Source organism: Neorhizobium sp. S3-V5DH, from assembly GCF_004343065.1.
Classification (GTDB): domain Bacteria; phylum Pseudomonadota; class Alphaproteobacteria; order Rhizobiales; family Rhizobiaceae; genus Neorhizobium; species Neorhizobium huautlense.
Window position 1 is genome coordinate 166,956 of sequence record NZ_SMCL01000007.1, and the last position, 46,506, is coordinate 213,461.

The following is a 46,506-nucleotide window of genomic DNA, read 5'->3' on the forward strand; positions in this document are numbered from 1 at the left end:
AGCGATGACTGGGCGGCGAAACATCCGGACCGCATCTGCCTGCAGCACTTCAGCCCCGATGGCGCGCATTCTTCTCTCACCTATGGCGAACTTGCGGCGCGCTCCGCCTCGCTTGCGAATGCCTTTGTTTCGCTCGGCCTGAAGGCCGGCGATCGGGTCGCGCTTCTGCTGCCGCAGAGCTTCGAGACGGTGATCGCGCACGTCGCTATCTATAAGATGGGCGCAATCGCGCTGCCGCTCGCTCTACTCTTCGGCGCCGAGGCGCTCGAATATCGCCTGAGGGCATCGAGCACGGCGGCGATCGTCACCAATGCCTTCGGCCTCTCGCGCCTCACCGAACTGCGCGAGCGGCTGCCCGATCTGAAGCATGTCATCGTCACGTCGGATGTGGCCCCGCAGGGGAAGCTTGTTTCGCTTGCGGAGTTGATATCAGCCCATCCGTCGGATTTTGCCGTTGCGCCGACCGGGCCTGACGATCCTGCACTGATGATCTTCACCTCCGGTACCACAGGCCCGCCGAAGGCGGCGTTGCACGGACACCGGGTGCTGGCCGGCCATATTCCAGGCTTTCAGCTGGCGCATGAATTTGCACCGCAGGCGGGCGACCGGATCTGGACGCCGTCCGATTGGGCCTGGGCAGGCGGTCTGCTCAACGTGCTGATGCCGGCGTTGATGCTCGGCATTCCCGTCGTCTCCTCGCCGGCCCAGAAATTCGACGCGGACATGGCCTTCCGCATTATGGCGGAAATGGATGTCCGCAACGCCTTCATCCCTCCGACGGCCCTGCGTCTTCTGAAGGCGGTCGAAAGACCGCTGGAGAAATACGATCTGAAGCTGCGCACGATCGCCTCAGCCGGTGAGGCGCTTGGCCGGGAGACCTACGACTGGGCCAAATCGGCACTCGGGCTCACCGTCAATGAGTTCTACGGCCAGACGGAATGCAATTTCGTGCTCTCCTCGGCCGCCTATCTCGGCGTGTCGCGAGGCGGCGCGATCGGCCGTCCGGTGCCCGGGCATATCGTCGGCGTCATCGATGAAAAGGGCATGGAGCGTCCCGTCGGACAGATCGGGCAGATCGCCATCCGCCGGCCGGACCCGGTGATGTTCCTCGGCTACTGGAACGACGAGGCGGCGACCGAATCCAAGTTCATCGGAGATTGGCTCGTGACGGGCGACCTCGGCCGCCGGGACGAAGAAGGTTATGTGGAATTCATCGGCCGCGACGACGACGTCATCACCTCGTCCGGCTACCGCATCGGCCCGAGCGAGATCGAGGACTGTCTGAGCGGCCATCCCGCCGTTCGTCTGGCGGCGGTGGTCGGCAAACCCGATCCGGTCCGCACGGAAATCGTCAAGGCCTATATCGTCGTCGCACCCGGCTATGATCCGAGCCCGGAACTGGCGGCGGAGATCCGCGAATGGGTGAAGACGCGGCTTTCCATGCACGAATATCCGCGCGAGGTCGCCTTTGTGGACGAGATACCGCTGACGACCAGCGGCAAGGTCATCCGACGGCTGCTTCGTGAAAAAGCCGCCGCGGAGTGATCATTCCGAGCGGCCGGCGATCGACAGGATCTTCTCCCTGAGGATGCGGGCCATGTTGCGGGTGTTGCGGTAAAGGTGAAGCTGCGCCGCCACCTGGCGCACGTCGCGGTCGCCGTTCTGTTTCAGCCCGATCACCAGCGTACCCATCTCCTCGCGTTCCTCCCAGAAGCGGCTCATGATCGGGTGATCGGGGACGGCGCAGCTGTCAGTGCGGGTGATGTTGGCGTCTTCAAGATGCCATTCCGTCAGCTTCATCATCAGAAGCTTGCCGGGCGAATAGGAGGAGAAATTCTCGTCATAGGCCGTTTTCCAGGTATAGGCTTCGCCGGCCATCAGGAAGACGACGAGAGAGGCGATGGCGCGGCCGTCGAAATCGACCGTATGGATGCGCACGGCATCGACTTCGGCAAGATTGGTGATCGCTTCGCGGGCAAAAGCCGAGCGGAAGCGGTCATTGATGAGTGCGGAACGCCTGCGCCCCTTCCAGCCTTTCGCCTCGAGCAGCAGGAATTCCTCCATGCGCAGCCGGACCTCCTCCGGCTGGCGGGCCACCGAATAGGCAAGGGTGCCGCGGGCTGCCAGGTTGCGCCAGACGCGGCGCATCTCCCGGAAATGATGCGGAGAGACCGCATGTTTCAGATAGGCTTCGCCATCGAGCAGACTCTCCAGCATCGGCCGCCGGAACGGATCGGTGACCGCCACCGGCAGGTTGCGTCCGATGGCGACAGCCTTGGCTAACTGGGCGAAATGGCCATTGAGGCGAACGTCAGGCAATACCAGCACGCCCGGAAGCCGCGCTTCCCTGAGGATGAGGGCCTCGAAGAGATTGTCGATCGTTTCGGCGGCATCTTCGGCATCGACGAGCGGGGTGCCGAGCGGGCCGAAGGGATTGGCCCAGGTGCGGAGGATCGATGCACCCATCGAGAAGCCGGGTTTTTCGATGGTGAACGGCATCAGCAGTCTGAGACGGCTGCGCGCCCCGCTTTCATCGCGGATCAGCGCCAGGCGAACCTGCTTGTCCTCCACCCGCGGCATGGCGGGCGCCAGCAACCTCGCTGAGAAGAAGATATTGGGCTCCATGGCCCGATTGGAGAGGAACTCTAGTTCTTCCTGGAGATCGTAGCCGAAGGCAGCCGGATAGAGGCAGAGTTCACGGCCCGACCGGCCGATCGGCAACCGGGTGTCGGCGTCGGGGCGTTCGACACGAAATCTCTGTATCGGCGGAAAATGTCCGCCGCCATTGCCTTCGAATTCGCCGCTGATCGGTGGTTGAGCCATGGTCAGGAAGCCTTTGAAGGAACGGAGGGCATAGGCTCGGCAAATGCGAAGAGCACGATGCCGAGCGTGCGGCGCACGGCGATATGCAGCAGCACCGCCTCGATCATCATTGCCGATGCCGTTGCCGCCGCCGCGCCGACAAGTCCGAAATGGGAAATGAGCGCGATGTTGAGGCCGATGCTGGCCGCAAGGGTGATGGCATAGAGCAGGACACAGAGGTTCTGGTGTCCCGCCATGCTGAGCAGCACCTCGCCAGGCCCGACCATGGATTTGGCGAGGATGCCGGCAAAGAGGATCGCCATCAGCCAGTAACCGGCGGTGAAGGCGCTGCCGAAGAGCGAGAGCAGCAGATCGCCTGCGGCAAGTGCCAGAAGACCGACGGCAAGCGACGGCCAGAAACTCCAGCGAGCCATCTGTCCGGCAAAGGCTGCGAGCGCCGCCATGTCCCCTTCCGCCAGGATGGCGGAGAACCGGGGGCCGGCGGCGGCCTTGATGGAGAAATAGACGAACTGGACGAGCACGATCGTCTTGGCGGCGGCGTAATAGATGCCCACCTGGTCGGGCGGCAGGTAGAGGCCGACGACCACGACATCCGCATTGGTCAGCAGGAAGCCGATGCCGTCCACCAGAAAGAGCGGCAGCGAATAGCGGAACCAGGCGCCCATTTCGAAACGCCTGGGGCCGATCCCGTAGAGCCGGCGCAGGCGAAGCGTCAGGCGCAGAAGCTGCAGGAGCGTCGTCACATAGGTTGCCGCAAGTGCTGCCTCCATCGCCGTCACGGCGGTGCGTGGAGCGCCGAACCACAGGGCGGCTAGCATAAAGACGAGGATCAGGGTCGGACGGATGAGGTAGGTGGGGCTCAGCGCAGTCACCGTCCAGCCGTTCGAACGCGCGGTCCCGTCCAGCACGTCTCCGAGCGCGATCATCGGCATGGTGAAGAAGGCAAGCGAGATTGGCACCAGGTAATAGGCCTCGAGCCTGCCCTCGAAGACCTGCAGGAAGACTAAGCCGACAGCGCCGATGAAGCTCGCCGAGCCGAAAGCCACCAGGCGGACGGCCAGATTGAGACCGCGCACGGTCTCCACTTCGCCGCGGGCCTTGTGCTGGTGCAGGAAACGGATCACGGAGGTGTGGAAGCCGAGGCAGGAGAGGTTGCCGGCAAGCACCACGACAACCCAGACGAAGGCGAAGATGCCGTATTCGAACTCGCCCATCAGGCGGGCGAGGATGATCTGCGAAACGAACGCGATTGCAGCACTGAAAATGCGGATAACGAAGGCGATCAGCGCCCGGCGCTGGGCACGTGCCGTCTCGTCCTCATCGGTCAGGATCGTCTCGAGCTTGCGCGTCAGCGGATGAAGCCGGGCGCGTAAGCCTGGCGGCAGCAATCTCTCCGCTGTTTCGATGACCGCCATGATGGGCACGCAATACTCGTAGCGACGACGGGAACAATTGCGAAAGTGTTGCCACAGCAGGGTTAAGAAAGGGTTCGTCGGATGGCTAAAAAGCCCGGCGGCGCCGGATAACTCAAGGTGTTTCGACGGGTGAGGCGGGGCGGCTCGCTGCTATATGCTTTGCTGCCGCGACCGCAAGGGCGACGACGACCAATCCGGCAGCGGTTGCGAAAGCGGCTTGCATCCCGACGGCGGTCGCATCGGCGGATGCCGCCGTTATGTCGCCTGCTCCGGACATCGCCGCGAATATGGCACCCATGACGGACGCCCCGGTGGTGAGGCCGAGATTGCGCGACAGGTTCAGCAAGCCCGCCGTCAGGCCTCGCTGATCCGGCGGGATATCCGCCATGACGGCTGTGTTATTGGCAGCTTGGAATAAAGCATAACCGGCGGTCATGACGGCCAGCGGTGTTACATAGGCCCATATGCCAAACGTTCTCGGCAGCATCGCCAGCGCGACGGAACCCGCCATCATCGCCAGGAGGCCAGCAACCGTCGCGCGGGCGGAGCCGAAGTGGTCTACCAGGTGGCCGGCTGGCCAGCCGGTCAGGGCGGAGACCACGGGGCCGGTCGACATGGCAAACCCCACCAAAGCCGCGTTGAGCCCAAGCGATCGGGAAAGGTAGAACGGGCCGACAACAAGCGTCGCCATGATCACCGTCGAAACGAGCGTGCTCATCGCAAGGCCGGCAGCCAGCGATGGATCGCGCAGCATTGCCGGCCGGACCAGGGGGGATACCGTTCTGGTTTCGGCGAATAGAAACAGGCAAAATCCGACGATCGCTGCTACGAGCAGCGCGGCGTTCAGTGGCCCGAAGCTGCCATGTCCGAGCGTTGTGGCGAGTGCGTAAGCCAAAAGCGCCAGCCCCAGCAGCGCCGTCCCCCGGATGTCCAACTGCGGTTTGCCCTGACGCTCCGTTGCCGGCGCATGGGAGGGTAGATAGCGGTAGGCAAGAACGAAGGCGAGCGCCGCAAGCGGAACGGCAACCAGAAAGATCGCTCGCCATCCGCTTGCCGCGATCAAAGCACCCCCGAGCGACGGGCCAAGGGCCGTACCGACTGCCGACATGGTTCCGAGCAGCCCCATGGCGCTGCCGGCTCTCTCCTTCGGCACGATCTCCCCGACAATCGCCATGGAAAGCGCCATCATGATCGCCGCTGCAAGACCCTGCGCCGCCCGCGCAGCAATGAGCACGGCGAGCGTGGGCGCGGCGCCGCAGGCGATGGAGGCGAGCATGAACAAGCCGAGCCCAATGAGCAGCAACCGCCGCCGGCCGACAATATCGCCGAGCCGCCCGACACTGACGATCAGCACGGTGATTGCAAGGAGGTAGGCCAGCACGACCCATTGTACCTGCTGGAAGGAGGCGCCGAACGCCGGCCCCATCGCCGGGAGACCGACATTGGCGATGCTGGTTCCGAGCGAGGAGAGCAGCATGGCAAGGGAAACGGCCGCGAGTGCGCCGCGCGGGGCACGCAATTTCTCGCCGCTGGCGGCTACGGCTCGTTTTCTATCGCTTTGCATGGTCACACCTTCCGTTTCTGCAGCTGGGATCAGCGCAGCAAACGTAGCTCGTTCTCGATATATGGCAGAAGGCGCATCATTTGCACTCAATTCGTGCGTTTTACGCCATGTCAGGCCGAAACCGTTGTGCTATCTTCGGCGCATGTCGCATCCCGATCTGAACCTGCTCGTCACCCTCGATGTGTTGCTTGCCGAAGGCAGCGTGGCCCGCGCGGCCAGGCGCCTGCGTCTCAGTCCGTCCGCCATGAGCCGGGCACTGGCGCGACTGCGGGACACGACGGGGGATCCGCTTCTGGTCAGGGCTGGTCGCGGCCTGGTGCCGACACCCCGCGCCCTTGAACTGCGCGAACGGGTCGGTCAGCTCGTGCAGGATGCCGAAGCGGTTCTGCGGCCTGCCGAAAGCCTCGATCTCAAAAAACTCGTCCGGACGTTCACGCTTCGCAGCAGCGATGGTTTCGTCGAGAATTTTGGACCGGAACTCATTGCGTTGGTCGGAGAACAGGCTCCTGGCGTTCAGCTGCGTTTCATACCGAAGCCGAACAAGGAGAGCGGCCCCTTGCGTGATGGCACGGTCGATTTGGAAACGGGTGTGATCGGGGCGGCAACTGGTCCGGAAGTCCGCGTCCAGGCGTTGTTCAGGGACCGTTTCGTCGGAGTGGTGCGGATGGGCCACCCGCTGAGCCAGGGCGAGATGAACCTTTCCCGCTACGCGGCGGGCAGGCATGTGCTGGTGTCACGACGGGGTTTCGACAAAGGCCCGCTCGACGAGGCGCTCGAGGCCCAAGGGGCGAGGCGGGAGATTGTCACGATCGTCGGGGGTTTTTCCGCGGCTCTGGCTCTGGCGCGGGCTTCGGATCTCATCGCCACGGTTCCCGAGCGTCATACCGGCAATCTGCGCAAGGGGCTGTTCAGCTTCCCGCTTCCAGTTCCGATGCCGGAGATAACGGTATCGCTGCTCTGGCACCCCCGGATGGATGCCGACCCCGCCCATCGATGGTTGCGCAGCTGCGTTCGGGATGTCTGTGCGGCTTCGGCGCGGGAACAACGCGCCGAAGCCTGACGCCAGCTTATCTCAAGTCTCAGACCTGTTCGAACGCGCCGTGGCAGTGCTTGTATTTCTTGCCCGAGCCGCAGGGGCAGGCTTCGTTGCGGCCGACCTTGCCCCAGGTGGACGGGTCTTCCGGGTGACGGTCCTGCGGCGCGGCGATGAAGTTTTCGCCATCCTGGCCGGTAAACTGGTCTTCGCCCGTGGTCGGATCGATATGATGTCCTTCGAAGACCGGCGGCGGTTCCGGCGGCTCGGGGTTCTGCACGAGTTCGACGCGCATCATCTGGGCCGTCACTGCTTCGCGCAGGTTAGCGAGCAAGGCCTGGAAGAGCTCGAAGGCCTCGGCCTTGTATTCCTGCAGCGGATCGCGCTGCGCATAACCGCGGAAGCCGATGACCGAACGCAGGTGGTCGAGATTGACGATATGTTCGCGCCACAGGTGGTCGAGCGTCTGGAGCAGCACGGAGCGCTCCACATAATTCATGATATCGGCGCCGAAGCGTTCGCGGCGATCGGCGGCAGCCTTGTTTGCCGCCTCGGTAATGCGCTCGCGGATGTCGTCCTCGCCGATGCCTTCTTCCTTGACCCAATCCTCGATCGGCAGATCCAGGTTTAGCTGGCGGCCGACGTCTTCGCGCAGCCCCTGCGCATTCCACTGTTCGGCATAGGCGCGCTCGGGAATGTGCTTTGCGACGAGAACTTCGATCACCTCGGTGCGCATTTCCTCGACGACTTCCGAAACGTCTTCGGAGTCCATCATCTCGAGGCGCTGCTCGAAGATAACCTTGCGCTGGTCGTTGGTGACGTCGTCGTATTTCAGAAGGTTCTTGCGGATGTCGAAGTTGCGGGCTTCCACCTTCTTCTGGGCACGTTCCAGCGCCTTGTTGATCCAGGGATGGACGATCGCCTCGCCTTCCTTTAGGCCGAGCTTCTGCAGCATGCCGTCCATGCGGTCGGAGCCGAAGATGCGCATCAGGTCGTCCTGGAGCGACAGGTAGAATTTCGAGCGGCCCGGATCGCCCTGACGGCCGGAACGGCCGCGCAGCTGGTTGTCGATGCGGCGGCTTTCGTGGCGCTCGGTGGCGATGACGTAGAGGCCGCCGGCGGCAAGCGCCTTTTCCTTGAGCTGCCTGACCTCTTCGCGGATGGCGGTTTCCTTGGCAGAGCGTTCTGCCGGATCCTCGATCCCCTCCAGTTCGCGCTCAAGGCGCATCTCGATATTGCCGCCAAGCTGGATGTCGGTGCCGCGGCCGGCCATGTTGGTGGCGATCGTCACCGCGCCCGGCACGCCGGCCTGGCTGACGATATAGGCTTCCTGTTCGTGGTAACGAGCGTTCAGAACCTGGAAGTTGTCGAAGCCGGACTGGCGCAGCATGGTCGCCAGCAATTCCGACTTCTCGATCGAGGTCGTGCCGACGAGGACCGGCTGGCCGCGCTCGTGAGCATCCTTGATCTCTGCGATGATCGCCTTGAATTTCTCGTCGAAGCTCCGGTAGACCTCATCGTCTTCGTCGATACGCTGGATCGGCATGTTGGTCGGCACTTCGACCACTTCCAGCTTGTAAATGTTGCCGAATTCCTCCGCTTCCGTCGAAGCCGTACCGGTCATGCCGGCGAGCTTTGCGTACATGCGGAAATAGTTCTGGAAGGTGATCGAGGAGAGCGTCTGGTTCTCCGGCTGGATCTGCACCTTCTCCTTGGCTTCGAGCGCCTGGTGCTGGCCTTCCGAATAACGGCGGCCGGGCATCATGCGGCCCGTGAATTCGTCGATGATGACGATCTCGCCGTTGCGGACGATATAGTCCTTGTCGCGGGTGAAAAGCTTGTGAGCCTTCAGCGCGTTGTTGATGTGGTGGACAATCGCCACGTTCTCGACATCGTAGAGGCTTTCGCCCTTCAGCAGACCCGCCTGGCGCAGCAGGTTTTCGAGCTTTTCGGTGCCGGCTTCGGAGAAATTGGCCGAGCGCTGCTTCTCGTCGATCTCGTAATCTTCCGGCGAGAGCAGCGGAATGAAAGCGTCGATCGTGTTGTAGAGTTCGGAGCGGTCATCGAGCGGGCCGGAGATGATCAGCGGCGTGCGCGCCTCGTCGACCAGGATCGAGTCCACTTCGTCGACGATCGCATAGTTGTGGCCGCGCTGGACCATCTGGCTGCGCTCATATTTCATGTTGTCGCGCAGATAGTCGAAGCCCAGTTCGTTGTTGGTGGCGTAGGTGATGTCGCAGGCATAGGCCGCGTGACGCTCCTCGTCGCTCAAGCCGTGGACGATGACGCCCGTGGTCAGGCCGAGGAAGCCGTAGAGCTTGCCCATTGTCGTCGCATCGCGGCGGGCGAGGTAATCGTTGACCGTGACCACGTGAACGCCCTTGCCGGAGAGCGCGTTGAGGTAAACGGGCAGGGTTGCCACCAGCGTCTTGCCTTCGCCGGTCTTCATCTCCGCGATTGCACCGTCGTGAAGGATCATGCCGCCCATCAGCTGCACGTCGAAGGGGCGCATGCCGAGGACCCGGCGGGACGCTTCCCGCACGACGGCAAAGGCCGGGATGAGGATGTCGTCGAGCGTCTTGCCTTCGGCAAGCAGTTTCTTGAATTCCGCAGTCTGGGCTGCGAGCTGCTCGTCGGAAAGAGCCTTGGTCTTTTCCTCAATTGCATTGATGGCGTCTATTTTCGGCTGGTAGCCGCGGAGGCGACGGTCGTTTGCCGAACCGAACAATTTGCGGGCGATGCCGCCAAGGCTGACCATACGAATGGTCCTTTCTGATCTCAGTTCTTGGGACGGCGGGCCGGGCTGCCGGTGTCGGCTTGATGACGGCAAAATGACCCGCCACGCCCGGAAACTCTTCTGGACGCGAAGTTGCGTGACAGATAAGAGGGGGGTCGAATTATGTCAACGGTGGCGGCCGATACAGAATGGCCACAATCCGGTGTTTGTGAAGGTTTTCCGGCCGGATTCAGACGTTCTGAAGCCGGCGCCCTATTGAAAGGTAAATCGATGTTGCGCCACAAATTCCTCGTAACGGCTGCGCTTGCCGCTGCGATCTTCTCCCAGGCTCCGGCATTTTCGGCGGAAGATGCCGTTGTCGCAAAGGTGGGGAGCCTGGAAATCCGCCAGTCGGAGCTCGACCTCGCAATCCAGAATCTTGACCCGCAGCTTGCTCAGCTTCCGGATGAGCAGAAGAAGGTCGCGGCTCTTTCGGGCGCCATTGACGTCAAGCTTCTGGCCTCCGGCGCGCTTGCCGAAGGCATCAAGGATACCGAAGATTTCAAGAAGCGCATGGCCTATATCGGCGACCGCGAACTCCACAATGCCTATTTCCGCAAGCACGTCATCGACGCGGTCACCGCGGAAGAAGTGAAAGCCCGCTACGACAAGGAAATCGCGGGCATTCCGAAGCAGGAAGAGGTACATGCCCGCCACATTCTCGTGAAGACCGAGGAAGAGGCAAAGGCTGTCATCGCCGATCTCGACAAGGGCAAGGACTTCGCCGAGATCGCCAAGGAAAAGTCGCAGGATTCCAACAAGGACGAAGGCGGTGACCTCGGCTGGTTCGGCCGTGGCCGCATGGTGCCGGAATTCGAGGAAGCGGCTTTCACTCTCGAAAAGGGCGCCTATACCAAGACCCCGGTTCAGTCCCAGTTCGGCTTCCATGTCATTAAGCTGGAAGACAAGCGCGACGCTCCGCCCCCGGCTCTCGATCAGGTCGAGGATCAGGTCCGTCAGCTCGTAATGCGCGACAAGTATGTGGCGCTGATCGAGAAGGCCAAGGCCGATCAGAAGGTCGAGATCATGGATGAAGCCTTGAAGAAGGGCTACGACGACGTCAGCAAGATGCGCGATGGCGGCGACGCGCCGGCCGTTCCGGCACAGCAGTAATCGTCCGAAGAGCCACCCTGAGGCCCGGATTTTCCGGGCCTTTCCTTATTGCCAGGTTGTTTCCGATGTCCGCTTCCGTTTCTCCGCTCGCTCCGAAATCCTATCCAGACATGCCAGCTCTGCGCGGCCTGCGTATGGCGACTGCCGCCGCCGGCATCAAGTACAAGAACCGCACCGACGTGCTTCTGATGGTTTTCGATAAGCCGGCTTCAGTTGCGGGGGTCTTCACCCGGTCCAAATGCCCCTCGGCTCCAGTCGATTTCTGCCGCGCCAATCTGCCGCACGGATCGGCCCGGGCCGTTGTGGTCAATTCCGGCAATGCCAATGCGTTTACGGGCGTCAAAGGCAAGGCTGCGACCGCGCTCACTGCCAGGTCGGCCGCAGAGGCCGTGGGTTGCGAGGAAACGCAAGTCTACCTTGCCTCGACCGGCGTGATCGGCGAACCGCTGGATGCGACGAAATTTGCAGGCGTGCTCGGCGAAATGTACGGCCAGGCGTCGGGCGACTTCTGGATCGAGGCAGCCAAGGCGATCATGACCACCGACACCTATCCAAAGGTGGCGACCCGCACCGCCGAGATCGGCGGCGTGAAGGTGACGATCAACGGCATCGCCAAGGGTGCGGGCATGATCGCGCCCGACATGGCAACCATGCTGTCTTTCGTGGCGACCGACGCGGATATCGCCTCGCCGGTGCTTCAGACTCTTTTGGCTGCCGGCGTCGGCCCGACGTTCAACTCGGTCACCGTCGACAGTGACACGTCGACCTCCGACACGCTGATGCTGTTTGCGACCGGTGCCGCGGCTGAGGACGGGCAGGCCCGTGTCGAGAGCGCTGACGATGTCCGCCTGGAAGGTTTTCGTGCCGCGCTCAACGATCTGCTCAGGGATCTTGCCCTGCAGGTGGTGCGCGACGGCGAAGGCGCCCGCAAGATGGTCGAAATCACCGTGACCGGGGCCGAGAGCGATGCGGCTGCCAAGAAGATCGCGCTTTCGATCGCCAATTCCCCTCTGGTCAAGACGGCCATTGCCGGTGAGGACGCCAACTGGGGCCGCATCGTCATGGCCGTCGGCAAGTCCGGCGAGATGGCCGACCGCGATCGTCTGGCGATCTGGTTCGGCGGTGTGCGGGTAGCCGTCGACGGCGAGCGTGATCCGGCCTATTCGGAAGCCGCCACCACGGCGGTGATGAAAGAGGAAGACATTCCGGTCAAAGTGGATATCGGTCTCGGCAGCGGTACCGCCACCGTCTGGACCTGCGACCTGACCAAGGAATATGTCGCCATCAACGGCGACTATCGGAGCTGACGGGATTGATACAGTCATCATCTCCGCAAGGCGACCTGCCGCTGGTGCGACGCCTCGAAGCCGTCGGCTTCCGGGCCTGGCCGGCGGCGTCCGTCGTCTATGACGGAAGCTGGCAGGTGCGACTCACCGGTGGCCATCCCTCGAAGCGCCTCAACTGCATCGTGCCGCTTGACCCTTCCGATCATCGGGACATGGCGACGCGGCTTCAGAAGGCGCGCAAGCGGTTCGAAAGCTACGGCCGGCCGCTTCTCGTCCGCGAGACGCCGCTTGCCCCGCCTCTTCTGCTCGACCATCTTAAGGCGGAAGGATGGCGGGCCTTCGAAACGGTCGACGTGCTGACTGTCGATCTTACCGCACTCGAATTGCCCGACACGCTCGACTACCTGCCGAGCCACGATGTCGGCCGGTTCACCGATGCGACGCTTGCGGTCAATGGCGAGGATGCCGCGCTGAAGCCGGCGATGGCGGAAATTCTCTCGGCGATCAAGCCGCCATCGGGCTTCTTCATCAAGGAGAGTGCCGTCGACGGGCCGATCGCGATGGCGCTCTGTGTGCAGGACAACGATCTGGCCGGGATTATTTCCTTTGCCGTCGTCGAAGCATATCGGCGAGAGGGTATAGGCACGGAAATTCTCTCCTCGGCCCTGCGCTGGGCACGTATCAGCGGCGCGCGTTCGGCCTGGCTTCAGGTCGTTGCCGACAATGCGCCGGCGCTGGCGCTCTACCGCAAGTTCGGTTTCCGCAAGGCCTATGAATACCGCTACTGGCGGCAGGACATGCCGGCATGAACGAGACCCCTCGCAAGCTCCTGCTGGTTGCCGCCTGCGCCCTCATCGATACCGACGGGCGAATCCTGCTCGCACAGCGTCCCGAAGGCAAGACGCTGGCAGGCCTCTGGGAATTTCCGGGCGGCAAGGTCGAGCCCGGCGAAACGCCCGAGGAGACGCTGGTGCGCGAACTCCACGAAGAGCTTGGCATCGTGACGAAAATCCCGTGCCTGGCGCCGCTCACCTTCGCCAGCCACACCTACGAGACGTTCCACCTCCTGATGCCGCTTTATATCTGCCGGCGTTACGAGGGCATTCCGGTCGGGAGGGAAGGTCAGGCGATCAAATGGGTGCGGCCGAATGCATTGCGGGATTATCCCATGCCGCCGGCCGACGAGCCGTTGATCCCGATCCTTCAAGACCTGCTTTGATCGTTAAAATTAGCAGAATCGAATTCATTCTGCGTTAAGGGTTCGTTTAGCCGATTGTGGCACCTTTTGGGCTCACCAAGTAACCGCGTTTTACGAGACTTCGAAGGCATGGACGAGGAATTCTGGAAGACTGCGCGGATTCGACAGCGGGCGGCGCGTGGATCCGGCAGGACCGGAGCGCTCAATATCGCGCTCCTGTTCGGCACGGCTGCCATCGCACTCGCTTTGATCGTGACGCCGATGCTGGCAGACCGCAGCGACGAGCGGATGGCGCATGTCCAGGAAGATTTCGACCGGATCACGACGGGTTCGATCAGGCCTGCCGAAAAGGGCACGAAGGTCTATACAATTCGCCGCAGCGTGCTGCAGGAAACGCCGGGCTCCATATGCATCGTGGAAGGCTACGGCTCCGGTGATGACTGCTAATTAACGATTCTACCTTAAGGTGGGGCAGATCAGAGACTTCTCGTCGAAAAGGGCTGCCCATGCGTCTCCTCCGGTTCTTCATGCGCGACGAAGGCGGGGCGACGGCGGTGGAATACGGCCTGCTGATCTCGCTCATAGCTGTCGCGCTTTTTGCCGGTTTGGGTCAGTACTACGAGGCGATGGACGCCCTTTTCGGCGGGGTCGCAGACACCTATAGCAGCGCCATGGACTAACGGGTCTACTCTGTTTCCTTACGCAGGGCATCGGCCAGCCGCATCTTCGCGGACCCTGGTTTCAGCGGTTTCTGCTGGCTTTCATGCGGTGCCCAGCCGGATGCATATATGATCGAGAAGGTCGCACGGATGCGGCCGTCCGGATCGGAATAACGTTCCGCGTAAAGTTCTGCAGCCCGCATGAAGAACGCCTTCGTCACCGGCACCCGGCTGCGGCCCGAAAGCGGGTTCGTCATGCCCATGGCGCGAAGGTCACGCATCAGCCCGAAAAGCGAATCGTAGCGGACTGTATAGGTTTCGATATCGACGACCGGCAGTGCGAAACCCGCGCGCTGCAGCAGTGCCCCGACATCGCGGACATCCGCAAAGGGTGCGACACGGGGGCTTGCGCCGCCCGTTAACTCCGCCTCGGCAGACAAGAGAACGTCGCGCAGTTCGCTGAGCGTGCCGGCACCGGGAATGGCGGCGAGGAACAGGCCATCCGGCTTCAGGGCGCGGCGAATGCGGATCAGCGCGCCCGGCGTGTCGTTGACGAGATGCAGAGCGAGCGGCGAAAGCACCAGGTTGACGGATTCCGGTTCGAGAGGCACGTCTTCCCAGGGCGCGGCCTCAATCGTCTCTCCGGGCTCAGCGAAAGCCAGGCTCGTCTCGACACGGCGCATATTGCCGATCTTCCCGGTAGCCATGGCTTCATGGGCGGCTGCGCCGATGCCGCCGTGCAATTCGACGGCCGTTTCGAAACGGCGTTCGACGACGGCAAGGCGGTCAGCCATCTCGCGCCCGGCGATCTCCAAGAGGAAAGCCGCCTTGCGGTCCGCCTTTGCCAGGGCACGCTCGCGTCTGGCCTTCACCAGCTGTTCGTCGAAGAGAATTTCCATGTCTTGCACACTCACATTCCTGCTTCGCAAAGGCGCGCTCCCTGCGTTATTGTCAAGACATGTCCGGAGAGCCAAGCACCAGCATTCTTCGTTTTGTACCACCGTTTGCCCTGACGTGGACGCGGCGGCTCGGCGATCTCGTCTATCCCCCCGCCTGTCCCGGCTGCGGCATTCTCACCGGCCGGCATGGAGGCCTCTGCCCGTCCTGCTGGCGCGAAATCCGTTTCATCGAGCGGCCGTTTTGCGAAGCCCTTGGCTTGCCGTTTTCCCACGATCCCGGGGCAGGCATGCTTTCGGCCCAGGCAATCGCCGATCCGCCGGTTTTTGACCGGCTGCGGTCGGCTGCGATCTTCGACGGAGCGGCACGCGACCTCGTACACGCGCTGAAGTATCGGGACCGCACCGATCTGGCCCCGATGATGTCCGGCTGGATGCTGCGCGCGGCCGAAGGCCATGTCGATCGCTGTGACGGCATTCTTCCGGTTCCCCTCCACCGCTCGCGCCTTGTTTTCAGGAAGTTCAACCAGGCGGCAGAACTGGGGCGGCATCTGGCCGAGAAAAGCGGCAAGCCGTTTCTGTCGTCGACGCTGGTGCGCATCAAACGCACGAGCCGACAGGTGGGGCTTTCGGCCCGCGCCCGGCAGGATAACGTTCGGGCCGCTTTCGCCATCGCGCCCGGCCGTGAGGCGGATATCTTCGGCAAGCGGCTGGTGCTCGTCGACGATGTCTATACCACCGGAGCGACGATCTCCTCCGCTACCCGCATCCTCAAGAAGGCCGGGGCCGCGGAGGTCACGGTTTTGACCTTTGCAATGGCTATTTCCACCCCTATATGACAATAGATGACAGTTCATGCGCGGCCGTCCTCCGGCTTTTCGCCCAATGGGGCTGCGCCGGAGAAAACGATGGCAGACGTGACTATCTATACCCGTGAATATTGCGGCTACTGCGCTCGTGCAAAGGCTCTGCTGGAGTCCAAGGGCGTCCGATACGTCGAACACGATGCGACCTATTCCAAGGAATTGCGCGAGGAGATGATCGGCAAGGCGAACGGCCGCTCGACGTTTCCGCAGATCTTCATCAACGGCGAGCATGTCGGCGGATGCGACGATCTTCACGCGCTCGATCGTGCGGGCAAGCTGGATCCGATGCTGGTGGCTTGAGGAGAGCAAGGGATGACATTCAAGGCAGCAGCGATCCAGATGTGTTCCGGCGTCGATCCGGAAAAGAACGCTCTCGACATGGTGCGGCTGGTACGTGAAGCCGCCGCGCAGGGGGCAATCTATATCCAGACGCCGGAGATGACCGGGGCGCTGCAGCGCGACCGGCAGGCGATGCGTGCCGCGCTGCGCGACGAGACCGGCGATATCATCGTTTCTACGGCCCGCAGCCTCGCTCAGGAACTCGGCATCCACCTGCATATCGGTTCGACCGCCATTGCGAGAAATGATGGCAAGATCGCCAATCGCTCCTTCCTCTTCGCTCCCGGCGGCCGGCAGATCGCGAGCTATGACAAGATCCACATGTTCGACGTCGATCTCGACAACGGCGAAAGCTGGCGCGAAAGCTCCGCCTATGAGCCGGGCGCGGAGGCACGCGTTGCCGATCTGCCGTTTGCCAGGTTGGGTTTTGCGATCTGCTACGATGTGCGCTTCCCCCAACTCTTCAGAACGGAAGCGCTGGCGGGTGCGGAAATCCTGACGGTGCCTGCGGCCTTTACCCGTCAAACGGGCGAAGCACATTGGGAAGTGCTGCTCAGGGCGCGAGCCATCGAGAACGGCGCGTTCGTGATAGCTGCCGCTCAAGGCGGGGTGCATGAAGACGGCCGGGAAACCTTCGGCCACTCCATGATCGTCGACCCCTGGGGCAAGATACTCGCCTCCGCCGGCGGTACAGGCGAGGCGGTCGTGCTTGCCGACATCGACATCGCCGCGGTGAAGGCCGCGCGTGGAAAAATCCCGAACCTCAAGAATGCCCGCGAATTCACCCTGGACACCGTGTCCGATGCGGCGGGAGGTGTTGCCGCTTGATCAAGTATTCTCTCAGTTGTGAAAATGCCCACACGTTCGAAGGCTGGTTTTCGACGAGCGCGGAATTCGATCGCCAGAGACAAAGCGGATTTCTCACCTGTCCGGCCTGCAACTCCGCGTCGATTTCCAAGACGCTGATGGCGCCGTCGGTTTCGACCGCGCGCAAAAAGGAAGAGAAGCGCGAGATCGTCATGGACATGGCCCGCCAGGAGATGATTGCCAAGGTCAAGGAAGCCGTCGCTGCGATCAAGGCCAGTGCCGAGGACGTGGGCGAGAAATTTCCGGAAGAAGCCCGCAAGATCCATTACGGGGAGGCGGATGCCCGCGGCATCATCGGCCAGGCGAGCCTCGGCGAGGTGAAGGATCTTCTCGACGAAGGCATCGAGGTGGCCCCGCTGCCGGTGCTGCCGGAGGATGCGAACTGATCGCACTTAGCAAAGCAATATTTCAAAGAACCCGATAGGGCTGGAGAGGTTCAACACCGCTTCGGCCCCTTCGCTTTTTTGAAGTGTAGCAGAGGTTCAGGGAATGGGCACGGTCCGGGGCGGGATTGCCAACGCTGTCAATGGATGTCTTCAACCTATGATGAAGCCCAGGCCATAGAAGCCCTCACTCCGCGCGCTTCGCCAGCAGCATATAGTTGACGTCCATGTCGGGGGAGAGGTTCCAGCGGTCCTGGAGCGGGTTGAAGAAAACGCCGGTGCGGTGGATGATTTGCATGCCGCTTGCGGATAGCGGCTTTTCCAGCTCTTCCGGACGGACAAGCTTTTCGTATTGATGGGTTCCGCGCGGCAGCCAGCGGAGGATGTTTTCGGCTGCGAAAATCGCCAGCGCGCCGGCCTTGAAAGTGCGGTTGATGGTGGCGACGAACATCAGCCCGCCGGGCCGGACCATTTTTGCGCAGGTGGTCATGAAGAAATCGACATCGGCGACATGCTCCACCACTTCCATGTTGAGAACAATGTCGAAGGTCTCGCCGGCTTCCGCCAGCTGTTCGGCGGTGACGGCGCGGTAGTCGACCGTGGTGCCGGTCTCGGCGGCATGGGTCGAGGCGATGCCGATGTTCTTTTCCGAGGGATCGGCGCCGACGACGGTCGCACCCATGCGGGCGACCGGTTCCGACAGAAGACCGCCGCCGCAGCCGATATCGAGGAAGCGCAGGCCGGAGAGAGGCAGATGGCTTCTCGGATCGCGGCCGAAATTCTCGCAGACGCGGTCGCGGATATAGGTGAGACGCACGGGGTTGAACTTGTGGAGGGGCTTGAACTTGCCCGTCGGATCCCACCATTCAGCGGCCATGGCGGAGAACCGGTCGACTTCGCTCTGATCGATGGTGCTGCGGACGGCTTCGGTCATGGTTTCATCCCCTTGGTTTCATCGTTTGAAGTCGGATGAGCGGGGGAAGAAGTCAAGAGGTCTTCGCTTCAAGGGCGGCTTGGCTGCAACCTCTCTGCAAGCCTGGAGCAGATCCAGCTCTGGAACGTCGATTGCCACCTGCTGAAGGTCGCTTCTGAGCTTGCTGTAGCGGCCGAACAACTGTGCCGCCATGTTCGCCACGCAGAATGGAAGCTCGGCGCAGGCCTTGCCGCTGAGGCCGATTTCCCGCTGGGCACGGACCGCTCCCGCCTGATGAGGCGAGGGACGCATTGGGCCACTACACATGCGTTTGCGATAACAGGCGCGCAGGTGGCAGATCCGATGGTCCAGGCACATGAGCAATGCGGTAGCGCGGCACAGTTTCTCGTGTTGCTCGGCGCGGCGTTTTTCGTATTCACTGAAATCCTGCTTATCCACCTTGCGGTTCCTTTGTGCGGGCAGACTCGTCCCTTGGTGCTGTCGCGGTTTTCCTCGGGTCAGGCCCGAGGACAGGCTATCGGCCGGGACACGTCGAGTGCCTCGTAAGTAAATTTATAGGTGACACGCGACGTGTCCCGTTCGGTGTGTTTTTCCGCGCAACTCCGGTTCCTCTGCGGCGGCCCGTTTGTCGATTGATGTTTATCAGGGCCGGTTTGTGTGCGACACACGCACGCCCCGCCGGTTCCGGCGAGAGGGGAACCATTTTCTGCGCAGCCCCTGACGACCCGCTTGCATAAGGGCGGTTCGCCAGATCACCGGTCCCGCCTCGCCGGTTATGCGGGCCGGTGTAGCCGAAGCGGGACAGGGAAATTGTAGGCGGGACTTGCTTGGACGGGGATGCGAGGGGATGGAATTTCGTCTATGTCTTTGAAAAACGGGCGGGGATGGAAGAAAATCATCCCCGGACAGCCGATGCCGGGGGAAGGAATGGGCAAGGGGACAATAACCGTTGCGCGCTTGAAGGAGCTGCTGGTTTTCGAAGACCTCACGTTGAATGTTGTCGAGAACCGGACCGAATTTCTCGACGGTTATGTTATCGAACGCCTCCAGTTCCAGCTGTCGGACGGGACGCCTGTGCGTGGCTTCCTGACGCGTCCAAGCAAAGCTTCCGTCAGGCCCGGGCCTGCTATCGTCTACGCTCATGCGCATGGCGGCCGCTACGATATCGGCGCGTCCGAATTGATCGACGGCAGGCAGGCGCTGCTTGACGCCCCCGGGCCAATGTTGGCGCGGGACGGCTATGTGGTGCTTTGCATCGACATGCCGACCTTCGGCGAACGGGCGGATCTAACGGAGGACGCGGCGGCCAAGGCGGCGCTCTGGCATGGCAAGACGCTATTCGGGCAGATGGTTTCGGAGCAGGCGGCGGCGCTTTCCTGGCTTGCGACACGGCCGGAGGTGGATCCGGCGCGGATCGGCGCGACGGGCATTTCCATGGGCGCGACGCTTGCCTATTTTCTCGCCGCGGTCGATCCGCAGGTGAAAGCGGCGGCGCATCTCTGCTGTTACGCGGATTTTGCAGCGCTTGTCAGAACCGGCGCGCATAACCGTCACGGACATTACCTGACGGTGCCGGGACTATTGAAAGAGACGTCGACCGGAGAGATTGCGGGCCTCGTGGCGCCGCGACCGCAGCTGATCTGCGTGGGCTGGGATGATCCGCTGACACCGCCGGAGGCGGTCGACATCGCCTTCGCGGAGACCGAGGCAGCCTATCTGAAGGCCGAAGCGCTCAGCGCGTTCGTCTTTCTGCCGGAGGTCGGTGTCGGGCATCAGGAGACGCCGGCGATGCGCCGGGCGGTACTGAGTTTTTTCCAAGGGTATCTTTAAACGTGTGAGCCGCTATTTGCCGAAACCGGTGATATGGACGCACTTTCTCCCCATCTGCTCCTTGTACCGGGACTTGGTATAGCGCGCGATCTGGCCGGCCGGGCATTTCCCGTCATTGTAGAGAACCGAACGACCTGCCGGGATGCTGTCTACCGTCGGCTTTGTGGTCACGGTCTTGTTTTGGGCATAGACAGGCGACAGCGAAAGCGGCGCGAGAATTGCCGTCGAAAGCAGCATCATGAACAAGCGGGTCATTGAGGCCTCCTTTTACATGGACGCCGTCAAATTATCCTATCCCTATCGGAGCGGCCATTAGCCCGTCCGATAGGGGAGTTAGCTCGGAAGGAGCTGATCTACCCCTTTACCCTCGACCCGTTTCCGTCAAACAGGTGCAGCGGAGCACCGGCGACGGAGAAATGCGCGTCGTCGCCGGGGGAAATCTGTCGCTGGCCGGGGACGACGGCGAGCAGCTTTTCACCGTTAAGATCCGCATGAATGACGGTTTCGGACCCCAGTGCCTCGACGAGCCGAACCTTGACCCTCAGGCTGCCGGGGTCGTTTGCGAGCGTGATGTGCTGCGGACGGATGCCGATGGTCAACTTGTCGCCGACGGAGAGTTTTCGATCGGACATCGGCACCAGCAGGCGATGGCTGCCGCCGATCAGGAGAGTCGCGTTGCCCGCTTCCTTTTCCACGACTTCGCCGGAGAGGAAGTTCATGTGCGGTGCGCCGATGAAGCCGGCGACGAAACGGTTGGCAGGTGTGTTATAGAGTTCGAGCGGCGTGCCGACCTGCTCGATCTTTCCGGCGCGCATGACCACGATGCGATGGGCGAGGGTCATCGCCTCCACCTGGTCATGGGTGACATAGATCATCGTCGAGCCGATGCGGGCGTGGAGAGCGGCGAGTTCGGCACGGGTCGAGACGCGCAGCTCCGCGTCGAGGTTGGAGAGTGGCTCATCGAGCAGGAAGGCGGTCGGGCGGCGGACGATGGCGCGGCCGATCGCGACGCGCTGGCGCTGGCCACCGGAGAGCTGGCCGGGACGGCGCTCGAGATAGGGCTCGATCTCTAGCATGCGGGCAGCTTCCCCGATGCGTTCGGCGACCTCCGCCTTCGGCATGTTCGAGTTTTCAAGCCCGAAGGCGAGGTTCTGACGTACGCTCATATGCGGATAAAGCGCATAGGACTGGAAGACCATGGCTAGCCCGCGGTCGGCCGCGGTGACCTCGTTCACCCGCTTGCCGTCGATCTGAATCTCGCCGCCGGTGACCTTTTCGAGGCCTGCTATGGTGCGCAGAAGGGTCGACTTGCCGCAGCCCGACGGTCCGACGAAGACGACGAATTCGCCGTCCTTGATGTGGAGGTCGATGTCCTTCAGGACATGGACGGAACCGAAGGACTTGTTAACATCGGTGAGTTTGATTTCGCCCATCGATCGGTATTCCTTACTTCAGACCGGTGCCGGCAATGCCGGTGGTGATGAAACGCTGCAGGAAGATGAAGACCAGCACGACCGGGATCATGGTCACCACGGTCATCGCCAGGATGAAATGCCACTGGACGTTCAGCTCGCCCGAATAGATGCTGAGCCCTACCTGCAGGGTATAGAGCTCGCGGCGCGACAGCACGATTAGAGGCCAGAGGAAGTCGTTCCAGCGCCAGACGACCGAGAAGATAGCGAGCACGGCGAGTGCCGGCGCCGTTAGCGGCAGGACGATGCGCCAGTAGATCTGCCATTCCGACGCCTTGTCCATGCGCGCCGCGTCGATCAGTTCATCGGGGATGGTCAGCATGTACTGGCGCAGGATGAAGACGCCGGTCGGGGTGGCGACCGTCGGCAAGATGACGCCCCACAGGCTGTTGAACAGGCCGAGCGACGAGATGATCGAATAGAGCGGCACCATGATGACCGAGAGCGGCACCATCAGGGTGGCGAGGATGATCAGCATCGCAAGACTGCGGCCCCTGAACTCATATTTCGACAGCGCGAAGGCGGCCATGGAATTGACGATCAGTGTGATCAGCGTCGCGGTGACCGTGACGAAGACGGAATTCCAGAGGTAGCGCAGGAAGTCAAAGTGCACGAAGGGTTCGGTATAATTCTCCGTCGCGAAGGAGAGGGTTCGCACCGGCGTGCGGTTGTTCATATTGACCTTGATGATTTCCCCGGGCGTTTTCGGATCGACCATCTGGCTCATGACGCCGATACGGCGGACTTCGGCGAGCACCCGCGTCGAGCCGTCCGGAAGCTTGGCCTCGAAGAGTTGCAGCGGCTTGTCATAACCTTGGACCGTCGCCTGCTGGGTGACGTAGGGCAGGATGGACGGGGGGAATTCGGCAAGCGCTGCCGGCGTCTTGAAGGACGAAAAGGCGAGCCAGACGGCTGGACCGAACATGATGATCAGGCCGCCGACGAGCCAGAGCCAGGTCACGATATCCGTCCAATGCCAGCCCTTGCCGCCACGGCGGCGCAGAATGAAGCGGGAGGCGACACCCATCAGCGTTTCCCCTTCTTTTCGCCACGCTGGCCGATGCCGAGCTGGACCAGAGTAAGCACCACGAGCACGAGGCCCATCAGGATCGAGGCGGCAGCGGCGAGCCCCGGATTGCGGAGCGCCGAGGCAAAGCCGGTCTCATAGATATACTGGGTCAGATAGAGCGTGCTGGTACCTGGACCGCCGCCGGTCAGCACGTAGACCTCGTCGAAGATCTGCACGGCCTTGATCAGGGCGAGGACGACGACGACGAGAAGATTGGGCGCCAGCAGCGGCAACGTGATGCGCCGGAAAACGCGCTCCGGTTTGGTGCCGTCCATTTCGGCGGCCTCATAGAGGTCCTTCGGGATCGCCTGCAGGCCGGCGAGCAGGATCAGCGTGTAGAGGCCCATATGCGCCCAGATCGAGACGCCGATCGTGGCGGCGAAGGTCCAGTTGCGGTCCGTGAGCCAGGTATAGGGCTCGATACCGAACTGGTAGAGGCCAAAATTCAGGAGGCCCTGGCGCTGCAGGATCCATTTCCAGATCAGGCCGACGACGACCGGCGACAGGAGGACGGGGAAGAAAAAGACGGCGCGCCAGAAGGAGCGGGCGGCGAGATCGCGGTTGAGGATCAATGCCGTAATCAGCGAAACGCCGATCATCAGCGCCACCTGCAGGATCACGAACCAGAACGTGTTGCCGACCGCCGTCCAGAAGGCATCCTCCTGGCAGGACATCGGATCGAGATAGCTACCGCAGGTAAAGAGGCGGGAATATTGCTCGGCGCCGACGAAATTGCGCTCGGCAAGGAAGAAGGCCGTGCCTCCGGTCATCGAATAGACGAAGTTGATGACGAGCGGCAGGAGCACGAAGATGCCGAAGATCAGCATGTTCGGCGCAAGGAAGAAGGCCGCCATGCCGCTGATGCCGGTCGCTTTCTGAACGGCGCGCAGGGGCACGTCGATGATGCGCATCAGAAGATGCACGGGCGCCATGAGGAGGCTGCCGAGGCGGTCGCTGAGAGACGTCGTGCTCATCTTGGTATTCCATCCCTCCTTATCTTCTTATCCGGATGGCGCGGCTTGCCCTCATCCGCCTGCCGGCACCTTCTCCCCGCAGGCGGGGAGAAGGACTTGCCGCGCCGTCGCCGTTTCCCCTCACCCCGCTTGCGGGGAGAGGGTGCGCTGAGCGGAGGTGGGGTGAGGGGTTCACGCCAATGCAGCTATCACTGGCCGCTGTCCTTCACCTTCTGGGCGATGTCGGCATCGATGCGCGTGAAGGCATCGTCGACCTTCAGTTCGCCGGCCAGCGTCTGACCAATGCGGGTGACGATCGCGGCATAAACCGTGTCGGACCAGCGCCAGCCGGGGAGCTTCAGAGCCGTCTCGGCCGTGGTCTTGGAGGCTTCGACATATTTGGTCAGAGCAGCCTTGGCCTGGGCGTTGTCGGTCTTGAAGTTAAGACCGCCCTTTTCGACCACTGCCTTGTGGGCGGGCAGGAAGAGGGTGCGTTCGGAGAATTCCTTGACGACCGCCTCGCTTGCCATCCAGTCCATGACCTTGGCGACTTCCGTCGGGTTCTTGGTGTATTTCACCGCAACAAGGCCGGCGCCGCCCGGCATGCCGGTGCAGGCTGCGGGGCCGCAGGGGCTGCCGGTGGCTACCCAATCGAAATTGCTGCCGATCTTGGTCGCAAGGTTCGCCACCTGCCAGGAGCCGGAATAATAGAAGGCGAGCTGGCCGTTGATGAAGTCTTCGGCGGCGGCACGGTAGGTGTTGCCGGCAGCTGAAACCCAGACGTCCTTGGAGAAGGTGCCGTCGGCCGTCCAGTTGACGAACTTGGTCAGAAATTCCTTGGCGCCCTTGTCGAGCGGGGCGGGCTTGCCGTCCTTGCCGACGTAATTTGCGCCATAGGAAAGGTTCGGAGCGGTGATGCGGTGGCCGGAGCGGTCGATCGCCATGGCAAACGGAATCTTCTGGCTTTCGGCAACCTTCTTGGCTGCAGCCGCCCATTCGTCCCAGGTGGCCTTCGGGCCCGGGATTTCGACGCCGGCCTGTTCGAACAGCGTCTTGTTGGCATAACCGCCGGTCAGCGTGAGCTGGGTCATGAAACCGGAGATCTGGTTGGAGCCGTCCGGACGCATCCAGTCGGCCTTGTCGCCAAAATTCTCGTCCCAGTATTTGGCGTCCTTAACCAGCGGGCGCAGGTCGAGCCAGTGCTTGGACAGGTCCTTCAACGCGGTGACGCGGGCAATGTCCGGGCCGTTGCCGGCTTCGAGCTGAACCGGTAGCTGCTCCTTGATGACACTATAGGCGACGTTGTCGAGGATGACGTTGATGCCGGGATTTTCCTTCATGAAGCGACCGACGAGGTCTTTCATGACGTCGCCTTCGACGCCGTCCGAATACCACATGATGCGCACGTCGCCGGCGTGTGCCGCAGTCGACATCAGAAGGGCGAGCGTTGTGCCTGCCAGAAGCGATTTCATTTTCATGTTCATTTCCTCCTCCTTATGGACAGGGCCTCCTCCCGTCCGGTTTCTTCTCAACTCGGGTTCAGCAGACTTGCCTCGCCCTTGACCGTAAAATCTGCCCGCGCGATGACGCGGCCTTCGGCTTCCACGCTGCCGTCGGCCCTGAAGCGGACGCTACCATATTCCGGATCTTCGACAATGAATGAGCCTTCGGAATCCCGGCTGGCGGCAAGCGCGCTGAAGCGGCTTTCGACAGAGGCCAGATCGCCGGCCTCGCAGACGCGGACGATCCAGCGGGTCTTCTGGCCATATTGACGCAATTCGGCTCCGGCCGACGGGCCTTCGGTCGTCGGCACCAGATCGGAGCCGGCGCGCAGCAGAACAGCACCATTGCCGGAGCGGGCGAGCGCCAGCGTGCCGGAAACACGGGTTTCGTCGAATTCCGCCTTCGGGAACCAAGCGTGGGTGAAATCCGGCTGTTCCTCATAGGTAGTGAATTCAAGCATCGCGAGACCGCGATACTGCTGCACGCGCGGGATGGTGCCGCAGCCGCCCCAATAGGAGGGCCGGCCGTAGCCGAACTGGATGGTTTCGCCGGGATGGTTGATCCAGATCGCCGCTTCGGGCTTCTCGCCGATGCGCAGGTGCAGGACGGTTTCCTGGTAACCCCATTCGTCCCACCGGTAGTGGACGGTGGAGCCCATGGCGAAGTGTTCTCCCTTGTAGTGATAAAGCGCGGCGAAGGAATTTTCGCCTTGGGCAAAACGCCATTCCTGATGCTTTTCATCGCGATGGTCCGCAATTGCAGCAAAGGATGCCGGAATTTCAAGGCCATGGTCGCGGAGGCAGACGGCCATCTGCGGCAGGCAGTGCACGCGGCGGCCATACCAGCCCTTGCCCCAGAGCAGGCGAGCGACGGCGGAGAGCTCAAGCGAGCGTCCGGCGCAGAGCGTGTGTTCGTAGGAACGTCCCTGAGCTGCAGTGACCATGCCATGGTGGGCCGAACGGGCGATGACTTCGCAGAGCCGGACGATGCCGGCCTTGGCGCGGTCGGCGATGTCCCTGTCCGGCGAGAGCGCCGCAAGCGCCGTCAGGCCCTTGAGATCGATCGGGAAGTAAGGGGCGGAGTTGAATTCCGCCATCTCCCAATGCTCGAAATGATCAAGCCAGGCACGCACGCGCTCCGCGCCCACCTTCGCCTGCTCCGAACCTTTACGGCCGGAACGGACGAAGGTGGCCTCTGGGAGAAGATGGCCGGCAAGATAGGCGGAGGTGTGGAAAAGCAATGCGTGGTTTTCGGAGAAATACCACTGAACGTCATTGCCCGGCTCATCCATCCAGAAGCGATAGTTCAGGATCGCCGCATCGATGCGGGCACGGGTCTTTTCATTGATGTCGCCGCCCCAGGCGGTGCGCGACCAGATGAGCGGCACAAGAGAGAAATCCGCGCAATCGTGGCAGTCCTCGATCGAGGGCAGGATTTCCTCGATCATTGCGTCCGTATCTTCGCCGGCGCGGCCGCTTGCCAGGCGCGCAAAGGCGCGGACGGTGTCGCGCTCGGAATATTCCGACACTTCGCTGAGCGTTTCAGCAATGCGGTCCGCTAGAGAAGTGGGAGCCTTACCCTGACGCTCGGCGTGGCAGATCTCGACACCGAGCGAACGGGAGGCGACGAAGCCGCCGGCATTCAGCGTGACGCGCAGGTGACGGAAATCGGCGGGCGCTTTTTCGGATGGACCGACATTGAGGCTCCTGGCGCCGGCCGGCAGGACGAAGTCGAAATCGAAACGCTCACGCGACATGAAATCGCCCTCGATCGCGACATTGACGTCGACCTCGACCGGCAGTGCCTCCGCGAAGAGAAGAGTGATGTCGCCACCGAAATAGTGCGGGCGGTCGAGGTGCATTCCGTCGAGCGCCGTTTCAAGGCTTTCGGCGACGTGGCCTGCGACGGGCACAGGCAGGGCGACGCTCGCCGCCGGACCGGACAGATAGTCGAACTGATAGAAATAGCGGGCGTCGCGCTCGGCGAGATCGTCGAAGAAGAGGGTGATTTCATTGAGGCCCGCCACAAGCGGCAGTTCGAACTCCTGCTTGGCTTCGAGGTTGCGGCTATAGGGCGCCATCCAGCCGATTTCCTGGCCGTTCAGCCAAAGGACGGCGCCGCCACAGGTGCCGAGGCGAACCTTCGCCGTGCCGGCGGCTTCCGCTTCGACATAGGTGCGGGTCCAGGTGGCAAGGCGGGTGGGGCGGAACCAGAAACCGGAAAGATCGAGCCGCGGCGACCCGAAGGGCAGCCACCAGCGGGCGGCTTCGAATTCTCCGCGAACCTCGGGCCGTTTGCCGCGATAGGTTTCCGCAAAGATGGTGCGGCAGGGATATTCGTGAGGGATGAAGTTCTTCACCTTGGTGAGGAAGAAGAACGGGTCCATCTCGCCCTTCATCGGAGCGTCGGGTACGTCGAAACGCTCTTGCGCCGTGCGGCCAAGCTGCCAGTAGCGAACCGCTTCGCCCGGCTTCAAGTTTTTCCGCATCCAGTTCGCTTCAGGATTCATGGCAGTCTTATCTCAATTCGCTGAGGGCCACGGGGGCCACGTCGTTATATTCCTGGTTTTCGCCGGTCATGCCCCAGACGAAGGCGTAAGGGCCGGTGCCGGCGCCCATATGGATCGACCATGCCGGAGAAAGCACCGCATCCAGGTTCTTGACGAGGAGGTGGCGGGTTTCTTCAGGGCGGCCCATCAGATGGACGACCCGCTCCTCAGGCGCGAGGTCGAAATAGCAATAGGCTTCCATGCGCCGTTCATGGAGGTGGGGCGGCATGGTGTTCCAGACGCTGCCCTCGGCAAGGTCGGTAATGCCCAGCAGAAGCAGGCAGGAGGGTGCGACTTCCGGATGGATGTACATCCGGAGATTCCGCAGATTGGCGCGCTTGGGATCGCCGAAAGTCAGCATCTTCGATTCCGCCCGCTTGATCAGGCGGTGCGGGATATCGGCGCCTGCCGGCACCGAGTTCATGTAGAGGCGAGCGGGCTTGTCTGCGGAGGCGCTAGCGACCGAAATCTCGCGTGCACCGCGGCCGATATAAAGAACGTCGCGGTTTTCAAGCGTAAAGCTCTTGCCGTCGACAGAGACGACGCCCGTGCCGCCGAGATTGGCCACGCCCATCTCGCGGGCCGAGAGAAGGAAGGGTGTGCCGATATCCTCACCCGAACAGAATGCCAGGGTGCTCGACGTGGGGACAGCGCCGCCGAGGATCAGGCGGTCGACATGGGTGTAAGTAAAGGAGACCTTGCCTTCCTGGAACAGGTCTTCCATCAAGAATTCGGCGCGCAGCCGGGCCGTATCGTAGGTCTTGATGTCGTTCGGGCCGGCGCCGTAGAGAATTTTCATCGTCATGCCGCCTGTTCTCCCGTTTCCACATGGCGAAGAGCCTCGGAGAGGCAGAGGATCGCCAGCGCCTGGCCGTAACCCGTCGGCTGGATCGGGATGTCTTTGTAGAATTGCAGGTCATGGCCCATGCGCGTGCCGTAGGAGACGTTGAGCACGGTGCCTGTAGCGTCGATATTTGCGAGGATCGCGTCGACGGCTTTCAAGCCGGCGGCCCGCCACTCGGGCGTTCCGAGGCCGAGGCGGTAACCTTTCAGGAGGCCGTAGCCGAAGCCCGCGGTCGCGGAGATCTCCTCGTAGGACGAGGGATCGTCCAGGAGGGTGCGCCAAGCGCCCGAGGCAGTCTGCAGCGGCAGGAGCGCGTTGACCTGCGCCACCAAGACGCCGAGCAGGTAATCTTTCACCGGCTTTGCCATATCCGCGAGGTCGAACAGATCCAGCATGCCGGCGGTAATCCAGGCATTGCCGCGGGCCCAGCGCGCTTCAGCGAAATTGTGATGGCCCTTGAAGGTCCAGCCGTGGAACCAGAGGCCGGTCTTGCGATCGGCAAGATAGCGGGTGTGGACGAGGAACTGCCTTGCAGCCTCATCGACAAGTTCGGGCCGGCCGCTCGCTTGCCCATAGGAGGCGAGGAAGAGGGCGACCATATAAAGGGTGTCGTCCCAGAGTTCGTCGTCATTGACCTTGTCCGAGACGTGATGTTCGAAGGCGCCTTCCTCGGTGCGGCCCATCTCCGTCATGACGCGGCTTGCCCAGGCGTCCAGGACCGGCTGCCAGCGGGGATCCTTCGTTTCGCGCCAGAGAACCGACAGGCCGAGCATGGGCGCCGTCGTGTTGACGTTGAGGGACGGCAGGCCTGCTTCGATCTGCTTCGAGTACCAGTTTTCGATCAGTGTCTTGAGGTCGTCGCGGCCGGTGAACAGCCAGAGCCGGATGAGGCCATAAAGACCGACGCCCTGCGGCCATTCCCAGCTGTCGAAGGAGATGTAGTCGCCGGCGGTGCCGTCGAGATTGGGTTCGTGAAAGCGGCCTTCATGGCGAAGTCCGGTAAAACCGGCCACCAGGCGATCAAGCTTTTCACGGATGTCCCGGGCTGACAGGCCCATCAGTCACTTCCTCCCATAGCTGCACCATGCGACGGCGCACACAGTCTCAATCCGCTTCTCCCGAGCGGCAATCTCATGAAAACATCTGAAAATTGATTGCGCAATCTGAAAATTTTTTGCAGTTTGCATTTCGTGGAGGACAATAATCATGGTGGTGAAGCCTACGGCGGGAAAGCGCGGCAAGAAGAGCCGCAGGGTGCGGCTGGAGGACATAGCCGAGAAAGTCGGCGTCTCGCTGAGCACGGTTTCGCGAGCGCTTGCCGGGGAAAAGGGTGTGCGGGCGGATGTGCGAGAGCGCATCCTGGAGGCTGCCAAGGACGCGAACTACACGGTGCCGACGCCCGTGGCGGGGAAAAAGGTGATCCTTGCCGCCTCGAGCGCGGCGATGATCGACTATGTGCGCAACCAGTTCACGCTCTACGTGCTGGAAGGCCTCAGAGACCGTGCCCAGGCGCTCGGCCTGGAGATCGTCACCCGCGCGGTGGCCGATCAGGCGGAAGAGAAGGTCGTGCTGGAGGAGGCACGTATCGATCCGGATGTCGCCGGACTGCTGTTTCTGACGGTCGACGACGAGGGAATGCTGGCGGCCACCCGCGGCTTCGGCAAACCGGTGGTGCTGATCAACGGCGACGACCCTTACATGTGGCTTTCGAGCGTCACCCCCTGCAACCGGTCGGCGGCGCATGTGGCGACGGATTATCTGATCCGCCTGGGACACAGGCGCATCCTCTTCCTGATGCGCCCCGGACGGCGCACCATAGAACGGCGCCGGGAAGGCTGGCATGACGCATTCCTGCAGCACGGCCTGCCGTGGTCCGACGACCTGGTGATGCCCGTCGATGACTGGCTGCCGGATCTGGCGGCGCAGGCTGTCAGCGAGCGCTTACGCAGCCGAGGCCTCGACTTTACTGCGGTTCTGGCCGCCGGCGACAGCCTTGCGGTCGGGGCGATGATGGGCGTGCAGCAGATGGGCTATTCGGTGCCGCAGGATGTTTCCGTCATGGGGATGGACGACCTGCCGCAGGCAGCCTTCCTGAACCCCCCGTTGACGACGATGCACATTCCCATGCGCGAGCTCGGCGGCGTGGCGCTGGACCTGTTGCGCGACGCGCTGTCCGGATTTGCCAGCCCGGTGCGGCGGGTGGAGCTCGCCTGTCACATCGTCGAGCGGCAATCGACGGCGCCAGCGAAGATAAAAGCTTAACAAAACCAAACTAAATCATTCATGCGCCGTTCAGCGGCGCGCGGGAACAATAGCAATGTCTTGCACATTAACGTAGTGAGACAGTCCGCCCGGCAGATGGTCGGTCCGGCGACAATAGGTTTCTCAGGAGGAAGCCCGTGAAGAAAATTCTGATATCCGTTGCAGCACTCTGCGCCATGTTTACGGCGCCGTCGCTGGCGGAAGCGGCAGTGCGCGGATTTGCCACCGCAAACGTCAACATGCGGTCCGGACCGAGCACCGGTTACCCCGCCGTAACGGTCATCCCCGCCGGGGAATCCGTCGTCATCAACGGCTGCCTGAGCAGCGTGAATTGGTGCGACGTGTCCTTCTACGGCGGCCGCGGCTGGGTTTCGGGCAATTATGTTCAGGCCAGCTATCGTTCCAACCGCGTTTACGTCGGGCCGCAATATTATCGGCCCCTGGGTATTCCGATCATCACCTTCGACGTGGACAATTACTGGGGGCGCTATTATCGCGACCGCGACTTCTATCGCGAACGCGACCGGTGGCGGCGTTATACCTGGGACCGGTATGATCGTCCGGCCCCACCCCCGCCGCCGCGTTGGGACCGCGACCGTGACCGTGACACCTGGGATCGGGATCCGCCGCGCTGGGAGCGTGAGCGCTGGGATCGTGATCCGCCACGCTGGGATCGCGACCGTGACCGCGATCCGCCGCGTTGGGACCGCGACCGTGACGACCGCCGTCCGCCAGCCCCGCGTGTAGATCGGGACGAACCGAGACGCCCGCCGCCGCCGCGCGTCGAACGGCGGGACGACGATCGACGGTTTGCGCCTCCGATCGTACCGGAAGGACGCTGCGGGCCGGATCAGCCGGTCGGGCCGGGGTGCCCGGCGCTTCCCAATCCGGGTTAAACCTCACAGACAGGAGCCGCCCTCGAGGCGGCTTCTACATTTCAGGGGGAAGCGACTTTTTCCCGACCGTAACGCAGCCCCCATTCTTGCCATTGCGCCTTTCCCCCCTTTTCGATAAGAGACCGCGCAACTTGACGATCCAGCCGCGGACGGCCGGGTTTTGAGGTGGTTCGAAAGCAGACGCCCGGGCATTCCAAAGGCCCGGGTTGGAACAGTGGTTTTTGTCGTATGGCTCGCATCGTCATGAAGTTCGGCGGCACTTCCGTCGCTAATCTCGAACGCATTCACAACGTCGCGCGCCATGTGAAACGGGAAGTCGAAGCCGGCCATGAGGTGGCGGTTGTCGTGTCGGCCATGTCCGGCAAGACCAACGAACTTGTCGGCTGGGTGCAGGACATGCCGAAGGTCTCGGGCGCCAATTCACCATTCTACGACGCACGCGAATACGACGCCGTCGTCGCATCCGGCGAGCAGGTGACTTCCGGCATCCTTGCGATCGCACTGCAGTCGATGGGCATCAATGCACGTTCCTGGCAGGGCTGGCAGATCCCGATCCGCACCGACAATGCCCATGGCGCTGCCCGCATCCTTGAGATAGACGGCTCCGACATCATCAAGCGCATGGGCGAAGGCCAGGTCGCCGTGGTCGCCGGTTTCCAGGGACTTGGCCCGGATAACCGGATTGCGACGCTCGGCCGCGGCGGTTCCGATACGTCCGCCGTTGCGATCGCGGCGGCGGTCAAGGCCGACCGCTGCGACATCTATACCGATGTGGACGGGGTCTACACGACCGATCCGCGCATCGAGCCGAAGGCGCGCCGCATGAAAAAGGTGTCCTTCGAAGAAATGCTGGAAATGGCATCGCTCGGCTCGAAGGTGCTGCAGGTGCGCTCGGTCGAGCTTGCCATGGTCCACAAGGTCCGCACATTCGTGCGCTCCAGTTTCGAGGATCCCGATGCGCCGGGCATGGGCGACCTCCTGAACCCGCCCGGCACTTTGATTTGCGACGAGGAAGAAATCGTGGAACAGGAAGTCGTCACCGGCATCGCCTATGCCAAGGATGAAGCGCAGATTTCGCTCCGCCGGCTTTCCGACCGGCCGGGCGTTTCGGCAGCGATCTTCGGCCCGCTCGCCGAGGCTCATATCAACGTCGACATGATCGTCCAGAACATCTCGGAAGATGGCTCGAAGACCGACATGACCTTCACCGTGCCCTCCGGCGACGTGCAGAAGGCCATGAAGGTGCTGGACGACAACAAGGCGAAGATCGGCTTCGACGTGGTCCAGACCGAATCAGGTCTCGCCAAGGTGTCGGTCATCGGCATCGGCATGCGCAGCCATGCCGGCGTCGCCGCGCTTGCTTTCAAGGCACTTGCCGAAAAAGGCATCAACATCAAGGCGATCACCACCTCGGAAATCAAGATTTCCATCCTTATCGACGGCGCTTATTCCGAACTTGCGGTTAGGACTTTGCATTCCGCCTACGGTCTCGATAAGAGTTGAGGATGAGCCGGTTTGGCGCGTCGGTTGTCCGGCGCGGCGTCCCGGATAGGGTGATCTGGGTTCGGGAGCATTGATGCCGATGAGAGACCTGTCGGCAGGACCGCGCGTTCTTTTGAAGCGGCTGCGCGAATTGATGGCGGAGCCGCTCGAGCCGCAGGAGCGCCTCGACCGGATCGTCCGGCAGATCGCCAGCAACATGGTGGCCGAAGTCTGCTCGGCCTACGTGCTGCGCTCCGACGGGGTTCTCGAGCTTTACGCCACCGAGGGCCTCAAGAAGGAAGCCGTCCACCTTTCGCAGCTGAAGATGGGGCAGGGCCTGGTCGGCACGATCGCCGCCTCCGCCCAGCCGCTCAATCTGTCCGATGCCCAGGCGCATCCGGCTTTCCGCTATCTCCCCGAGACGGGCGAGGAAATCTACCACTCCTTCCTCGGCGTTCCGATCCTGCGTGCCGGTCGCACGCTGGGCGTTCTCGTCGTCCAGAACAAGGCGAGCCGGAACTACCGCGAGGACGAAGTCGAGGCGCTCGAAACCACCGCGATGGTGATCGCCGAGATGATCGCCACCGGCGAGCTGAAGAAGATCACCCGGCCGGGGCTCGAGCTCGACCTGACCCGCGCCGTGACGATCAATGCCGACGGCTATAACGAAGGCATCGGGCTCGGCCATGTGGTGCTGCACGAGCCGCGCATCGTCGTTACCAACCTGCTCAACGAAGATGCCGGCCAAGAAATCGAGCGGCTTGCCGAGGCGCTCGGTTCGCTGCGGATCTCCATCGACGACATGCTGTCGCGCCGGGAGATTTCCCAAGAGGGCGAACACCGCGAGGTTCTGGAAACCTATCGCATGTTCGCCCACGACCAGGGCTGGGTGCGCCGCATGGAAGAGGCGATCCATAACGGCCTGACAGCAGAGGCTGCCGTCGAAAAAGTGCAGAGCGATACGAAGGCGCGCATGATGCGTCTCACCGACCCGTATCTGCGGGAGCGGATGCACGACTTCGACGACCTGGCAAACCGGCTGCTGCGGCAGCTGACCGGCTTTTCCGGCCGTGCCTTCGACGAAGGTTTCCCGGTCGATGCGATCATCCTGGCGCGTGCCATGGGCGCGGCGGAGCTTCTGGATTATCCGCGCGAACGCCTGCGCGGTCTGGTGCTCGAAGACGGAGCCGTGACGAGCCATGTGGTGATCGTCGCACGCGCCATGGGCATTCCGGTTGTAGGACAGGCGGCCGGCGTGGTGGCGCTTGCCGAAAACGGCGATCCGATCATCATCGACGGCGACGACGGCCAGATCCACCTGCGGCCAATGCTTGATCTGCAGAAGGCCTACGAGGAAAAGGTGCGCCTGAGAGCTCGCCGGCAGGAGCAGTTCCGGGCCTTACGCTCCGTCGAGCCGGTCACCAAGGACGGCAAGCGCATCAGCCTGCAGATGAATGCGGGGCTGATGGTGGATCTTCCGCAGCTCGCCGAGTCGGGCGCGGACGGGATCGGCCTCTTCCGTACCGAACTGCAATTCATGATCGCTTCCACCATGCCGAAACTGGAGGAGCAGGAGAATTTCTACCGCAATGTGCTGAAGCAGGCGGCGGGGCGGCCCGTCACGTTCCGGACGCTCGACATCGGCGGTGACAAGGTCGTTTCCTATTTTCGGGCCCATGAAGAGGAAAATCCGGCGCTCGGCTGGCGGGCGATCCGGCTGTCGCTCGATCGTCCCGGACTCTTGCGCACGCAGTTGCGTGCCCTGCTCAGAGCTTCGGCGGGTGCCGAGCTCAAGATGATGCTGCCGATGGTGACCGAGGTTTCGGAAATCCATGCGGTGCGCGACCTGCTGCAGAAGGAAGTCCAGCATCTTTCGAAATTCGGCCACAGCCTGCCACGCAAGCTGCAGTTCGGGGCGATGCTGGAAGTGCCGGCGCTGATGTGGCAGCTCGACGAGCTGATGGCGGAAGTGGATTTCGTCTCGGTCGGGTCGAACGACCTCTTCCAGTTCACCATGGCTGCCGACCGCGGCAATGCGCGCGTCTCCGACCGGTTCGACAATCTCGGGAAACCCTTCCTGCGCATTCTCCGGGATATCGCGCGGGCAGGTGAACGCAACAAGACGACAGTGACGCTGTGCGGCGAAATGGCGAGCAAGCCGCTTTCGGCCATGGCGCTGATCGGTGTCGGTTTCCGTTCGGTCTCGATGGCGGCAACCTCGATCGGGCCGGTCAAGGCGATGCTGCTCAGCCTCGATGCCGACAAGCTGGCCGAGGAATTGAACGCCGCGCTCGACGATACGCGGTCGTCGGAAAAGATCCGCGACCTCCTTGTCCGGCATGCCGAAAAGAACGACATCCCTCTCTAGCGGAACAGACAAAGATACGGAGTAGATCAGGTTGGCGAAGCTTCCTGTTGAAAAGATGCGCGAGCTGGAGCGCCGTTTCGGCGAGATCGAGGCGCGCATGTCGGAAGGCCCGGCCGCGGATGTCTATGTGAAGTTGGCGTCGGAATATTCCGAGCTGCAGCCGGTGGTGAAAAAGATCCGCGAGTATGAAAAGACCGTCGCGGAAGCGGCCGATCTGCGTGCCATGCTTGCCGACAAGGCGACCGACCGGGAAATGCGGGAGCTCGCCGAAATGGAGCTGCCGGAGGCGGAGACCCGGATCGAGGCGCTCGAAAAGGACATGCAGATCCTGCTGCTGCCGAAGGATGCGGCGGACGAGAAGAGCGCCATCCTGGAAATCCGGGCGGGGACCGGCGGCAACGAGGCGGCGCTTTTTGCCGGCGACCTGTTTCGCATGTACGAGCGTTATGCCAGCGCGCATGGCTGGAAGGTGGAGGTGCTTTCGGCCAGCGAAGGCGAGGCGGGGGGTTATCGTGAAATCATCGCGACGGTTACCGGGCGAGGGGTCTTCTCCAAATTGAAATTTGAATCCGGCGTTCATCGCGTCCAGCGCGTGCCGGATACGGAAACGCAGGGGCGCATCCATACCTCGGCGGCGACCGTCGCAGTGCTGCCGGAAGCTGAAGAGATCGACATCGAAATCCGCGCGGAAGATATCCGCATCGATACCATGCGGTCGTCAGGTGCCGGCGGTCAGCACGTCAACACCACAGATTCCGCCGTGCGCATTACGCATCTGCCGACGGGCATCGTCGTCACCAGCTCGGAAAAGTCGCAGCACCAGAACCGCGCCAAGGCGATGCAGGTGCTGCGGTCGCGGCTCTTCGACATGGAGCGGCAAAGGGCCGACAGCGAGCGCTCGGCCGACCGCAAAAGCCAGGTCGGTTCCGGCGACCGTTCCGAGCGTATCCGCACCTACAACTTTCCGCAGGGGCGCATCACCGACCACCGCATCAACCTGACGCTCTACAAGCTCGACAGGATGATGGAGGGCGAAATCGACGAGGTGGTCGATGCTCTGATCGCCGATTACCAGGCCGGTCAGCTTGCCCAGCTCGGCGAGCAACAGGGATGACGACGCTCGCCGCAGCCGTCGCGGAGGCGAAGAGCCGGTTTTCCGAGGCCGGCCTGCCGGATGCGGCCATCGAATCGAGGCTTTTGGTCGGCGGATTGCTCGCCCTAACCAGCACCGAAGTTTTCACCGGTGGAGAACGCGTCCTGACGGATGCGGAATTGGTGAGGATCGCAAAAGCTGTCGAGCGGCGGTTGAAACGCGAACCGGTGCATCGCATATTAGGATCACGTGAATTTCACGGGATGGACCTCAAGATCTCAAAAGAGACGCTGGAGCCTCGTCCGGACACGGAAGTCCTGGTGGATTGCCTGCTTCCCTATGTGAGGCAGATTGTCGCAGTAAAGGGCGCGGCACGCATCCTAGACCTTGGCACGGGCACCGGCGCGATCGCTCTGGCGCTGCTAAAGGAGGTGCCGGAGGCCTATGGAACGGGCAGCGACATCTCCGAGGATGCATTAAAAACGGCGGCGGAGAATGCAGCGCGATTGGGGCTGACGGAGAGGTTTGCCACGCTTACCAGCCACTGGTTCGACAAAATTCAGGTGCGTTTCGACATAATCGTGTCAAATCCACCTTATATACGTAGCGACGTTATCCCCGCACTGGAACCGGAAGTTCGGGATTTCGATCCCCCAGCGGCATTGGACGGAGGCCCTGACGGCCTTGAAGCTTATCGAGCGATTGCCGCAGGTGCAGGAGATTTTCTGGAAAAGGATGGCGTAATCGGCGTCGAGATCGGTTTCGATCAGAGGCAAGCAGTAACCGGGATTTTCCGCTCGGTCGGGTTTACCCTGGCGCAAGCCAGGCGTGATTACGGTGACAACGATCGCGTCCTTGTGTTTACCCGGAGCGACCTTTGATTTTGAACGCAAAAGAAAAGGCTTGGATTCACGCAGGAAGCGGGATAGCTTGCAAGGAACGCACTGGGGCGGCTGGGAATGAACAGCGATTCGTTCGGGTTTAAGGTCAACCCTTGATCCTGCTCTTTTCGGAGAGTTGCGAAGGTTGAGCAATTCCCGGTGCGTGATTCAGTTAATTTAAATGAGACAAGCGGCGGGACGCTTTGTTCGTCCTGTACGCGGCACGCGAAGTCTTGCTCCGGCCTTTGACCGGCGGACCGCGTGGCCCCTTATCAGCGAAGACAGAGAGTTGGTGAACGATAGATGAGGCCAGGACAGCAGAACAAACGCGGTCGAGGGCGCGGCAGCAACAATAACAACGGCGGCGGCGGCAACAACTTCAACCGCAAGGGCGGTAACCCTCTCAGCCGGACGTATGACAGTTCCGGCCCCGACGTGAAGATCCGCGGCACAGCCCAGCATATCGCCGAAAAATACGCAGCCCTTGCCCGGGATGCGCAGAGCTCCGGCGACCGCGTGATGGCCGAGAACTATCTGCAACACGCAGAGCACTATAACCGCATCATCGCAGCCGCCCAGGCGCAGATGCAGGACCGCTTCCAGCGTGACGATCGCGGCGACTTCCAGGAACGCGACGGCAATGCCGCCGACCAGGATGATTTCGAAGCCATGGACGCAGAAGAAGCCGGTTTCGGGCAGCAGCCTGCGATGGCCGGCGAAACCGCGCAGCCGCAGCAACAACAGCCACGCCGCGAACCCCGCGAGCAGAATGCTCAGGGTGGGGAACAGCAGCCGCGTGAAAACCGCCGCGACCGCGAACAGCGCCGCGACCGCCGCCAGGAGCGTCCTGCTCCGCAGGTTGCCGAAGCTGCTCCCGTCGTCGACGACGGATCCGGCCCACAGCCGGTGATCGAAGGTACTCCGGCGGAAGTGGCTGTCGAGGAAGAGGCTCAGGCCGAGGGCGCGCCGCGCGAGCGCCGCCGCCGCAACGCCGGCAGCCGTCCGCGCAGACCGCGCCGCGGTGAGGGCGCCGAGGAAGGCGAGGCTTCGAGTGAAGAGGCGCCGCCGGCGCTGGTGGAAGCAGCCGGCGAATAAACCCTCCGTCAACAGGCGGAACATCCAAGAACTCCGGTCCGATGGGCCGGAGTTTTTGGTTCCAGGGATGTCATGATGCGGCACCTTCACCTGGGCTTCCGGCCCATGCCCGCGCAACGGCACGCCAGGTTGCTGGTGGGCTGCCGAAGGCTCTCGAAAAGGCGCGATTGAAAGCCGCCTCCGTCGCATATCCGGCTTCATAGGCGATGACGGCGATCGCCTGTCCCGTCGTCGACAGCTTGACGCTCGCCAGATAGAGCCGCCAGTCGCGCACATACCGGATGGGCGAGGTGCCGAGCACCGTCTGGAAGCGCTCCGCCAGCACGCTGCGCGACATGCCCGATGCCGCCGACAAATCCTCCAAGGACCAGTCGCGTTTCGGATCGTCGTGGATGAGCGACAGGCAGCGGCAGAGCGCCGGGTCGGCAAGCGCCGCCAGCCAGCCGGTGGCCCGCGGTTCCGCCATCATGATCCGGTGACGCAGAATCTCGATGAAGATGATTTCAGTCAGCCTTGGCAGCATGGAAATCCCACCTGCGCGCGGGCTGTCGACTTCGTCCACCATCTGGCGGATTGTGGCCCGCAGCCAGTCGCCGTCGTTTGCGCCGCGCGTCCTTACATGGATCAGCTTCGGCAGAGCCCGCTTGAGCGGTGCAAAACCCAGCGCGTCGCATTGAAGGTAACCGCAGAGCAGCCTGACGCCCTGGCCGTCGCCACCATGCCGGATGACGGGAATTTGCCGCCATGGCTTCGGCGGCAATTCGCGGGTCGGGTTGATGAGCGAGCCGTCCGCCCCCGCGCCCAGCTGATGCCCGGTGCCGAAAGGAAAAACGACCACGTCGCCCGTTTCCAGCAGGGCCTCTTCCGCTTCCATCTTCAGCCAGCAATTCCCGGCGACGACGATGTGAAACGGTATCGTACCGCTCGGCCTTCCGGAGAGGCCTGCCATGGAGGGGGTTGCGTCCGTCTGCCAGTTTCCAGAGGGCATGAAGCAGAATTGAAGCGACCCGGAAAGGCGGATCGTCGACAGCAGTGCCGAGAGCACGTCGTCCCGCGCAACACCCAGAGTGTGATCAGGATTTTCGGACAAAGCTTCACGCATTTCGGCCAAAGACGGGTGTGGCCCGCCTTCCTACAGTGAAGAGGTTCAATTCAACTGTGGGAGGATACTATGCAAGCAGCAACTGACAAACTGGTGGTGCTGGTCACCAAGGGCATCGATTCCGAACTTTCGTCCGTCGCCTTCACGATCGCCAACGGCGGCATCACCGCGGGGCTCAAGGTCTCGGTCTTCCTGACCAGCGCCGCGATCGACCTGGTTCGCAAGGGCGGGCAGAAGATGACCCATGTCCCGCCGCTCGATCCGCTTGCGCAATCGATCGCCGATTTCCAGAGCCGCGGTGGCACCATCTGGGCCTGTCCGCCCTGCGTAAAGTCTCGCGGCTACGAGCAGGACGACCTTCTCGACGGCGTCGTCGTGGTCGGCGCGAGCGCGATGCATGCCGAGATCAAGGAGGGAGCGGCGACACTGTCGTTTTAACGGCGGCTAGTGCGGGGAAGGATGTTGGCACGGTCTTAACGTCGCAGGATTTGAAGCCTGCTTTCTTGTCCGCTTCTACCCGAAGCAGGCACTTCCCCGCCATCCTGGCGACGAGCAAACCGCTATCGTGAGGCAGATAGTTCCGCATCAAACTCCTGTTCGAACGCTTGTTTCTTGCCCACAACAAATTTCCGGTATCCCTCGGGATCAACCCAAGCGGCAGGGCCATCGGAAGCAACCTTCTTTAACTTACCCTGCATGTCGAAATACTCTGTATGGTGCCCGAACCACATATCGGGCTCCAGCATTTCCTGGAAATGATGGGTCTTGCGATAGTCCCGAGATATTCCCGGGTAGCTTGGACGGTCAGTCGATACCCTGTAGCCGGGATTGAACCCACCGCCATCGGGAAAAACCACCTTGTATGCCTTGCCGCCCTCAACGATCTGTGTGACCCAAGTTGTCGATCCTCGGGTGTGGCCGGGGGTATTAAAAGCAGTTAGAACGACGTCCCCTAACGCAACGGTATCGCCGTCTCGCAATATGCGATCTACCTTGACCGGTTCGAACCCCATGATCTGCCAGTCGGCGCCGTAGTGAAAATCCGACTTTCCACCGTCCTCCATCTGAGCGATATCCGGCTCCATTACAGCCAATTTTGCGTTGGAAAGCTTCTTGAGGTGTGCGAATCCGCCCGAGTGATCGGAATGTGCGTGGCCATTAATCATGATCTTGATATCTTCGGGTCGAAAGCCGAGCTTTCGTATCGATCCTTCAACCATGGGACCGGAAGTCGGATCGCCGGTGTTCAACAAAATGTTGCCTTCGGTTGTGACAAACAGGAAGGAACTCAGGCCCTGTGTTCCGACGAAATAGAGGGGGCCGGCGATATGGAATGGCTCCTGGGGATCACGCCAGCGGAGGAATTTCGTCGCCAGTTGGATGAAGAGATTGTTGTCCTTCGCGAGCGTCTCCTTGGTGATACCACTCTTGGCTATTTCCTCTTTGGTGAGGTTCATTTCAGTCGAAACGCTTTCTTGTGCCAGGACGGAGCCGTTGACGCTGGAAAGGCAGCATACGGTTGCTAGAGAGAGGAACAAGGATCGGGACGGGTGCATTGCACGGGCTCCTGATTGGCCGGTGAAGTTGCACCAGCAATATATCACACGCGCGGTCTCACAGCTACCGGAGCCGTTTTATGAATTCCGCGCTTAGAAGAATGCTGATGGCTTAGGCCCGAAGCCGTCTCCTTCTGCCGACCAAGTCGTTACGGTGGTTCCTCGTCCTCTTCTCGCGAGGGACGATGAAAAGCTCCTCCGCAGGTCCTTTAAATCGGAAAAAACGCTTACCATATCTCCAGCAACGCCGAGCGATCGGCAGGGCTCGCCTTTGAGGGAGCTCAATCTCAATCATCGGCTTGTGCCTTATAAAGGGCAGGTCGATCACTGGAGGTCAGAGAATGAACATCGAAAAATATTCCGAGCGCGTCCGCGGTTTCCTGCAGTCGGCCCAGACACAGGCTCTGGCTTCGGGGCACCAGCAATTTGCCCCCGAGCACGTGCTGAAGGTCCTGCTCGACGACGATCAGGGCATGGCGTCCTCGCTCATCGAGCGCGCAGGCGGCAATGCCAAGGAAGCGCGCATCGCCAACGATGCCGCCCTTGCCAAACTGCCGAAGGTTTCCGGCGGCAGCGGCGAGATCTACCTTTCCCAGCCGCTCGCCAAGGTGTTCTCGACCGCCGAGGATGCCGCCAAGAAGGCTGGCGACAGTTTCGTGACCGTCGAACGCCTGCTTCTTGCGCTTATCATCGAGAGTTCGGCTTCCACCGCCGCGACGCTGAAAAAAGCGGGGGTGACCGCCCAGGGCCTGAACCAGGTCATCAACGATATCCGCAAGGGACGGACGGCCGACAGCGCCAATGCCGAACAGGGCTTCGAGGCGCTGAAGAAATATGCGCGCGACCTGACCGCGGAAGCCCGCGACGGTAAGCTCGATCCGGTCATCGGCCGCGACGATGAAATCCGCCGCACGATCCAGGTTCTTTCCCGCCGCACTAAGAACAATCCGGTCCTGATCGGCGAACCGGGTGTCGGCAAGACCGCGATCGCCGAGGGCCTGGCGCTCCGGATTGTCAACGGCGACGTTCCCGAGAGCCTCAAGGACAAGAAGCTGATGGCGCTCGACATGGGCGCGCTGATTGCGGGCGCGAAATATCGCGGCGAATTCGAGGAACGGCTGAAGAGCGTTCTGAACGAGGTGCAGTCGGAAAACGGCGAGATCATCCTGTTCATCGACGAGATGCACACGCTGGTCGGCGCCGGCAAGTCCGAAGGCGCGATGGATGCGTCCAACCTCCTGAAGCCGGCGCTTGCCCGCGGCGAGCTGCATTGCGTCGGGGCGACCACGCTCGACGAATACCGGAAGCATGTGGAAAAGGACGCAGCCCTTGCCCGGCGTTTCCAGCCGGTCATGGTCGACGAGCCGACGGTCGAGGACACGATCTCGATCCTGCGCGGTCTCAAGGAAAAATACGAACAGCATCACAAGGTCCGGATCTCGGATTCGGCGCTTGTCGCGGCTGCGACGCTTTCCAATCGTTATATCACCGACCGTTTCCTGCCGGACAAGGCGATCGACCTGATGGACGAAGCCGCCTCGCGGCTGCGCATGCAGGTGGATTCGAAGCCCGAGGAACTGGACGAGCTCGACCGGCGCATCATGCAGCTGAAGATCGAGCGCGAGGCCCTGAAGAAAGAAACCGACAGCGCCTCGGCCGATCGGCTGCAGCGTCTCGAAGGCGAGGTAACTTCGCTTGAGGAGCAGGCGGATGCGCTGACGGCCCGCTGGCAGGCGGAAAAGCAGAAGCTCGGTCTTGCCGCCGACCTGAAGCGGCAGCTTGACGAAGCCCGCAACGAGCTGGCGACCGCCCAGCGCAAGGGTGAATACCAGCGCGCCGGCGAACTGACCTATGGCGTGATCCCGGATCTGGAAAAGCGCCTCGAGGATGCCGAAGCCAAGGACAATTCGACGAATGCCATGGTGCAGGAAGTCGTGACGCCTGATGCGATCGCCCATGTCGTTTCCCGGTGGACGGGGATTCCGGTCGACAAGATGCTGGAAGGCGAGCGCGAAAAGCTGCTTCGCATGGAAGACGAACTGGCGAAGTCCGTCGTCGGCCAGGGCGATGCCGTGCAGGCCGTTTCGCGCGCCGTCCGCCGTTCGCGCGCCGGTCTGCAGGATCCGAACCGGCCTATCGGGTCGTTCATCTTCCTCGGTCCGACCGGTGTCGGTAAGACCGAGCTGACGAAGTCGCTCGCCCGCTTCCTGTTCGACGACGAGGCCGCGATGGTGCGCATCGACATGTCGGAATACATGGAAAAGCACTCCGTGGCACGCCTGATCGGTGCGCCTCCCGGTTATGTCGGCTACGAAGAAGGCGGCGCGCTGACGGAAGCGGTCCGCCGCAAGCCTTACCAGGTGGTGCTGTTCGACGAGATCGAGAAAGCGCATCCCGACGTCTTCAACGTTCTCCTGCAGGTGCTCGATGACGGGCGGCTGACGGACGGGCAGGGCCGTACGGTCGATTTCAAGAACACGATCATCATCATGACCTCCAACCTCGGCGCGGAATATCTTACCAGCCTGCGTGAGGGCGAAGATGTCGACAGTGTTCGCGACCAGGTGATGGACGTGGTCAAGGCTTCTTTCCGGCCGGAATTCCTGAACCGCGTCGACGAGATCATCCTCTTCCACCGCCTGCGCCGCAGCGAGATGGGGGCGATTGTCGATATCCAGATGAAGCGGCTTCTCAATCTGCTTGCTGAGCGCAAGATCGGTATCGATCTCGGTCAGGATGCCCGCGAATGGCTGGCCGAGAAGGGTTACGATCCGGTCTATGGCGCGCGGCCGCTGAAGCGGGTGATCCAGAAATACCTGCAGGATCCGCTTGCCGAGCAGATCCTCGGCGGCCAGATCCCGGATGCTTCGACCGTAGCGGTCGGTTCGGGTTCCGACCGGCTTCTGTTCCGCGTCAAACGGGACGTTAGCGAGGCGGCGTAAGGCCAAGCGAACAGACAAAAAGCAAATGGCGGCTTCGGCCGCCATTTTCATGTCCGGGATCGGGAGGATTACCGGCTGGCGACTTCGTCTGGCGGCTGGGTGTTGAGGAGGGCGTCGATACGCTTGCGTTCCTCTTCGAAACGGACGAGCGCCTTGCCGCTCAGCGAGCTGCCGCCGGGAAGACGGACCTTCATCGGATCGACCTTGGTGCCGTTGACGATCAGCTCGTAGTGCAGATGCGAACCGGTGGATTGGCCGGTCGAGCCGACATAACCAATCACCTGGCCCTGGGTTACCTTCGCACCTTCGCGAATACCGGACGCGATCGCGCTCTGGTGGTTGTAGGAGGATTCATACCCGTTCGCATGCCGGATGATGGTCTGGTTGCCGTAACCGCCGGAATCCCAGCCGGCTTTTTCCACCACGCCGTTGCCGGCGGCGATGATCGGGGTTCCGCGGGGGGCTGCCCAGTCTACGCCGGTATGCAGGCGCGCGTAACCGCCAAGAAGCGGATGGCCGCGCATACCGAAGCCGGAGGTCATGCGGCCGTTGGGGAGCGGATTGCGCAGCAGGAACTGCCGTATGCTTTTTCCGTTCTCGTCAAAATAGTCGATCGAATTGTCATCGGTATTCTGGAAACGATAAAAGCGCGTCGACGTTTCGCCGAAATGGGCGTCCACGAAGAGAAGTTCAGAATTCTTGTCCGCCTGGCCCTTTTCGTCGGTGACGGAGAAGAAGGCTTCGATCCGGTCGGTCGGCTTCAACTGTGCCTGAAGATCGACATTGCTCGCTAGCAGCTTTACCAGCAGGCCGGTCATCTCCTTGCTCATGCCGTAGGAGAGGGCGGCGCGATAGATGCCGTCATAGACACGCGGCAATTCCCGGCCGGTGACGATCTGCGGCGGCTGCTCGCTGAAGGCAGAGGCGACCGCATCCAGCATCGGCGGCTCTTCGCCATCCACGAACCGACCATGGTCATCAAGCGCCACGGTCACCTCATGCCGGCCTTTCCGGTAAAGGCTGGCGCGGACGACCAGAACCATGTCGCCTTGCTGGATCACGCCGATGCGCAGCACGTCGCCCGGGCCAAGATCGGCTTCGCCGAGGCGGGACTGCAGGTAACCGGATATTTCGCGAGCCTTGCCCTCGGGGTAACCGACCTCGGTCATCGCCTGGGTTACGGTTTCGGGCTTGCGGACGGGAATGATGTCGTCGGCATATTCGCGTGTACGGGAGGTGATCGGTTCCGGCGCCGAAACCGATATGTTCTCCTCGACGATCCGCGCCGAAAGCCCCGCCGTTATGTCGACGCCGCCATCATCGTCCTTGGAAGAGAAACGCTGGGGGTCGACATAATAGAGGGCGGAAAGCTGGGTATTGCCGTCGGTGAGGACGGAACCGTTAGAGCGGACGTTTTCCTCCACTTCCTCGAGCGTCATCGTCGGCGCATAGGCATAGGCGCTGCCCTTTACCGGAAAGGCGATGGTCTGAAGGCTGACTTCGGATTCGACGTTGGAGCCATAGATGGTGCCGGCGCGGGCCGCTGGCGGAGGAGGGGTTTCGCTGGAGGAGAAGATCGTCAGCGGATCGAAGTTCGGATAATCCTCCTGCGCCACGTGATTGGCGGCAAGCGTCATCTTCACATGGGCAAAGGGCCGCCGGCGCACGACCTCCTTGCTTCCCTCATGGGCGACGGTGGAGACCTCCAGGATCTTCCGGTCGGTCGGCATTGCGACGATATTGCCGGCAAGAAGCCGTTTGCCGCGGGAAGCGCTGTCGGAGTCATTGGTCGGGATCGAGGCGGAAGCCTCCGCGGGGATGGCAAGCTGCTGGCGCCCGTCGAGGGCGGCAAACAAAGCGACACCCATCAGGATCGAAGAGGTTATGCCGGTCAGAAAGGTGCCCGACAGCCAACGGAGCGAAATCTCCCGGCGATCCGGAGCACGACGGCCGTCGGCGAGGATCGGCGGTTCGTTGCCGAGTGAGCGGAGCATGCTGCGGGCCGTGATCATGCCAGTCTTAAGCCAGTTCCCTGATACTCGTTAATACCGCATGCAGAATAGACATTCTGCCTTTGGAACCTTGGGCCAAACATGTGCCCGTTTCAAACAGGAGAGTCAAATCGGCCAGGTCGCAAAGGCGTGCATTGCTTGAAATCGGCCTGCGAATCCCCATCTACTCTCTGGTAACCATGAGATTGTGATCTTGTCGGGGCAAATTTGGGGCGCCCGCCCATTGGCGGCCGTCTCGCGGGCTTTGCGACGGCATTGCAGTTCCAAAGGGGATAGGGTTTTTTCGGCGTTTTCCCGAAACTTTCCAGAGAAATCAGCAGGTTATGATTTTTCTGGAAAATTCCAAATCAAGCCTGTTGACTTGTTTGTGGGCATGGATTTATAACCCCGCTCACTGACGAGGGCGGCGGCGCTGCTGGCGACGACGACTTTCGTTCTGAAGAAAT

40 protein-coding genes (1 of these 40 cut by a window edge) are annotated in these 46,506 nt (G+C 62.0%); 22 read left to right on the forward strand and 18 right to left on the reverse strand.

Annotated elements, in window-relative coordinates; all coding sequences use genetic code 11:
- A protein-coding gene (locus EDE09_RS13355) for an AMP-binding protein (RefSeq protein ID WP_132410919.1) crosses the window boundary here: on the forward strand, window positions 1-1,545 show its 3' portion. The gene continues 90 nt to the left of window position 1, outside the view; only the last 1,545 of its 1,635 coding nucleotides appear in the window; the start codon falls outside the window, past its left edge; its stop codon occupies window positions 1,543-1,545.
- Here the strand turns inward: EDE09_RS13355 and EDE09_RS13360 are convergent, their stop codons facing one another.
- The 3 genes from EDE09_RS13360 to EDE09_RS13370 form a co-directional block, all read right to left on the reverse strand.
- Window positions 1,546-2,823, reverse strand: a complete 1,278-nt coding sequence (locus tag EDE09_RS13360) for a GNAT family N-acetyltransferase (protein ID WP_132410921.1) — start codon at window positions 2,821-2,823, stop codon at window positions 1,546-1,548.
- Between the two features lie 2 nt (window positions 2,824-2,825).
- Window positions 2,826-4,238: a lipopolysaccharide biosynthesis protein gene (locus EDE09_RS13365; RefSeq protein ID WP_132410992.1), complete on the reverse strand. Its 1,413-nt coding sequence runs from the start codon at window positions 4,236-4,238 to the stop codon at window positions 2,826-2,828.
- Between the two features lie 112 nt (window positions 4,239-4,350).
- A complete protein-coding gene (locus EDE09_RS13370) occupies window positions 4,351-5,802 on the reverse strand; it encodes an MFS transporter (protein WP_132410923.1) in 1,452 nt (483 codons plus the stop codon).
- A 142-nt stretch (window positions 5,803-5,944) separates the two neighbouring features.
- Here EDE09_RS13370 and EDE09_RS13375 point away from each other — a divergent pair, with 142 nt between their 5' ends.
- A complete protein-coding gene (locus EDE09_RS13375) occupies window positions 5,945-6,862 on the forward strand; it encodes a LysR family transcriptional regulator (RefSeq protein WP_132410925.1) in 918 nt (305 codons plus the stop codon).
- Window positions 6,863-6,881: 19 nt separating this feature from the next.
- Here EDE09_RS13375 and secA read toward each other — a convergent pair whose 3' ends face one another.
- A complete protein-coding gene (secA, locus tag EDE09_RS13380; RefSeq protein WP_132410927.1) occupies window positions 6,882-9,593 on the reverse strand; it encodes a preprotein translocase subunit SecA in 2,712 nt (903 codons plus the stop codon).
- A gap of 249 nt (window positions 9,594-9,842) precedes the next feature.
- Here secA and EDE09_RS13385 point away from each other — a divergent pair, with 249 nt between their 5' ends.
- From EDE09_RS13385 to EDE09_RS13410, 6 genes are all read left to right on the forward strand, one after another.
- Window positions 9,843-10,724, forward strand: a complete 882-nt coding sequence (locus EDE09_RS13385; protein WP_112795656.1) for a peptidylprolyl isomerase — start codon at window positions 9,843-9,845, stop codon at window positions 10,722-10,724.
- Window positions 10,725-10,789: 65 nt separating this feature from the next.
- Window positions 10,790-12,031, forward strand: a complete 1,242-nt coding sequence (argJ, locus tag EDE09_RS13390) for a bifunctional glutamate N-acetyltransferase/amino-acid acetyltransferase ArgJ (protein ID WP_112795654.1) — start codon at window positions 10,790-10,792, stop codon at window positions 12,029-12,031.
- 5 nt (window positions 12,032-12,036) lie between these two features.
- Window positions 12,037-12,819: a GNAT family N-acetyltransferase gene (locus EDE09_RS13395; RefSeq protein ID WP_132410929.1), complete on the forward strand. Its 783-nt coding sequence runs from the start codon at window positions 12,037-12,039 to the stop codon at window positions 12,817-12,819.
- On the forward strand, window positions 12,816-13,229 hold the full coding sequence (gene mutT, locus EDE09_RS13400; RefSeq protein WP_112795650.1) for an 8-oxo-dGTP diphosphatase MutT: 414 nt from the start codon (window positions 12,816-12,818) through the stop codon (window positions 13,227-13,229). Before EDE09_RS13395 ends, mutT begins: the two co-directional genes overlap by 4 nt.
- 108 nt (window positions 13,230-13,337) lie before the next feature.
- Window positions 13,338-13,655 carry a hypothetical protein gene (locus tag EDE09_RS13405; protein ID WP_132410931.1) on the forward strand — a complete coding sequence of 106 codons (318 nt, stop codon included), beginning with the start codon at window positions 13,338-13,340 and terminating at the stop codon, window positions 13,653-13,655.
- A 59-nt stretch (window positions 13,656-13,714) separates the two neighbouring features.
- A complete protein-coding gene (locus EDE09_RS13410; protein WP_132410933.1) occupies window positions 13,715-13,888 on the forward strand; it encodes a Flp family type IVb pilin in 174 nt (57 codons plus the stop codon).
- Between the two features lie 5 nt (window positions 13,889-13,893).
- On the opposite strand, the gene EDE09_RS13415 is transcribed toward EDE09_RS13410, so the two are convergent.
- Complete coding sequence (locus EDE09_RS13415) at window positions 13,894-14,766, reverse strand: methyltransferase domain-containing protein (protein ID WP_112795644.1); 873 nt, start codon at window positions 14,764-14,766, stop codon at window positions 13,894-13,896.
- Window positions 14,767-14,825: 59 nt separating this feature from the next.
- Here EDE09_RS13415 and EDE09_RS13420 point away from each other — a divergent pair, with 59 nt between their 5' ends.
- The 4 genes from EDE09_RS13420 (at window position 14,826) to EDE09_RS13435 (ending at window position 17,221) form a co-directional block, all read left to right on the forward strand.
- Window positions 14,826-15,602: a ComF family protein gene (locus EDE09_RS13420; protein ID WP_132410935.1), complete on the forward strand. Its 777-nt coding sequence runs from the start codon at window positions 14,826-14,828 to the stop codon at window positions 15,600-15,602.
- A gap of 69 nt (window positions 15,603-15,671) precedes the next feature.
- Window positions 15,672-15,929 carry a glutaredoxin 3 gene (grxC, locus tag EDE09_RS13425; RefSeq protein ID WP_132410937.1) on the forward strand — a complete coding sequence of 86 codons (258 nt, stop codon included), beginning with the start codon at window positions 15,672-15,674 and terminating at the stop codon, window positions 15,927-15,929.
- 12 nt (window positions 15,930-15,941) lie between these two features.
- Entirely contained in the window at window positions 15,942-16,796 is an 855-nt protein-coding gene (locus EDE09_RS13430) for a carbon-nitrogen hydrolase family protein (RefSeq protein WP_132410939.1), read from the forward strand.
- Window positions 16,793-17,221, forward strand: a complete 429-nt coding sequence (locus EDE09_RS13435; RefSeq protein ID WP_132410941.1) for a DUF1178 family protein — start codon at window positions 16,793-16,795, stop codon at window positions 17,219-17,221. Before EDE09_RS13430 ends, EDE09_RS13435 begins: the two co-directional genes overlap by 4 nt.
- 184 nt (window positions 17,222-17,405) lie before the next feature.
- On the opposite strand, the gene ubiG is transcribed toward EDE09_RS13435, so the two are convergent.
- Both ubiG and EDE09_RS13445 read right to left on the reverse strand, forming a co-directional pair.
- Window positions 17,406-18,152, reverse strand: coding sequence for a bifunctional 2-polyprenyl-6-hydroxyphenol methylase/3-demethylubiquinol 3-O-methyltransferase UbiG (gene ubiG / locus EDE09_RS13440; protein WP_132410943.1), 747 nt, complete (start codon window positions 18,150-18,152; stop codon window positions 17,406-17,408).
- Between the two features lie 18 nt (window positions 18,153-18,170).
- Window positions 18,171-18,590, reverse strand: a complete 420-nt coding sequence (locus EDE09_RS13445) for a hypothetical protein (protein WP_132410945.1) — start codon at window positions 18,588-18,590, stop codon at window positions 18,171-18,173.
- Between the two features lie 489 nt (window positions 18,591-19,079).
- On the opposite strand from EDE09_RS13445, the gene EDE09_RS13450 reads away from it, so the two are divergent.
- Window positions 19,080-19,982 carry a dienelactone hydrolase family protein gene (locus tag EDE09_RS13450; protein WP_132410947.1) on the forward strand — a complete coding sequence of 301 codons (903 nt, stop codon included), beginning with the start codon at window positions 19,080-19,082 and terminating at the stop codon, window positions 19,980-19,982.
- Window positions 19,983-19,994: 12 nt separating this feature from the next.
- Here EDE09_RS13450 and EDE09_RS13455 read toward each other — a convergent pair whose 3' ends face one another.
- The 8 genes from EDE09_RS13455 to EDE09_RS13490 all read right to left on the reverse strand — a co-directional run bounded on the left by EDE09_RS13455 (window position 19,995) and on the right by EDE09_RS13490 (window position 29,429).
- The gene (locus tag EDE09_RS13455) at window positions 19,995-20,237 is read right to left on the reverse strand and encodes a DUF6719 family protein (protein WP_132410949.1); all 243 of its coding nucleotides are present in this window, start codon (window positions 20,235-20,237) and stop codon (window positions 19,995-19,997) included.
- Between the two features lie 98 nt (window positions 20,238-20,335).
- Window positions 20,336-21,415, reverse strand: a complete 1,080-nt coding sequence (gene ugpC / locus EDE09_RS13460; RefSeq protein ID WP_132410951.1) for a sn-glycerol-3-phosphate ABC transporter ATP-binding protein UgpC — start codon at window positions 21,413-21,415, stop codon at window positions 20,336-20,338.
- A gap of 13 nt (window positions 21,416-21,428) precedes the next feature.
- Window positions 21,429-22,481 carry a carbohydrate ABC transporter permease gene (locus EDE09_RS13465; RefSeq protein WP_132410953.1) on the reverse strand — a complete coding sequence of 351 codons (1,053 nt, stop codon included), beginning with the start codon at window positions 22,479-22,481 and terminating at the stop codon, window positions 21,429-21,431.
- Window positions 22,481-23,497, reverse strand: a complete 1,017-nt coding sequence (locus EDE09_RS13470) for a sugar ABC transporter permease (RefSeq protein ID WP_112802940.1) — start codon at window positions 23,495-23,497, stop codon at window positions 22,481-22,483. The genes EDE09_RS13465 and EDE09_RS13470 overlap by 1 nt, the downstream gene beginning before the upstream one ends.
- A 188-nt stretch (window positions 23,498-23,685) precedes the next feature.
- Window positions 23,686-24,954 carry an ABC transporter substrate-binding protein gene (locus EDE09_RS13475; protein WP_132410993.1) on the reverse strand — a complete coding sequence of 423 codons (1,269 nt, stop codon included), beginning with the start codon at window positions 24,952-24,954 and terminating at the stop codon, window positions 23,686-23,688.
- 50 nt (window positions 24,955-25,004) lie between these two features.
- The gene (locus tag EDE09_RS13480; protein WP_132410955.1) at window positions 25,005-27,488 is read right to left on the reverse strand and encodes a hypothetical protein; all 2,484 of its coding nucleotides are present in this window, start codon (window positions 27,486-27,488) and stop codon (window positions 25,005-25,007) included.
- A gap of 7 nt (window positions 27,489-27,495) precedes the next feature.
- Window positions 27,496-28,332: a 5-dehydro-4-deoxy-D-glucuronate isomerase gene (gene kduI / locus EDE09_RS13485; protein WP_132410957.1), complete on the reverse strand. Its 837-nt coding sequence runs from the start codon at window positions 28,330-28,332 to the stop codon at window positions 27,496-27,498.
- Entirely contained in the window at window positions 28,329-29,429 is a 1,101-nt protein-coding gene (locus EDE09_RS13490; RefSeq protein WP_132410959.1) for a glycoside hydrolase family 88 protein, read from the reverse strand. Before EDE09_RS13490 ends, kduI begins: the two co-directional genes overlap by 4 nt.
- A gap of 148 nt (window positions 29,430-29,577) precedes the next feature.
- Between EDE09_RS13490 and EDE09_RS13495 the strand changes: the two genes are divergently transcribed.
- From EDE09_RS13495 to EDE09_RS13525, 7 genes are all read left to right on the forward strand, one after another.
- The gene (locus tag EDE09_RS13495) at window positions 29,578-30,633 is read left to right on the forward strand and encodes a LacI family DNA-binding transcriptional regulator (protein ID WP_132410961.1); all 1,056 of its coding nucleotides are present in this window, start codon (window positions 29,578-29,580) and stop codon (window positions 30,631-30,633) included.
- Between the two features lie 137 nt (window positions 30,634-30,770).
- Window positions 30,771-31,529, forward strand: a complete 759-nt coding sequence (locus tag EDE09_RS13500) for an SH3 domain-containing protein (protein WP_207914842.1) — start codon at window positions 30,771-30,773, stop codon at window positions 31,527-31,529.
- Window positions 31,530-31,757: 228 nt separating this feature from the next.
- Window positions 31,758-33,032, forward strand: coding sequence for an aspartate kinase (locus EDE09_RS13505; protein WP_112802952.1), 1,275 nt, complete (start codon window positions 31,758-31,760; stop codon window positions 33,030-33,032).
- Between the two features lie 79 nt (window positions 33,033-33,111).
- Window positions 33,112-35,379: a phosphoenolpyruvate--protein phosphotransferase gene (ptsP, locus tag EDE09_RS13510; RefSeq protein ID WP_132410997.1), complete on the forward strand. Its 2,268-nt coding sequence runs from the start codon at window positions 33,112-33,114 to the stop codon at window positions 35,377-35,379.
- Window positions 35,380-35,410: 31 nt separating this feature from the next.
- The gene (prfA, locus tag EDE09_RS13515) at window positions 35,411-36,493 is read left to right on the forward strand and encodes a peptide chain release factor 1 (protein ID WP_105372633.1); all 1,083 of its coding nucleotides are present in this window, start codon (window positions 35,411-35,413) and stop codon (window positions 36,491-36,493) included.
- On the forward strand, window positions 36,490-37,353 hold the full coding sequence (gene prmC, locus EDE09_RS13520) for a peptide chain release factor N(5)-glutamine methyltransferase (protein WP_132410963.1): 864 nt from the start codon (window positions 36,490-36,492) through the stop codon (window positions 37,351-37,353). The genes prfA and prmC overlap by 4 nt, the downstream gene beginning before the upstream one ends.
- A 303-nt stretch (window positions 37,354-37,656) precedes the next feature.
- Window positions 37,657-38,448: a DUF4167 domain-containing protein gene (locus EDE09_RS13525; RefSeq protein WP_132410965.1), complete on the forward strand. Its 792-nt coding sequence runs from the start codon at window positions 37,657-37,659 to the stop codon at window positions 38,446-38,448.
- A 70-nt stretch (window positions 38,449-38,518) separates the two neighbouring features.
- On the opposite strand, the gene EDE09_RS13530 is transcribed toward EDE09_RS13525, so the two are convergent.
- The gene (locus EDE09_RS13530; protein ID WP_132410967.1) at window positions 38,519-39,550 is read right to left on the reverse strand and encodes an AraC family transcriptional regulator; all 1,032 of its coding nucleotides are present in this window, start codon (window positions 39,548-39,550) and stop codon (window positions 38,519-38,521) included.
- 69 nt (window positions 39,551-39,619) lie between these two features.
- Between EDE09_RS13530 and EDE09_RS13535 the strand changes: the two genes are divergently transcribed.
- Window positions 39,620-39,988: a DsrE family protein gene (locus tag EDE09_RS13535; RefSeq protein ID WP_132410969.1), complete on the forward strand. Its 369-nt coding sequence runs from the start codon at window positions 39,620-39,622 to the stop codon at window positions 39,986-39,988.
- Between the two features lie 122 nt (window positions 39,989-40,110).
- Here the strand turns inward: EDE09_RS13535 and bla are convergent, their stop codons facing one another.
- Window positions 40,111-41,106, reverse strand: a complete 996-nt coding sequence (gene bla / locus EDE09_RS13540) for a subclass B3 metallo-beta-lactamase (RefSeq protein WP_245505135.1) — start codon at window positions 41,104-41,106, stop codon at window positions 40,111-40,113.
- 341 nt (window positions 41,107-41,447) lie between these two features.
- Between bla and clpB the strand changes: the two genes are divergently transcribed.
- On the forward strand, window positions 41,448-44,048 hold the full coding sequence (clpB, locus tag EDE09_RS13545; protein ID WP_132410971.1) for an ATP-dependent chaperone ClpB: 2,601 nt from the start codon (window positions 41,448-41,450) through the stop codon (window positions 44,046-44,048).
- 68 nt (window positions 44,049-44,116) lie between these two features.
- Here the strand turns inward: clpB and EDE09_RS13550 are convergent, their stop codons facing one another.
- Window positions 44,117-46,060 carry a M23 family metallopeptidase gene (locus EDE09_RS13550; protein ID WP_132410973.1) on the reverse strand — a complete coding sequence of 648 codons (1,944 nt, stop codon included), beginning with the start codon at window positions 46,058-46,060 and terminating at the stop codon, window positions 44,117-44,119.
- Window positions 46,061-46,506 lie beyond the last annotated feature (446 nt).

Coding starts and splice junctions, on each gene's coding strand:
- secA (WP_132410927.1), bottom strand. CDS start 9,593: ATGGTCAGCCTTGGCGGCATCGCCCGCAAATTGTTCGGTTCGGCAAAC.
- kduI (WP_132410957.1), bottom strand. CDS start 28,332: ATGACGATGAAAATTCTCTACGGCGCCGGCCCGAACGACATCAAGACC.
- EDE09_RS13430 (WP_132410939.1), top strand. CDS start 15,942: ATGACATTCAAGGCAGCAGCGATCCAGATGTGTTCCGGCGTCGATCCG.
- ptsP (WP_132410997.1), top strand. CDS start 33,112: ATGAGAGACCTGTCGGCAGGACCGCGCGTTCTTTTGAAGCGGCTGCGC.
- argJ (WP_112795654.1), top strand. CDS start 10,790: ATGTCCGCTTCCGTTTCTCCGCTCGCTCCGAAATCCTATCCAGACATG.
- EDE09_RS13550 (WP_132410973.1), bottom strand. CDS start 46,060: ATGATCACGGCCCGCAGCATGCTCCGCTCACTCGGCAACGAACCGCCG.
- EDE09_RS13385 (WP_112795656.1), top strand. CDS start 9,843: ATGTTGCGCCACAAATTCCTCGTAACGGCTGCGCTTGCCGCTGCGATC.
- ubiG (WP_132410943.1), bottom strand. CDS start 18,152: ATGACCGAAGCCGTCCGCAGCACCATCGATCAGAGCGAAGTCGACCGG.
- clpB (WP_132410971.1), top strand. CDS start 41,448: ATGAACATCGAAAAATATTCCGAGCGCGTCCGCGGTTTCCTGCAGTCG.
- EDE09_RS13365 (WP_132410992.1), bottom strand. CDS start 4,238: ATGGCGGTCATCGAAACAGCGGAGAGATTGCTGCCGCCAGGCTTACGC.
- EDE09_RS13360 (WP_132410921.1), bottom strand. CDS start 2,823: ATGGCTCAACCACCGATCAGCGGCGAATTCGAAGGCAATGGCGGCGGA.
- EDE09_RS13405 (WP_132410931.1), top strand. CDS start 13,338: ATGGACGAGGAATTCTGGAAGACTGCGCGGATTCGACAGCGGGCGGCG.
- EDE09_RS13410 (WP_132410933.1), top strand. CDS start 13,715: ATGCGTCTCCTCCGGTTCTTCATGCGCGACGAAGGCGGGGCGACGGCG.
- EDE09_RS13370 (WP_132410923.1), bottom strand. CDS start 5,802: ATGCAAAGCGATAGAAAACGAGCCGTAGCCGCCAGCGGCGAGAAATTG.
- EDE09_RS13420 (WP_132410935.1), top strand. CDS start 14,826: ATGTCCGGAGAGCCAAGCACCAGCATTCTTCGTTTTGTACCACCGTTT.
- EDE09_RS13505 (WP_112802952.1), top strand. CDS start 31,758: ATGGCTCGCATCGTCATGAAGTTCGGCGGCACTTCCGTCGCTAATCTC.
- EDE09_RS13455 (WP_132410949.1), bottom strand. CDS start 20,237: ATGACCCGCTTGTTCATGATGCTGCTTTCGACGGCAATTCTCGCGCCG.
- EDE09_RS13415 (WP_112795644.1), bottom strand. CDS start 14,766: ATGGAAATTCTCTTCGACGAACAGCTGGTGAAGGCCAGACGCGAGCGT.
- EDE09_RS13495 (WP_132410961.1), top strand. CDS start 29,578: ATGGTGGTGAAGCCTACGGCGGGAAAGCGCGGCAAGAAGAGCCGCAGG.
- EDE09_RS13530 (WP_132410967.1), bottom strand. CDS start 39,550: ATGCGTGAAGCTTTGTCCGAAAATCCTGATCACACTCTGGGTGTTGCG.
- ugpC (WP_132410951.1), bottom strand. CDS start 21,415: ATGGGCGAAATCAAACTCACCGATGTTAACAAGTCCTTCGGTTCCGTC.
- EDE09_RS13525 (WP_132410965.1), top strand. CDS start 37,657: ATGAGGCCAGGACAGCAGAACAAACGCGGTCGAGGGCGCGGCAGCAAC.
- EDE09_RS13470 (WP_112802940.1), bottom strand. CDS start 23,497: ATGAGCACGACGTCTCTCAGCGACCGCCTCGGCAGCCTCCTCATGGCG.
- grxC (WP_132410937.1), top strand. CDS start 15,672: ATGGCAGACGTGACTATCTATACCCGTGAATATTGCGGCTACTGCGCT.
- EDE09_RS13450 (WP_132410947.1), top strand. CDS start 19,080: ATGGGCAAGGGGACAATAACCGTTGCGCGCTTGAAGGAGCTGCTGGTT.
- EDE09_RS13480 (WP_132410955.1), bottom strand. CDS start 27,488: ATGAATCCTGAAGCGAACTGGATGCGGAAAAACTTGAAGCCGGGCGAA.
- mutT (WP_112795650.1), top strand. CDS start 12,816: ATGAACGAGACCCCTCGCAAGCTCCTGCTGGTTGCCGCCTGCGCCCTC.
- bla (WP_245505135.1), bottom strand. CDS start 41,106: ATGCACCCGTCCCGATCCTTGTTCCTCTCTCTAGCAACCGTATGCTGC.
- EDE09_RS13375 (WP_132410925.1), top strand. CDS start 5,945: ATGTCGCATCCCGATCTGAACCTGCTCGTCACCCTCGATGTGTTGCTT.
- EDE09_RS13475 (WP_132410993.1), bottom strand. CDS start 24,954: ATGAAAATGAAATCGCTTCTGGCAGGCACAACGCTCGCCCTTCTGATG.
- EDE09_RS13465 (WP_132410953.1), bottom strand. CDS start 22,481: ATGGGTGTCGCCTCCCGCTTCATTCTGCGCCGCCGTGGCGGCAAGGGC.
- EDE09_RS13490 (WP_132410959.1), bottom strand. CDS start 29,429: ATGGGCCTGTCAGCCCGGGACATCCGTGAAAAGCTTGATCGCCTGGTG.
- EDE09_RS13535 (WP_132410969.1), top strand. CDS start 39,620: ATGCAAGCAGCAACTGACAAACTGGTGGTGCTGGTCACCAAGGGCATC.
- prmC (WP_132410963.1), top strand. CDS start 36,490: ATGACGACGCTCGCCGCAGCCGTCGCGGAGGCGAAGAGCCGGTTTTCC.